Source organism: Streptomyces sp. NPDC104106 (genome assembly GCF_055584345.1).
This window is the reverse complement of record NZ_JBVJMF010000020.1, coordinates 115,052-158,085: the sequence shown is the minus strand read 5'-3', so window position 1 is coordinate 158,085 and position 43,034 is coordinate 115,052. Positions and strand designations below refer to the sequence as shown.

Here is a 43,034-nt window from a genome sequence, read left to right as displayed (position 1 = left end):
TTCGGTGAACACCGGTGAGGTCCGCATGAGGTCCAGGCCCATACCGGTCCACTGGGTACCGTGCCCGGGGAACACGAACACCGTCCTGCCGGGGGTCTCACCGACCCGGCCGGTCACCGTCTGCGCCGCGGCCTCGTCCGCGGCCACCGCCGCAAGCCCGGCCAGCAGTTCCTCGCGGTCGGAGCCGAGCACGACCGCGCGCTGCTCGAAGGCCGACCGCGTGGTCAGCAGCGACCAGCCGACGTCGGCGACGCCGAGCTGCGGCCGCTCCTCGACGGCGGCCCGCACCGCGGCGGCCTGCTCGCGCAGGGCGGCCCGGTCCCGCGCCGACAGCACCCACGGCACCACCTGCCCGGCGGCCCCGTCCGGCTCCGGCGGCGCGGCGGGAGCGTCGGCCCGCGGGGCCTCGCCCACCACCACATGGCAGTTGGTGCCGCCCATGCCGAACGAGTTGACGCCGGCGAGCAGCGGTGCGTCGGGCCGGGGCCACGGCCCCGCCTCGGTGCGCACCTCGATGTTGAGTGCCTGCGGGTCGATGGCCGGGTTCGGCGTCCGGTAGTTCAGGCTCGCCGGGATCCGGCGGTGCCACACGCTCAGCGCGGTCTTGATGAGGCCGACGATCCCTGCCGCGCCCTCCAGATGACCTACGTTGGTCTTGGCGGAACCGACGTGCAGCGGCCCGTCCGTGCGGGCCGCCCCGAGCGCCGCACCGACCGAGGCGGCCTCGATCGGGTCGCCCACCTTGGTGCCGGTGCCGTGCAGTTCCACGTACTGCACCGTGCCGGGCACGAGCCCCGCGCGGTCGTGCGCCAGCCGGATCACGTCCCGCTGCGCGTCGGCGCTGGGCACGGTCAGTGCGTCGGTGGCCCCGTCGTTGTTCACCGCCGAGCCGTGGATCACGCCGTAGACCCGGTCGCCGTCGGCCAGCGCCCGGGCCAGCGGCTTGAGCGCGACGAAGCCGCCGCCCTCGCCCCGGACATAGCCGTTCGCACGCGCGTCGAAGGTGTAGCAGCGGCCGTCCGGCGACAGCCCGCCGAACCGCTCGGTCTCCACCGCCGATGCCGTCGCCAGGTTCAGGTTGACGCCGCCGGCCAGCGCCATGGCCGACTCGCCCGACAACAGGCTCTCGCAGGCCAGGTGCACGGCCACCAACGCCGACGCCTGGGCGGCGTCCACGGTCAGACTCGGCCCACGCAACCCGAGCGTGTAGGAGATCCGGTTGGCGATGATGCCGCGGCGGGTCCCGGTCAGCGAGTGCGGGCCGACGGCATCGGGGCCGTGCTGGTGCAGCAGGGCGGTGTAGTCGTCGCCGATGGCGCCCACGAAGACACCGACCGGGGCACCGGCCAGGTCGGCGGGGACGATCATCGCGTCCTCCAGCGACTCCCAGGCGAGTTCCAGCATGAGCCGCTGCTGCGGGTCCATGCTCGCGGCCTCGCGGGGTGAGATCCCGAAGAAGGCCGCGTCGAACCGGTCCACGTCGTCGAGGAACGCGCCGTGGCGGAGCCCGGCACCGAGCCCGGCCGCGCCGGGCCAGCGGTCGGGCGGGGTCTCCGCGACGGCGCTGCGCCCCTGCGTCAGCAGCCGCCAGAACGCCGACGGGTTCGGCGCCTGGGGCAGGCGGCAGGACAGTCCGACGATGGCTATCGCGGCGCCCGGTTCGGGGAGCGGTCCGCCGGAGAGGGTGACGTCATCGGTCATGGGTCCTGGCCGCCTTCCTCGCACAGCTGGTAGATCTCAGGTGACATGGGGAACAGAGCGGCCAGGCGGATTCCGGGCCGCTCCGCACATTGCCGGAACCGGCGACTCAGTCCTCCATGAAAAGAGTCGCCACGCAGATCGTGGTGTGTTCGTCGGGCCGTTCGACGAACTTGAACGTTCGCGTCCCCGTCTTTCCGGCATAGCGTCCGCTGACGCCGATCGCGGGGAAACTGTTGACGCGGAACTCGGTGCCGTTCGGGTCCTCCTGGGCCACCGTGCCGGTCCAGCTGATGACTCCGTCGGCGAGTTTCTCGGTAGCGGTCATCAGCTGCATCAGACCGCCGTCCTCGGGGTTGCCGTACACCACCGACATGCCCTCCGACGTGGACACCAGGTTGCCGTCGGCGTCGTACAGCTCCTCGGTGAAGGTCAAGTGGTGCCCGACGCCCGGGCGGGTCTCCCGGTGCACCGTGGTGTGGCAGATCTCGCGGAGATTCTCCAGATACATGGAAATCAGTTCTCCCCATCGGACGGCGGCAGTGCGTCGGTCCTGTCCGGGACCATCGAGAAATCATGGTCAACAGGCCTTAATTGGACCTAAGAAAGGCCGGGGGCACCGGCCCGAAAAAAGGCAGGCGGACACCCGGGCGCGTCACACGCGCGGATGTCCGCTGGCTGGTTCCCCGTCAGATCACGTGCACCTCGGGCACGTAGAGGATCCAGCGGCCGCCCGACTGCTGGAACTCCTGCTCCTTGGCCATGATCTCCTCGGCGTGGTTCCACGCGAACAGCAGCGCGTAGTCCGGGTAGGGCTCGCTGAACGCCGTCGGCGGCCGGACCGGGAGGTGCATGCCCGGCGTCAGACGGTTCTGCTTGTCCGGTGTCGTGTCGCAGACGAACGACACGAGGTCGGAGCCGATGCCGCAGAAGTTGGTCACCGTGGCGCTCTTCGCGGTCGCGCCGTACCCGACCACGCTGCGGCCCTCCACGCGCAGCCGGGTCAGCAGCGCCTTCAGGTCGTCCCTGATCTTCGTGACGTCCGCGGCGAACGCCCGCAGCGTGTCCAACTCGCCGAGCCGCTGCTCACTCTCCTCGGCCAGCAGCCGCGCCACGGCCTGCGACGGCGTGCGCGCGCCGCTGCGGGCGAGCCAGTAGCGCACCTCGCCGCCGTGCACGGGCAGCCGGTCCACGTGTACCAGCTCGAAACCGAACCGCGCGGCCGCGGCCTGCACGGAGTGGGCGGAGAAGACGAAGAAGTGCTCGTCGTAGATCTGGTCGAAGGACGTCTTGGCGACGACGTCACCGAGGTAGGGATCCTCGAACACGAACACGCCGTCCGGGGCGAGCATCGCGTCCACCCCGCGGAACACCGAGTCCAGGTACGGGATGTGGCACATGGTGTTCGCCGCGTAGATGACGTTCGCCGGTCCCTCCGCGGCGCGTACCTGCTGCGCGGTCGACTCCTCGAAGAAGTCGGTGCGGACCCGCACTCCCTTGGCCCGGGCCACCTCGGCCACCCCGCTGGAGGGCTCGAAGCCCAGGTGCCGTACGCCGGCGTCCTGGACGGCCCCCAGCATGATGCCGTCGTTGCAGCCGATCTCGACCACGAACGGGTCGGCCCCGGTCAGCTCGGTGTCGAGGAAGTGCTGGGCGAGCTTGGCGAAGTGCTCGCGCATCACGGAGGAACCCGAGGAGTGGTACGGGTACTCCTCGTGGAACATCAGGTCCCGCGGGACCTCCTCGGTCAGCTGCACCATGCGGCAGGCACCGCACTGGCCGACGGCGAGCCGGTAGAAGAACTCGCCGTCGAGGGCGTCCGGCAGCAGGAAGCGGTCGGACAGCGGCTGGCGGCCCAGGTCGAGGAACTCCACCACCTCGCCACCGCAGACACGGCAGGCGACCGGTGCGGTCACATCGGCTGGATCGGTCATGATCGAACTCCTATGCGGTGAGTCAGAGCTCCGCCAGTACCTCGCGCAGCGCGCTGATGACCTTGTCCTGGAGATCCAGGGGCAACGACGGGTACATGGGCAGGGAGAAAACCTCGGTGGCGAGCCGCTCGGTGACCGGCAGCGAGCCCTTGGCATAGCCGAGACGGGCGAAGCCGCTCATGGTGTGCACCGGCCACGGATAGCTGATGTTCAGCTCGATGTCGTACCGCTTGAGCCGCTCGATGATCTCGTCGCGGCGGGGATGGCGGGCGACATAGACGTAGTACACGTGCTCGTTGCCCGGCGCCACGGACGGCAGCAGCAGCCCGCCGGGGCCGGTCAGGTCGCCCAGGCCCTCCTCGTACCGCCTGGCGATCTCCCGGCGGCACGCGATGTAGCCGTCGAGCCGGCGCAGTTTGGTGCGCAGGATCTCGGCCTGGATCTCGTCGAGCCGGCAGTTGTGCCCCGGCGTCCGCACGACGTAGTAGACCTTGTCCATGCCGTAGTAGCGCAGCTGCCGCAGGGTCTTGTCGATGTCCGGGTCATCGGTGAGGACGCCTCCGCCGTCGCCGTAGGCGCCGAGCACCTTCGTCGGGTAGAAGGAGAACGCGGCCGCGTTCCCCATCGTCCCGGCCGGCCTGCCGTGGTGACGGGCGCCGTGCGCCTGGGCGCAGTCCTCCAGGACGGACAGCCCGTGCTCGGCCGCCAGCCGCTGCAGCGGGGCCATGTCGACGCACTGGCCGTACAGGTGGACCGGCAGCAGCGCCTTGGTGCGCGGGGTGATCGCGGCGGCGACCTGCTCGGTGTCCATGAGGAAGTCCTCCTCGCGGACATCGACGAAGACCGGGGTGGCGCCGGCACCGTCGACGGCGATCACGGTGGGGGCCGCGGTGTTCGAGACGGTGATCACCTCGTCGCCGGGGCCGATGCCCAGCGCCTGGAGGCCCAGCTTGACGGCGTTGGTCCCGTTGTCGACACCTACGCAGTGTGAGACCCCGTGGTACGCCGCGAACTCGGTCTCGAAGCCGTGCACACTCCTGCCGAGAATCAGCTGCCCGGACTCGAAGACCGTCTCGACGGCTTCGAGCAGATCCGCCTTCTCCTGCCGGTACTCAGGCAGGTAATCCCATACGCGAGTCGTCATGATCCTCACCGTGAGTCGGGTCAGGATGCGGTTGCATCCGCGGAGTTTCCGGTCTGGCTGGAGCGGAGAGCCCAGGCGCTCATGTAGTTGTTGTCCCGCTCGATCCCCAGCGCCCGCGCGCTCAGGAAGTCCACGGCGTCGGCGTAGGCGTAGGGCTGCATGAAGCCGCCGGCCCGCACGTCCCGGTAGAGCCGGGACAGCGGGTGGGCCGCCGTGAACGAGGCACCGCCGACCAGGGTGAGGCAGTCGTTGACGATCGCAGGGGCCAGCTGGTTGACGGTCAGCTTGGCGCACTGGAAGGGCTGCATCATCTGCCGGCCGCGCTCGACGGGGTCCATGGACAGGTCCGCGCTCAGCGCGTCGGCGGTAGCCAGCGCCGTGGCGGCGGTGGCCCGCAGCGCGTACAGCCGGGCGCCGAGATCCGCGACGAGGGTGCGCGCGGCGGCGGCCGGCGGCTCGGAACGGCGTGTGAGCGCCCCCACCGCCAGGTCGTAGGCGCCCTGCGCGACACCGACGTAGGCGCCGAGCATGGCGATCGAGCTGACCGTCTGCCCGGCGAGCACCGCGTCGTTGCGGGCGCCGACCAGATCGCGTACGAAGACGTCCCCGGCGGGGATGGGACAGTTGTCGAAGACGATGTCCACGGTGCCGGAGGCCCGCATTCCCAGGCCGTCCCAGTTGTCCAGCACGCTGAAGCCGGGGGTGTCGCGGGTGACGACCGGTGACACCAGCCGCGGCGCCTCACCCGGCACGTCCGTCTGGGCGTTGATGACGAAGTGAGTGCCGATGGGGGCCATGCTCACCAGCGTCTTGCGGCCGGACAGCAGCCATCCGCCCGACCCGTCGGGCGACAGCCGGGTCACCGTCGTGTGGTGGTCCTTGATGCCCGAACACACCACCGCCTCGCCCGCCACCATCATCCGCAGCAGCCGCTCGGCCAGAGCGCGCGCCCGGGGACCGCCGTGCCGCCACTCGTAGCCGAGGGTGAGGCCGCGGCTGAACTGCATGTGCAGCGCGAGTGCCGTCGAGGCGTCGGCGTGCGCGACGTGCACGAGCACGGCCGCGACGTCGTACAGCAGGTCGACCCCCAGTCCGCCCAGTTCGGCGGGGACCGTCGCGCCCATCAGACCGTCCTTGCGGAAGGCGTCGAACGTGTCGGCCGGGAAGCTGCCGCTGCGGTCGTTCTCCGCCGCGGTGGCACGTATGCGCGGCAGGTAGTCGGTGAGCCGTTCGAGCAGGGTGCGGCCCGCGGGGGTGACCGGCTCCTGGAGGCCCGTCGGCGGGACCTGGTATGCCGTCAGTGTGGACATGACGCTCCGTTCGGGCGGTTATTTCTTCAGCGGTTCCCACCAGGACCGGTTCTCGCGGTACCAGCGGACCGTGTCGGGCAGCCCCGACTCCAGACCGGTGCGCGGCCGGTATCCCAGCTCGGTGCGGATCTTCGTCCAGTCGACCGAGTAGCGCTTGTCGTGCCCCGGCCGGTCGGCGACGTGCTGGACCGAGGACCAGTCCGCTCCCAGCTCCTTCACCAGCCACGTGGTGAGGTCGCGGTTGGTGAGTTCGGTGCCGCCGCCGATGTTGTAGATCTCGCCGGGCCTGCCGCCCTCCACCACGAGCTGGACGGCCCGGCAGTGGTCGTCGACGTGCAGCCAGTCGCGCACGTTCCCGCCGTCGCCGTACAGCGGGACGGGGACGCCCTCCAGCAGATTGGTGATGAACAGCGGGATGATCTTCTCGGGATACTGGTAAGGGCCGTAGTTGTTCGAGCACCGGGTCACGCACACGGACAGCCCGTAGGTGCGGTGGTAGGAGCGCGCGATGAGGTCGGCGCCGGCCTTCGAGGCCGAGTACGGCGAGTTCGGCTCCAGCGGCTCGCTCTCCGTCCACGAGCCGACCGGGATCGAGCCGTACACCTCGTCCGTGGAGACCTGCACCACCCGCCCCACCCCCGCGTCCAGGCAGCCCTGCAGGAGGGTGTGGGTGCCCTGGACGTTGGTGTGCATGAAGTCGTCCGCGCCGGCGATCGAGCGGTCGACGTGGGACTCCGCCGCGAAGTGCACCACGACGTCCGCGCCCGGCAGCACCTGAGCCAGTACCTCGGCGTCGCAGATGTCCCCGACCACCAGCTCGAACCGGCGGTCGTCGCTCACCGGCGCCAGGTTCTGCGGGTTTCCGGCGTAGGTCATCTTGTCCAGGACGACGACACGGGCGTCGGCAAAGGCCGGATACGCACCCGTGATCATCTGACGCACATAGTGCGACCCGATGAATCCGGCGCCCCCGGTGACCACCACCCGTTGGTTCAACGACATGTCACCGCACTCGTCTCAGATGATTTGCCCGAAATGGCCATGACGTACCGGCCGTAGCCGGACCGGGCGTGCTTGCTGCCCAGGGCGTAGCAGGCGTCCGCGTCGATGTACCCCAGGCGGAGCGCGATCTCCTCCAGGCAGCCCAGCCGCTCGCCCCGGCGCTCCTCGGCGCGGACGAAGGCGGCGGCGTCCAGCAGCCCGTCGTAGGTGCCGGCGTCCAGCCAGGTGGCGCCGCTGCCCAGCGAGTGGATCCGCGCCCGGCCCTGTTCGAGGTAGATGCGGTTCACATCGGTGATCTCCAGCTCGCCGCGCGCCGACGGGGTGATGTCGCGGACGACGTCGACCACGTCGTTGGAGTAGACGTACAGGCCGGTGACGATCTCCGAACTGCGTGGCCGGGACGGCTTCTCCTCGAGGCCGACCAGACGCCCTTCGGAGTCCTTCTCAGCCACCCCGTAGGGCCTCGGGTCGGGCACCGTGTGGCCGAAGAGCGTACAGCCGTCGACGTCGGCCACGGCGCGGGCCAGAAGGTCCGGCAGGTCCGGGCTGGAGAAGATGTTGTCGCCCAGGATGAGGGACACCGGATCGGCGCCGATGAAGCCGGCCCCGATCCGGAACGCGTCGGCGATCCCGGCGGCCTGCACCTGTTCCGCGTAGGTGATGTCCAGACCGAGTTCCGCACCGTCACCGAGCACCTTCCGGAACATCGGAAGGTCCGTGGGCGTCGAAATGATGAGGAACTCTCGTATCCCGCCCAGCATCAGCGTGGACAGCGGATAGTAAATCATGGGCTTGTCGTAAACCGGGAGCAATTGCTTGGAGAAGGCAACGGTCAGCGGGTGAAGCCGCGTTCCTGTCCCCCCGGCCAGAATTATTCCCTTCACTGGCTGCACCTCTGCTACCTGAGCTCGGGCATCGGAATGCTGAAACGGACCGGTTTGTCGTCGTTCACAGGACGCTCACCGGGCTGGGCTGTGGGCAGTGGCGCCGGGCGGTGCCCCAGCGCCGTGACACCGGCCGCTCCACGAGCACGAACAGCAGCCGTGACGCCACCAGCGAGATGAGGAACATCAAGGCGATCCAGCCGATGCCGGCGACCGGGGACAGGAAGTTCCGCATTCCCATCTCGTGGCGGGCGCGGATGAGCACCAGCAGGTGCACCAGGTACAGAGCGAAGGAGGTCTCACCGAGCCAGATCATGAAGCGGCCGGTGAGCCACGAGCGGCCCTTGTCCACTTCCCTGCTCGCCACCGCGGGGACGAGTAGCGCCACGGGTACGAGCGTCACCGCGTCCAGCGAGTAGTTGTAGGGCACGTAGGACGCGGCCGCGTACCCGACGGCGAGCAGCACCGCGGCGGTCGGCTGCCCGATGCCGATCCAGCGTCCGGCCAGCACGATCCGCGCCATCAGGATGCCGAGCACGAAGTCGAGCAGCCGCATCGGTGGGAAGACGTAGACGAACCAGTACTGGTAGATCGGCTCGTGGAAGCCCTCGCCGCCGAACCACAGCTGGAACCTCGGCTGCGTGGGCAGCAGTTGCGACGCCAGCGGCACGCACAGCACGAGGACCACCACACCGCCGGCCCACCACCACAACCGGTCGGCCGGGATGCGCCTAAGCGGCCTCAGCAGGAACGGGAAGAGAGCGTAGAACAACACCTCGCAGGAGAGCGACCAGGTGGCGTAGTTGAAGCTGAGGAAGACGTCCATCCTCGGCACCCACGCGTGCAGCAGCGTCACGTTGAGCACCGCCGGGACCGCCGCCGCCGTGAGGGAGGCGTAGAGCAGCACCGACGCCACGAACGTCACGACGTGGTTGGGAAAGATCTTGAAGAACCGCCGCCGCCAGAACTGCCGCACGCCGTCGTCCTCACGCGCCGACCAGGTGAGGATGAAACCGCTCAGCACGAAGAAGAAGGTGACGGCCACCGAACCGATGTGCGTCGTGATCCGGTAGAACGGATCGGGTTCCAGGCCCTTCGTACGGAAGACCCGCATGCTCCCCGCATGGAAGAGGAACACCGCGAAAGCCGCGAAGAACCGTAACCCGGTCAGCGAGTCAAGCCTTCTCGCTCTGTGCTCGTCCACGTCGGCCATGTGCGCGCTCCTGTTCAGGGCTGGTCGCCGTTCACACAGCCGACCGAGGCCGGTCGGCTCGGGGGTCGTCCGTTCATGGTCACCGGGACCGCTAAAACCGGTCTTGCTCCCGCCTAACCCCCATTCGTTCGGCAGGCGGGAGACCCCCGGTCAGACGCGGGCCGCGGCACGTGCCTGCACCGACCGGATCACTTCCCGCGCGATCAGGTCGACTTCGTCGTCGGTGAGGGACTGGTGCGCCGGCAGCAGCAGGGCCGTGTCCGACACCTTGTCCGTCACCGGCAGTACGGCCTCCGTGGCGCCGTAGCGCTTGACCCTGTGCAGCGGGTAGTAGCGCCAGGAGGTGTAGATGCCCCGGGCCAGCAGATCCTCGCTCACGCCGTCGCGGACGGCGGCGGTGTCGAACCGCACCCAGTAGAAGTAGTGCGTCGACAGATGCCCCTCCGGAAGCGGCGGGGGGACGCGGACGCCCCGCACACCCGACAGCGCCCGGTCGTACCGTCGGCCTATCTCCCGGCGCCGGTCCACGAACCCGGCGAGCCTGCCCAACTGCACCTTGCCCATCGCGGCGGTCATGTCGTTGCCGACCAGGCGCCGCCCGATGTCCTCGATCTCGAAGCTCCACCACACGTGCGGCGACCTGGCGGCGGTGGTGAACGAACTGCGGTCCTCCAGACCGTGGTACGCCAGCCGCCGCGCCCTGCGGGCCACCTCGGGATCCCGCACGTACACCATGCCGCCGTCACCGGTGGTGATGACCTTGCGGGAGTCGAAGCTCCAGATGCCGAAGTCGCCGAAGGTGCCGCACATCCGGCCGTGCGCACTGGAGGCGACCGAGACGGCCGCGTCCTCGATGAGCGCGATGTCTCGTTCCGCGCACAGCTGGGCGATCTTCTCGACCTCGCCGGGATAACCGCCGTAGTGCAGGACGATCACCGCCTTGGTGCGCTCGGTGAGCACCGCGAGAACGTCCTCCACCCGCGGATTGAGGACCTCCTCGTCGATGTCGCAGAACACCGGCCGGGCCCCCGCGTCCACCACGCAGTTGGCGTTGGCGACGAACCCGTTCGACGGCAGCACGACCTCGTCACCGGGCCCCACGCCCACCAGTTCCATGGTGAGGAAGAGGCCCGAGGTCGCCGAGTTGAGGAACATCACGTTCTCGGCCGGCACCCCGAGGTGCCGGGCGAACATCTCCTCGAACTCCTCCGTCTGCGGCCCCGACCCCAGCCACTTGCTGTCGAACACGGAACTGATCGCCGCGAGTTCCTCTGCCCCGACACACGGCTGGGTCACATTAATCATCAAACGTCTCCAGATCGAGCAGGACGGTGGTGGCGACAGACCGGACCATGCACGCTGTCAACCGGGACGCCGTGCACAGGAATATGCCGAGTTTTCTGCGCCCTGCTAAAAATCCCCTAAACCTTGTCAGGGGCTCCTGTTTTAGCGCCATTTCAGGCACTGCGGATATTCATCGGAGATCACGATGGCCCGACCGGGGGCATCCGGTGACCAGTGAACCCGGAGGCAGCATGACCGACAGCGGCAGTGCAATCGACACCGCGGTTTTCGACGACCGCCTCGCCAATTTCCAGACATGGCAGGAAACACCGTGGGGGCAACTGCGCTACTCGGTGGTGGCGGCCAATCTGGCCCGCCACATCGGGAACGCCCCCCTGCGGGTGCTGGACGTGGCCGGCGGCAACGGCAAGGAAGCCGTCCGGCTCGCCCTGCTCGGCCACCACGTCACCGTCTTCGATGTGGCACCGGTGTCCCTCGCCGACGCGCAGAAACTCGCCGCCCAGCACGGGGTGTCGGACCTCATCGAGATCCGCGAGGGAGACGCGCACGATGTGCCCGAGGTCTTCGCGGGCCAGGAGTTCGACCTGCTGCTCTGCCACAACCTCCTGCAGTACGTTCCCGACCGTGCCGAGGTGTTCCGGGGGATCACGACCCGGCTGAAGCCGGGCGGCCTGCTCTCCGTCGTCTGTCCCAACGCCTACGCCGTCCCCCTGGAGGCCGCCGTACGCGAACTCGACCTCGACGCGGCCCGGCGTGCGGTGGACGCCAGGACAAAGCCCAACGTCGTGTACGGCAAGGACATCCCGGTTCTGACCGCCGACGAGATCGCTGACCTGTACCGGGCCGCCGGCCTCGACGTCGTCGGCACCCACGGCGTGATGAACGTCTGCAACCTCATCGCCGACAACGAGATCAAGTACGACCCGGAGTTCTTCAGCCGGCTGGAGGAACTGGAGATCGCCCTGGCCGGCCGCACGCCCTATCCGTCCACCGCGCGTATGTTCCACCTGATCGGGCGACGTCCCAGCTGATCGCATTCGGCAACTGCGAAGGGTTCCAGTCATGCGGGTTCTGATCACCTCGGCCACGTTCCGCTCGCACCTGTATCCGCTGATTCCGCTGGCGTGGGCCTTGCGCGCCGCGGGACACGACGTGCGGATCGCCGTCCAGCCGTCCCTCCTCGGCGACGTGACCGCCGCCGGCCTGGCCGCCGTCGAGGCGGGCCGCGGCCCGGACTTCATGAGCGAGCTGAAGAAGTCCATCGACTCGGGCGGCGGCACACCGCCCGGCACCGCACCGAGCATCGACAAGATCGTCGTTCCGCACATCCGCATCGCCGAGGCCGTCCTGGACGACCTCGTCCCGTTCGTTCGGCACTGGCAGCCGGACCTGGTGGTGGCGGACCCCGCAGCGTTCGCCGCGCCCGCCGTCGCCAAGGCCGCCGGCGTGCCGCTGGTCCTGCACACCTGGGGGCCGATGCCCGACCAGCTGTGGGCCGACCTCACCTCCGAGCGCGCGGTGCGCGACAACTGGCCCAAGGACCTGGTGGCATACCTCGACAACTGGGACGTCGAACTCGGCCCCGAGTACGCGGACCTGGTGGTGGACCCCTGCCCGGACGAACTGCTCGCCGTCCGGATGGCGAAGCGGCAGACGGTGCGCTATGTCCCGTACAACGGCGGGGTCGTGGCACCGCCCTGGCTGGACGAGCCCAAGCGACGGCCGCGGGTGTGCATCACCTGGGGGACCACCAGCGAGTTCATGGGGCCTGAGGTGCTCAAGCCGCCGCTGCTGGCCATCGAGGCGCTGGCCGGCCTCGACGTCGAGATCGTGGCGGCCCTGGGCAAGGCCGGCCGGGAGCTGCTCGGCGATGCCGGTGAGCAGGTCCGCGTGGTCGACTGGATGCCGCTGTCGATGCTGATGCCGGCCTGCGACGCCCTCATCAGCCAGGGCGGCCCCGGCACGGTCCTGGCCGCCGTCGCGCACGGCGTACCCCAGATCGTCGTCCCGCAGATCAGCGCACAGCCGCTCGGCGCGGAACTGCTCACGGCCAGCGGGGCCGGGCTGACGCTCAGGCCCGACACCCTCACCGCCGACGCCGTCGTGGAAGCCGTCACCGAACTGCTCGACGGCGACTGCGTCCGGCCCGCCGCGCAGACGCTGGCCGAGCGCAACGCCGCCCGGCCCAGCCCGACCCAGATCCTGCCCGCGCTGGAGGCGCTCGCGGACGCCGCGCGGTAGCGCGGAACACCGGCCGCGGCGCCGTACGCCGAAAGGGCCTGCCCCCGAAGATCCTCGGGGCAGGCCCTTTCACCTCGGTGGCGTCAGCCGTCGTGGGAGAAGGAGAACTCCCGCGCGTTCTCCCGGACGGCGTCGACGACAGACGCCTGGCGCAGCGAGTTCTCGGTCCACTCCTGCGGGCGGTCACCCCGCAGAACCGCCTGGGCGAAGGTACGGACGATGTTGGCGAACTGGTCGTCCGCGGGCAGGACGATCTGCTCGTGATGGTCCTGCCGCTCGATGTTGACCACGGGCTGATGTGTCGCCGGCGGCGTGAACACGCGGTTCAGGTAGAGCCGTCCGGTGCTGCCGCGGAACTCGTAGCTGTTGGTGTACGAGTGCTCCATGCCGAAGGAGAGCTGGGCGGTCACCCCCTGCCCACCGGTCAGCAGCGCGCTGCCCCCGACGACCACGTCCCGGAGCCGCTCGTGCCGGAGCACGGCTCCCGCGACCTCCAGACCCGGGCCGAGGAACAGACCGGCCGCGCGGATCGGGTAGACACCGATGTCCAGCAGCGCCCCGCCGCCCACCGACGCCTGGTAACGGATGTCTCCCTGGGGCTTGGGAGGGATCGTGAAGCTCGCGGCGAACGACCGGACCTCTCCGATGACGCCGTCGGCGAGCATGTCCGCGACCCGCCGGTGCTGGTGGTGGTAGAGGAACATGAAGTTCTCCATCAGCAGGAGCCCTTGTTCCTCGGCGACGGTGAAGAGGTGCTCGGCCTGTTTGCGGTCGGTGGTGAGCGGCTTCTCGGCGAGCACGTGCTTGCCGGCCCGCAGGGCCCGTTCGATCCACTCGGCGTGGAGTACGGCGGGCAGCGGGACGTACACGGCTTCGACGTCGTCGCGCTGCAGCAGCGTGTCGTAGCCCTGCACGGGGGTGCCCCCGAACCGCCGGGTGAACTGCTCGGCCTTGTCCGCCTGCCGGCTGGCTATGGCCGTGACCTCTGTGAGGGGTTCGGCCACCAGCGCCGGCAGGGTGCGCCGCCAGGCGATGTCGGCGCACCCGATCACCCCGACTCTGACCGGCTTGGCATTCCCCGCATGTGCCATCGGGACTCCTTGTACGAGGTTTCGGTCGGCGAAGTGCCGCTGGGCGGGCGCCACTTCAGCGGGCCAGCGAAGAACGGAACGCCAGGGCCTGCTCATAGGTGGGGAGCAACCCTTGCTCGGCCGCCTCGGAGAGGGTCGGCGCCGCGGCGTCCTTGTCGGACATGATCGGCGGGCCGTCCAGCTTCCAGGGGATACCGATGGCCGGATCGAACGCCTGGACGTCGATCATGGTGCCCGGTACGTACTCGGCGCCGCACAGGTAGTTCATGCACGTGTCGTCGGTCAGCGCGTGGAAGGCGTGCCCGATCCCGTCCGAGAGGAAGACCCCGACCCCGGACTCCGCCTCCTGGAGCGTCATGTCGAACGTGCCGAAGGTCGGAGACCCGACGCGGAGGTCGACCGCGACGTCCAGGGCGGCACCCCGCACGCAGGTGACCAGTTTTGTCTGGCCGGGCGGTATCGCGGTGCCGTGAATTCCCCGCACCGTGTTCTTCTTCGACACCGAGTAGTTGACCTGCCGGATCTCGAAATGGTGACCCGTCTGCTGGAGCAGTTCGCTCACCCGCCATGCCTCGTAGAACTTTCCCCGGCGGTCTGCGAGGTGCTTCGTGCTGATCCGGTACGCACCGGGAATCGACATCTCGGTGATGTCCATGCTGTCCACAGCGGTCTCCTCCGGCTGAGCGGCTGGGCCCCCACCGCGGCCGGCAGGGTCAGACAGTGTGCGCATGCGCCATCCCGTCGCTGCGGGAGCGTATGACGCTGAGGGCGTCGAGCCTGTCGTTCAGGATGTACTCGTGCGTCTTCTGGAGGAAGCCGCACGGCTCCAGCCCGAGTTCCGCGCGGATCTGGCTCCGGGCGGTCTGGTAGACCTCCAGGGCGTCCGCCCTGCGGCCGGACAGGCTCAGGGACTCCATGAGCAGCGCGTGGAACTTCTCCCGCAGCGGGTATTCGGAGGTCAGCGCGTACAGGATGCGGACCGCTTCGCTCGTCTCATCCGACGCGAGCAGGGAACGGGCCCGCATCTCAAGGCACTCGACGCGCAGTTCCTCCGCCCAGTTGGCGAACTCCCTGATGATCGGGCCTTCGAAGGCAGATGACTGGATCGGCTCCCGCCACAGTCCCAGTGCGTCGGTCAGCGCCTGGGTGGCGGCGGTGTACTGGTGCATGCTCATCTGCATGCGCGCCTTGTCCGACAGGGCGAGGAAGAGCTCCAGGTCGAGTTCGTCGCGCCCCAGGTTCAGGATGTAGCCGGGAGCGCGCGTGATGATGACTTCGTCGTTCTGCGAGAACCGGTTGAGAACCTTCCGCAGTTGCGACACATAGACATGGATGGATGCTCTTGCCCGGATGGGCGGCTTCTCGCCCCACAACTCTCTGGTCAACTGGTCCAGCGACAGAATCTGGCCGTTGCGGATCAGCAGAGCCCGCAGCAGCACTTCCATCTTGTGCGTCCCGACCGGCGGCGAATCGTTGCCGGTCACGATGTGTACCGGTCCCAGTATTTTGTATCGCAAGCCAAACCTCCCCCAGTATCCCCCAACGGGAATGGTGCTGACGATCAGAGAATTCGCTTCAGGGAATATTCACTCCTGAACACTGTCGGTAATGTGGCCACTTCTTGCTGGGCGCTAAACGTGATGGAAGAGAACTGTGCGTGATTAAGCGTCAGCATACATTGACCCTTGAGGAGCGCATATTGGTCAGTATGTGATATCCGTCACACCCCTTGACGAGGCGCCTCGGGCATGGTTTTTAGCCTTATTTTAGCGGGGTATTGAGAATTAACCTCGGTGCACCTTCTTTAGATCGGACATCGGTGACCGATGAGGACTTCCTGGAACGGTATCCGTGTCTGCCGCACACCGGGGAAGAGTGATTCCGTCGCCTTGGAGTGTCCTCGCCCCCGCTCTGAGCCCCTGGCCGGCCGGATGCCCCGCGGGCCGCGAGGTGGCGCCTTTGGCCGGGACTGTGCAGCTCATAGGGGATGGTGATCCCATCCGAAAGTTTCCGGCCATGGTGTCGGGCGGGGCCGGCCCTGTGAGAACCCGGCCCCGGACCGGCCGACCTGCAGGCACACCTGGGCCGTCCGTGCCCAGAGGGCGAACCTCAAACGGTAAAGAATAGGCAGATCCACCGAGCGAATTCGGCCGACCGTGCGAACGGAAGCTGTGGAATTCCAGGCTTCCTCCCGTCTCGGGGCAGGGTGATCGAGAATGGGTTATTTCCCGAAATGGTCCGGCTCCGCGTATGACCGTATCTCAGCCGCCGGAAGAACCGTTCACGCCACACGTTCGCCGAGCGGGCCGACGGGTCGGGCGAGCGGCTGTGCCGTCTGCCGCGTCTCCTTCCGCAAAGGCCGCGCCCGGGGCGCCGTGCCGGCCGACGCGTTTCCCGGCCGGGCCGTGCCGGTGACGCCGCATGGGCCGGCCCGTGGCGTCACCGCGAGGGCAAAGCCGCGTCAGCGGCCCCGCACCGACGTAATCGTGCACGGCAGCGCGGAGCGCCGCCCTCCGCGCACGACGGCTCAGACGGGGTCCAGCGCAGTGGTGCCGGTGCCGCGTACCGGCCGGACTCCAGAAGCAGGACCACGACCGGACCTCCGGCCCCCCATCGCGTGCGCCGTCGGGAACGGAGTGCCCCACGAAGCGCGCAGGGGCGCCGCGTACCCGCCCGCCGGGGGACCGGCGCTCGGTGGCCAGGACGTACAGGGACGCGACGATGACGCGGCCGGTGCGACGTGAGCCTCGATGCTCAGGCCGGTGAAGCAGGGCCCGCCCGGCCCGGGGCCGCGGGTGCGGTGTGGTCCAAGACCGCTGCCGGTTCCAAAACAGCTCCACCGGCGCATACACCCTCCTGCTCTTCGACGGGCAGCTCGCCCCCCGCCCAGCCACGGCAGGTCGACCGCCGAAGCCGTCGAGGGACAGGCAACCGCCCCGCGGCCGAAACCCAGCGGCGTCCGGCCGGCCGGGCCGCGCCGTGCGCGCGAATCCAGGGGAGGCCGATATCGGCGACAGGGGTGTGTGTCAGGATGTTGTCGAACGCCTCGACGGCGACGGTCGTCGCCGACGGCGGAGGCCGGCCGAGCGGGGCGGCCGCCCACTGCTGGTGCAGGTCCGGTGCGAACTTTCGCGGGACGGCCTCGTCGATGCGGTCGTCCGCCGCCCGGCCGGCGCACCCCCCGATCGCCGTCGGCCGATATGTCCAGGTGCGGGCGTGGGCGGGGGAGCGCAGCCACTCGGCGCCGTCACCGCTGTCGCCGGCACCGACGCGGGTGGCCACCGGGGACTCGTGGGACGGGGCCCACGATGGTGGACTCCCGAGCCTCGCGCCGGGACCGCACCAGCGCGTCGAGGGCCACCTCGGTGTCGGCCGGACCCGAGACCACCACGAGGTCCTCGACCGATCCGCCCGGCCGGGCTCGGGGCCCCTCGGACGGGGCGGACTTCCCCGATCTCCGGCGGTTCCGAGTCGAGACGACGAAGACGACACGGCGCTGCTTCACGCCTCCAGCCGACGTCCCGGCAGGCCCGCGGAGGCATCCCGCCCTTACCCGGCCGCGAACACCCGTCGCCCGCCCACGTAGGTGAGCGCCACGGTCGTCTCCGCGATCGCCTCCGGCGGCCCGGCGAACGGGTCCCGGTCGAGCACCACCAGGTCCGCGAGGGCCCCGACGGCCACCCGGCCGGTGTCGTCCAGATGGTTCACGTACGCCGACCCGGCCGTGTACGCCGCGAGCGCCTCGGCGAGGCCCAGCCGCTCCCCGGGCAGGAACACCGGTCCGTCGCCGCCCGGCTCGACCCGGTTGACCGCGACGTGGACGCCCTGGAGCGGATCGGGGCTGCTCACCGGCCAGTCGCTGCCCGCCGCGAGCCGCGCCCCCGACCGCAGCAGCGCCCCGAACGGGTACTGCCGGGCGGCCCGTTCGGGCCCGAGGAAGGGAATCGTCAGCTCGTCCATCTGCGGCTCGTGCGCCGCCCACAGCGGCTGGATGTTCGCGGTGGCCCCGAGCCGCGCGAACCGGGGTACGTCGTCCGGGTGCACCACCTGGAGGTGCGCGAGATGCGGTCGGGTGTCGCGCGGCCCGTTCGCGGTACGTGCCGCCTCGACGGCGTCCAGCGCGTCCCGTACGGCCCGGTCGCCGAGCGCATGGAAGTGACACTGGAAACCGAGCGCGTCCAACGCGCTCACCCACCGGGGCAGTTGGTCCGGATCGATGAAACTCGTGCCGCGGTTGGCGGTGGCGCACCCGCACGGGCGGAGATAGGGGTCGAGCAGCGCGGCCGTGCCGTTCTCGGCGACCCCGTCCAGCATCAGCTTCACCGCGCCCGCCCGAAACCTCCCGCAGCTGAACTCCCGGCGCCTTTCCACCAGTTCGGGGATCTGTTCGGCGCCTCGCTCCCGGTCCCACCACAGCGCGCCCACCACCCGCGCGGTCAGCGATCCGTCGCGCGCCGCGGTGCGGTACGCCTCGGCCGGGTCGGCCATGCCGAGGAAGTCGCCGACCAGCGCGTCCTGCCAGGCGGTGACGCCGAGCGCGTGCAGATGCCGTTGGGCGTGCAGCAGCGCGGCCAGCCGGTCGGCGGCGGTCGCGGGCGGGGCCAGCCGGCCGACCAGCCGCATCGCGCCCTCCTGGAGGGTGCCGCTCGGCTCACCGGAGGGGTCCCGCTCGATCCGCCCGTCCGCCGGGTCGGGCGTGTCCCGGTCCACCCCGGCAAGCTCCAGCGCCCGGCTGTTGACCCAGGCGCCGTGATGGTCCCGGTTGGGGAGGTACACCGGCCGGTCCGGTACGACCGCGTCCAGCAGTTCCTTCGTCGGCGTGCCGCCCGCGAACGCCTCCATCGACCAGCCGCCGCCGAGGATCCACGTCCGCTCGGGATGGTCCCGCGCATAGGCGTGTACGGCGGTCACGGACTCCTCGGCGGTCTTCGCCGCCGTCAGATCGCACTGGGTCAACTCCAGCCCGGCGGGCACCGGATGGACGTGCGCGTCCTGGAAGCCGGGCAGCAGCAGCCGGCCGGCGAGGTCCACCACCTCGGTGCGCGGCCCGGCGAGTTCGCGTACCTCCTCGTGTCCGACGGCGGTGATCCGGTCGGCGGTGACGGCCACGGCGGTCGCCGTACGGCCCTCGGGAGTGAGGACGGGACCACCGGTGAAGAGAAGATCAGCGTGCATGATGCCTTTCCCTGGGACGACGTTCCGAACAGGTCAGTTGGAGGAGGGGATCAACGCGGCCGAGTCCGCGTCGGTGCCCGCGCCGGTACGGAAGTACGGCGACCTGCGCACCCATTTGGCCCACGCGGCCACCACGAACCCGGAGACGATCATCACCACGGGCATGAGCAGCAGGAACCAGCCGTTGTCCGCGCGGAGTTCCAGATGGCCGGCCGAGCGGTAGAGGGACCAGCAGAGATATCCGCCGAGCCCCAGCAGCGCGAGCGCGCTCAGCGCGGGCAGCACCACCGCTCGCAGCCCCAGCCGCCAGCCGCCACGCAGCGCGGCACGGAAGCGCACGGCTGCGGCGAGCGCGGTCAGCGCGTACGACAGCGCGACGACGATCCCGACCGCGTTCACCGTCGCGTCGATCATGTCGGCGAGCCGCGGGATCACCAGGGCGAGCAGCGCCAGCGCCACGGACAGCGCCCCGATGAGCAGCGTCCCGGCCACCGGAGTGCCGTACCGGCGGCTGACCCTGGACCACACCGGTCCGAGGGTACGGTCACGGCTCATGGCGAACATCCCACGGGCCGTCGGGATGACCCCTGCCTGGAGCGAGGCCACGGCCGAGAACATCAGCGCCACCAACGGCAGCGCGGCCAGGGGCTGCTGGGCGAGCCGGTCCCCGAAGTACGCCAGTCCCTCGGCGCCGTGTCCGGCCAACTCCCGCTCGGACAGGACACGTTGGAAGGCGATTGAACCGAGCAGGAACAGCCCCAGCATGGTCACGAGGGTGATCGTCCCGGCCCGTGAGGCGTCACGCGGGTCCCGCACCTCCTCGTTGACGGTGAACGCGGCCTCGAATCCCCAGTAGCAGAACACCGACAGCAGCAGGCCCTGCGCCAGGGCCGACGCCGAGGGAATCGCGAAGGGATCGAACCAGGAGAGCCGGAACGGATGCGGCCCGGTGACGATGCCGTAGCCGCAGAACCCGAGCAGCACCGCGTACTCGAAGACCAGCAGTCCCGTCTGGAGCCGCGCCGCCGTACGCACACCGGTCACGGCGGTGAGCGTGACCGCGACCAGCACCACGATGCCGACCGCCGTCGTCTGCGCCGTCGAGCCGGCGTCGAGCGCGAGCGGGCCGACCCGGTGCAGGCCCGTCTCCCCGGCGAGCTGGAGCAGCGCCGAGCCGGTGACCGCAGTGGTGTAGGAGAGGAAGGCGACGCTCGCCACGCAGTTCACCCAGCCGACCATGAAGCCGAGCCAGGGGCTGAGCGAACGGCCCACCCATACATAGCCGTTGCCCGCGTTCGGCTCCACCCGGTTGAGCCGGGAGTAGGCCCCCGCGATCCCCAGGACCGGCAGGAACGCCAGCAGCATGATCGCGGGAAGATGAAGGCCGACGACCCCGGCCGTCACCCCGAGACCGATGCCGATGCTCGTGGTCGCGGCCGTACTGGAGGCGGCGACGGCGATGCCGTCCAGCACGCCCAGGGACTTGCGCAACTGGGGCTGCGCGGGGGGATCCACGCCGAAGGGTGTCTCGCTCATCGCGGCTCTCCGCTCGCACGGGGGCCCGCTCGGGCCCGGTGACCGGAGATGAAACCGCCCGTGTACTTCACAGGTCAACGGTGTTGTCATAAGGTGCCCGGCACGTCCCAGGGAGGCCCAGCATGAGCGAACGCGTCGTTCCGCCCGCCGCACGGCAGCGCAGGCGCCCCACCAAGCAGGGCGTCGTCCTCTCCGCGGAACTGATCGTCGCCACCGCGCTCCGGCTGATCGAGGAGCACGGCTCCGACGCCCTGTCCGTGCGCCGCCTCGGCCGGTCCCTCGGCGCCGATCCCAGTGCCCTGTACCGGTACTTCCGGCACACCGACGAGCTGATGCTGGCCGTCGCCGACGAGCTGATCGGCCGTTCCATGCGCTCCTGGCGGCCGACCGGCGACTGGTCGGCCGACCTGCGCGACCTGGGCCTGCGCATGCACGTCGGCGCCCTCGCACACCCCCGGGCGGCGATGCTCAGCGCCCACCGGGTCACCGGCCGGGCGCATGAGATCCAGGCCGTGGAGACCATCCTCGGGGTGCTGCGGCGGGCCGGGTTCCCGGACCCTGAGGCGGTGCGGATCTACCACGCCTTCGTCGACCAGGCCCTCGCCTTCGGAGCCCTGGACTCCGCGGGCGCCGCCCTGCCCCGGTCCGCTCGTGAGGCCGAGACGGAGGTGTGGCGCGGCACCTACGGCCGGCTGCCCGCCGCCACCCACCCGCACATCGCGGCCACGTCGCTTCATCTCGTGGCCACCATGCGTACCAGTTCCTACCCGGCCGCCCTGGACCTCTTCCTGACGGCCGCACGGACCCGTCTCGATCGCATCCGTGCGGACACCGAAGCCTGAGGACCACCACTGAGCACGACCGGGTGGCACGTGTGCGGGACAAGGTCCTCGCCCTTCTTCCACCAGGTCCACCGACTGCCGGTGGGGGACGAGGCCCGGTCGGTGTCGCCGCTCGGTCACCCGTCGACGCGGGACCCGCGCATCTCTTTCCCTCTCCGCCGGAATGACGGAAGAGGGCTGGGGCATGCGGTGCGTTGTACCGACGTTGATGGTGACGGCTTGGGAGGTTTTTCGATGCTGATGGCGCATCCCGCGGTGCTGAGGAAGCTGGTCGAGCAGCACGACACGCTGCGCGTTCTGTGTGCCGAGGACGGGTCTGCGGCGGCCCGCCAACGCATGGAGGACGTCGCCTACGCGCTGTGCGTGTCCACGGGCACCCGTGATATCGATGCGGCGCTCATCGCCGCACGTCACCAACTGCCCGGAGCACGTCCCGAGGACGACTCGCTCGTCAGCGCCTGACGGGGGGCAGACTTGCCCGGTTGCGTCGGCGGGTTCGTCCGGCTCACCGGTACGGACGACGTGAAGTCGGGGTCGGCAAGCACGAGCCGGCCACCGGGGCGCCCCACGCGGGTCGGTTCATCGACGACCCGTAGTTCGGTCGGCTGTGCCAGATGGACCTCGACATCGCCTTCGGCGGCCGACTGTCCGTCGGCCGCCGCTCACTCACACCGCCCGAGTCGCGCCGTCGGCTGGACCGCCCCGAGCTGGGGGCCGAGGCCGCGGTGAAGCGCCCGGTCGGACGTGATCAGGACTGGCGTGATGGTACGACGGGCTCAGCACCAGCTTCCGTCCGTGCTGGAGCCGAGGTAGGAGAACGCCTTCCAGGCCGCCTTGGTCTTGACCCCTGCGATGCCGTCGATACGCCGGTGTCGTACGCGCCTGGCGTGGCGCCGGTCGACGCGCCCAGGCACCTGAACCCCTGGCGCGGTGTCTCGGGGCGATCTGACGAGTCCGGACCGAGTGACCAATTGTCGCCGCAATGTCACGCTTCGCCCGCGCAAGAGTGACGAGTTCCGCAACGCTGCGGGAACCGGTCGGAGCGCATCCTGCGGCAACCGCGACGCACCGGACCCGGCAGGGGCCTTGGGTCACCGGATGCGCTCGGCGGGGCACGCGGTCTCAGCGATGACGTGCGGCAGGGCGTCACGCGGGGTGTGCAGGTGCGGCGGTTCACCGAAACCGTCGCGGATCCTTGGCGTCACTCACCCAGTGCGCCGATGGCGTCCGTCCCGTGGCCGGCGGCGAGCAAGGGCGCGCGGATGTCCGTGTCGAGGTCGGGGAGATAGCCCAGCAGGATGTCCGCGGGGCCCTCGATGCGCATGCGGCCCAGCGCGGCGGGCAGCAGCAGGCTTTCCGCGCGGGCAAGTCGTTCGCGTCCTCCGGGGGTGTCCACGGTGGCGGGCAGCCCCACGTTGGTGAGCACGAGGGCGGTGGCGAACCGGTGTACCAGGGGCGCGGCCGTGCCGGCCCGCCACCGTTCCAGCGCGAAGTGGCGACCGGCGCACAGCACGGTGCGCTCGACGCCGTCGTCCACCGGCACATCAAGCCCGGAGCGGAAGTCGGGACGCGGCTCCGGGCGCCACTCCTGCAGCAGGCGTTCGATGTTCGTCCGCCACTCCCCGTCCGCGATCGGGGACCCGTCCTCCATCCGATGACGCATGGCGTGCTGCTGGATGTCGGACATCTGCTCGATCTCGTAGACGAGCGTGCCGGGACCGAAGCTGTGCAGGGTGCCGCCGGGGACATAGAGGGTCTGCCCGGCGCGTACGGGCAGACGGCGCAGGACGGCGTCGAAGTCCTGCGCCACCAGCGCCCGCCTGAGCTGGTCGCGGTCGACGCCCGGCTTCGTACCGGCCAGGGCGGTGGCGCCGGGGCTCGCTTCGAGGATGTGCCACGCCTCGGTCTTGCCGTGAGGCTCGCCTTCGAGGCGCCGGGCGGTTTCGTCGTCGGCGTGCAGGTGGACCGGAAGCATCCCCGTGGCGTCGATGAACTTCGTCAGTACGGGGAAGCGCTCACCGCGCCAGCCGCGTCCGACCAGCTCCTGCGGGCACTCCTGGACCAGTCGGCGCAGGGTGCGCCCGGCCAGCGGCCCCGCGGTCACCGCCGCCACCTCGCCGTTTAGGTCGCTGACCTCCCAGGTCTCGGCGACCGGGCCGTCCGGCAACCCCCCGCGGTCCCAACGGTCGGCCAGGACGCGGCCGCCGAAGACGTGCTGTTTGACGGGCGTGGTCAGGCGCAGCGGATACCAGTCCACGGTTCCGCTCTCCTCAGAGGATCGGCTGGCCGCCGGTGACCGCGATGCGGGCCCCGGAGACATACGATCCCTGGTCGGAGGCGAGCAGCACATAGACCGGGGCGACCTCGGCCGGCTGGCCGGGGCGGCTGAGCGGCACCTGGGAGCCGAAGTTCTCCACCTGTTCCGGCGGCATCGTCGCGGGGATCAGAGGTGTCCAGATGGGCCCGGGAGCCACACTGTTGACGCGGATCCCCCGTTCACCCAGCAGCTGCGCCATGGCGCCGACCATGTTGGCGATGCCCGCCTTCGTGACGTCGTAGGGCAAGAGCGTGGGCGGCGGCATGTCGGAGTTGACCGACGTGGTGGCGATGATGGACGCCCCCGGTCGCATGCGGGGCACGGCCGCCTTGCACAGGTGGAACATGGCGCTGAGATTGATCGCCAGCGTGCGATCCCACTCCTCGTCGGGGATCTCCTCCAGCGACGTGCGGGTCATCTGAAACGCCGCGTTGCTCACCAGGACGTCGATGCGGCCGAACGCCTCCTCCGCCCGGTCGATCACCTCGACGCACTGCGCCGGTTCGGCCAGGTCGCCCGGTACCAGGACGATCTTGCGCCCGGCCTGTTCCACCCAGCGCGCGGTGTCGAGGGCGTCCTCTTCCTCTTCGGGCAGATAGGAGATGAGCACGTCCGCGCCCTCCCGGGCGAAGGCGATGGCCACCGCCTTGCCGATGCCGCTGTCGCCGCCCGTGATCACCGCGGCCTTCCCGGCCAGTCGGCCCGACCCCTGGTAACTGTGCTCCCCGTGATCAGGCCTGGGCCGCATCTCCCCTTCCGTACCCGGGGGGTGCTGCTGCTGCGCGGGCTGCGACATGACACCTCACATCCTTTGTCCGGTGCGGCAGACATGGCACGGGGCGGAGGGCGGCGCTGCCCTGCTCCGCCCGGGACGCCTGGTGCACGGGTTACCTGGAACGTTGTGGGGAAACCGCTTGAATCACCCGGTATCTCGAATCACCCGGTATTCGGCACCTCGGTCAGTCACAGGGCCCCTCTCCCTGGCCCGTCCCAGCACCTCGGCGAGCCGCCACCGATGTGCCGCCACCGCGGCTGTCCCGCGGCTCAGCACTTCCTCCTCCCACCGGTACGGGCGGCTGCCGCGTGCTGGTATGTCGCGACGCCGGCCGGGGGTCAGGCCGCCCGTCGGCCGGCTGCTCCGTCCCGGTCCTGGGGGGGGAGGGCGGGAAAGCCGTCGGCGTCCCCGAGCGCGCGGCCGCGGAGGAGGGACAGGTGCCCCGGCTGCGTCATGCGTACTCCGGCTGCCACATGGCGTCCTGCACCTGCTGGATGACGTCGTCCAGCGCGGTGCGCGCCACCCCCTCCGCCGCGGCACGGCGGGCGACCGACACCGCCACCGTCGCCGACGCGGCGCGCAGATTCTCCACCTGCGGCAACAGCGCGGCACCCGGAGCCGACAGGTCGGCCAGGCTCGCCACCGCCTCGGCCGCCGCCTGGAGCATGCCGTCCGTGACCCGGGAAGCGCGCGCCACGACGGCTCCCAGGCCGAGACCCGGGTAGACCAGGGCGTTGTTGGCTTGGCCGATGACGTACGAGGTGCCGTCCAGTTCCACCGGGGCGAACGGGACGCCGGCCGCGACGAGTGCCTTGCCGTCCGTCCACCGCAGGATGTCCCTCGGCGACGCCTCGATCCTGTCGGTGGGGTTGGACAGCGGCAACACCACCGGTCGCTCCACGTGCGCGGCCATGGACCGCACGATGTCCTCGCTGAACGCGCCGTGCACGGTCGAGGTGCCGACCAGTACGGTCGGGTGGACGCGGTCCACGACCTCCTTCAGCCCGATCGGCTGCTCGCTGCCGCCGGACCACTCCTCGTCGGGGCGGGCGTAGAGCCGCTGGTAGTCGCGCAGCCCGTCGGTGGACCGCAGCAGCAGCCCCTGCCGGTCCACACACCAGATGCGTGCCACCGCCTCCTCGCCGTCCAGGCCGCCGCGGACCATGGCGTCGCGCAGCTGGTCGGCGATGCCCACGCCGGCGGTGCCCGCGCCGAAGACGACCATCCGCTGCTCGCGCATCGGCGTGCCGGACACTCGTGCCGCGTTCAGTACGCAGGCCAGAGTGACGGCGCCGGTGCCCTGCATGTCGTCGTTGAACGTGCAGACCTTCTCGCCGTACGTCTTCAGCAGCCTGCGGCCGTTGCCGGGGCCGAAGTCCTCCCAGTGCAGCAGTGCGTGCGGGAACAGGTCCCGCACGGTGTCCACGTACGCGGCGACGAACGCGTCGTAGTCCTCTCCGCGCCTCCGGCTGTGCCGGTTGCCCACGTACAGCGGGTCGTTGAGCAGCACCTGGTTGTCGGTGCCCACGTCGAGCACCACGGGGACCGCCCGTCCCGGATGGATGCCGGCGGCGGCCGTGTAGACGGCCAGTTTGCCGACCGAGATCTGCATACCGCCCACGCCCCAGTCACCGATGCCGAGGATCTGCTCGCCATCGGTGGCCACCACCAGGTCGACATCGTCCGGGCCGAGTCCGAGCGCCTCGAACGCGGGCCGTACGTCCTGCGGGTGGTCGATGGACAGATACACGCCGCGCGGCCGCCGGTACTCGTGGCTGTACCGCTTGATCGCCTGCCCCACCGTGGGGTCGTAGACGATGGGCAGCAGATCCGTCAGGTGATCGGTGAGCAGGCGGTGGTACAGGACCTCGTTCCGGTCGTGCAGCTGTTCCAGACAGACGTTCCTCGCCAGGTCATCCGGCTGCCCCTGCACCTGCTCCCAGGCCCGTCGGGCCTGCTGGTCAAGCGAGAGCACACCAGGTGGGAGCGCTCCTACCAGGCCGTACCGCTCACGTTCCTGCCGGGTGAAGGCGACCCCCTTGTTCCGCAGCGCATCCGTCAGCGGAACCCGGCCGTCGGGGCTGTCGCGGCGCGAGGACATGGACACTCCTCCGTCGACTGCGTCTTCCGCTGCGGAGTTCCCCTCCATCCCGCCGGCAAACGGCACACACCATCCGGGGGGCCGTACTGAAACGCCGGGGCTCCAGCCGTCCGGTAAGCCGCGTACCGGCCCCGAAGGGCGCCCGCGACGCGGATGCCGTGACCTGTGGGGTCTCGCCGTCGCGGCGGTACCGCCGTGCCGGGCACCGTCGTACAGCCGGCGACTTCGCTCTCCTGGTCACGACGGTCTGCACGTCCCTGGGAAAGCCCGGACACAGCCCCGGTGCCGAGTACCGGGCTCGGCGCCGGTGCGGACGCGGGCGAGCGCACCGCCGCCTGGCAGGGTCGGCGGGCCTGGGCGTGCGGGTCCTGCCGTCTGGGCACGGCCCACCCGATCCGGGCCGGCTCCGACACCTGGGGCCGGCAGCGGCCCGATCGGCGCGGGCGCTCCGGGAACGGCAGGTGGCACCGTGCGGTGTCCGGCCTGCGGGACACCCGGAACCGGCCGGCGCACTCGCTTCGTCCGGCGTGGGGGCCCTTCGTGGAGGGCAGAGCCAATACCATGCTGTGGTGGCCGGCGGGGGATGCCCTAGGGAGGTACAGCAGTGATCGAACTGTCCGAGGTGATCGGCCAGTTGCGCGCCGAGTTGACCAGGGCGATGGCGGCGGGCGAAGGTGAGGACCTCCGGTTCGCCCTGGGGCCGGTGCAGTTGGAGCTGTCCGTCAGCGTGCAGCGGGAGGCCGGGGCCAACGGCAAGGTGAAGTTCTGGGTGGTCGAGCTGGGTGCGGACGCGAAGGCCGGCAAGCAGGACACGCAGACGGTGCGGCTGAACCTGGAGCCGCGGCGGGCCACCGTGAGCGGCGCCGCGCAGTCGGAGGTGTGGATCTCCGGCGTCAGCGACGTCGAGGAACGCTGACGCGACCGATGGCGGGGCTGCGTGCCGACCGTGCCGCGGAAGTCGTCGTCACTCACCGGGACGGCACTCGGCTGCGCGGATCCGGATACTTCGTGGCGACCGGAGTGGTGCTCACGGCCGCGCACGTGGTGAGGGGCGCCGAGACCGTCACCGTACGCTTCTGGGGTCCGGCACCCTCACCGTCAGCCGCGCCGACAGCTGGGCGGCAGACGCCGACGGGCCGGGTGGCGCGCTGCTGAGGCGAGCCGGTCTCGGCACCCCTCCACAGCCGATCGGGCCGGTCGCCGGAGACATCCGCGTGGCCGAGGGCTATCGCGCGCACGCACGCTCCATCGCGCCGCTCGAACTGCTGGGCCGCGACCGGGAGATGGCGGCGCTGCTGCGGTTCTGCGCCGGACCGGGCGGCTACCAGTGGTGGCAGGCACCGCCCCGGCACGGCAAGACGGCGTTCACCGCGTGGCTTGCCGCCCATCCGCCCGCCGGAGTGATCGTGGCCGCCTTCTTCGTCACGCGACGTGACACCGGTCAGTGCGACAGCGATGCCTTCGTCCAGGCCATGACCGCTCAACTGGCAGCCGTCGCGGGCGAGTCGCCGGCGCAGGGCAGCGCCCCCGGGACGCACGCACGGGAGTGGCACCGGCTGCTGGAGGCCGCCGCCCGCGGACAGCGGCGGCACCGAAGGCTGCCGGTGATCGTGGACGGCCTGGACGAGGACCTGGGACAGACCGCGTCCCCGCGCCGCCCGAGTATCGCCTCGCTGTTACCGCGCCACCTCCCGGAGGGCGTGTCCGTCCTCGTCACCAGCCGCCCGCGGCCGGGACTGCCCGCGGACCTGCCCGGTGACCACCCCCTGCGGCGCTGCGCGCCGCGCCCGCTGTCCGCTTCGCCGCATGCGACCCGGCTGCGGTACGAGGCGGAGTTCGAACTCGGGGAACTGCTCGCCGGGGACTTGGCCGAGAGGCGGATCGCCGGACTGCTCGCCGCGGCCGGCGCGGGCCTGAGCCGTGCCGAACTGTCCGCGCTGACCGGGATGCCGGCCCACCTGCTCGACCGGTCGACGAGCGGCCCGCTCGGCCGCAGTCTGGCCGAGCGCACGCACCCTGTCTTCCACGGCGAAACCTCGCGCCTCCGGACCGCGTTCGTCTTCGCCCACACCACCCCCCACGAGGCCGCCGCGCTGGCGGAGGAACTGCTGGCCGCACCACCGCAACCGCTGAGCACGGAGGAACGGGCACGGCTGCACGCGGTGGCACTCGACGTGCTCGCCCGGGCCGGCCGCTGGCGGGCACTGGCCGCCTCCTTGGACCCCCTCACGTTTCTGACTCCCGGCGGTGGCACCGCCCTCGGCGTCGCCGACGCGGCCGCCGAGCTGCTGGGCCGGAGGCCCGAGCGGAAGGCAGATCGGCCGTGGGGCCACGGCTCAGCCGGTGGGACCGTCCTCCTCGGCCTGCGGCGTGCCGCCGGGACCATAGCCGAAGACGCGCTCGCGCCAGCCGTCGTATCAGGCCTTGGGCACGGCGCGTACACCCAGTACGACCTCGAGCCGTACGGCAGCAGGGCGGCCGCATACTGCCCGGTGTGCCCGGTGTCCGCCTCCGTTGCCCGACGTCACCGGCTGAGGCTCGGCGAAGGCGCGCACCGGGCCGGGATGGTCCGCGTGGGCCCTACCCGGACATGAGCCAACGCGGTCCGCGGTCTGCTCGCCCGGCGGCCGGTCGGCGACGACGTCTGGACCACCCTCGCGTGGTGCGCCCGCATCCTCGTCGGGGCGTACGTCAGTGGGGCGGAAGCCGGATGACCTGGCACGGACTGTCGCTCGGGTCGGGTTCGGGTGCGAACAGCGGAGAGGTGTCCGTGAGGGAGAGCAGTCTGTCGACGGCGTAACTGCTGGTCTGGATGACGAGGGTCTTGCCCTGTCGGAGGGCGTGGAGTCGGAGGTCCAGCAGGACGTTCAGCCCGGCGCAGTCGCAGAAGTCGAGGCCGCTCAGATCCAGGTCGACACCGGTGACCGACCCGTCGAGTGCCGCCTGCACGTCCATGGACAGGCGGTCCCCTGTGTCGAGGTCGAGTTCTCCCGCGACCGTGACCTGGATCCGCCCCCCGGATGACGCGTAGGTGAGGGTGATCAGGCCGGTCGGCAACGGCCACCCGCCGCCGTTCGCGGGCCCGGGGCCACAGCCTGGCGAAGCAGGTGACTGGGCGCGGCGGGCGGGGACGCGCATGGCTCACTCCCTGGGTGCGCGCGGACGATCGACCGCTTCCACCTTCCCGTGAACTCCTGAACACGTCAACCGTTACCTGAAAATGGGTACGTGTTTTTGGGTGCATGAACTTTGGATCGTAGTCTGGAGGCATGGACAGAGCCCCAGAGCCGCACAGCGGATGGACGTTTCTCACGAACCACGCTCGTGTACTCGCGGCGGTCGCGGACGACCACACCGTGCGCATCCGTGACATCGCCGCCCACTGCCGGCTGACCGAGCGGGCCGTGCAAAAGATCATCGCCGACCTCGAGCAGGACGGTTACCTCTCCCGCACCCGGGAGGGGCGCGGCACCACCTACCGGATCGACCCGGGCAAGGTCCTGCGGCATCCCGCCGAAGCGGACCTGGGTCTCACGGTGGCCGCGCTGCTGTCGCTGCTCGTCCAGGACGAGGCCCACCGAGCCGGCACGCCGACCCCGCCCGCACCGCGGCGCGCGTCCGTCTGACACCCGGCGGGCTCCACCTGACGGACCGGACAACTCGACATGCCTGAGGGAATGTTGATCCTGGACACCACCGGCTTCATGAAGCGGGGCGGCACCTCCGCCGAAGTGCGGCGCCGGTCCTTCGGTACGGCCGACCGGGCAGAGGACTGCCCGGTCGGGATGGGCGTTCGCCGCCCGCTTCACCACCCGCGGTGGAGCCCGGCGGGCACGAGGCGATCCGGCAGCGGTGAACGGCGGTTCCTCCCCGTCTTCCTCGCCGTGATGGCCGCGTGGAAGGGCGAAAAGGGGGGTGCCGGCAGGCCCGACCTCGTGGCCAGGCGGCAACCGCATCAGGGCCGCGCCTCCGGCACCGTGCACGCGATCGACCACCAGTGTGCTCTGAGCGGTGAGCGCGTGGCGATGCCGGGGCCGGGCTCAGCGTGCCAGCGCGAGCACCGCCTCGACCGTCTTGCCGGACCCGTGCGTACTGACTCGTACCTCTTCCGCCAACTCCAGGACCAGCGGCCAGCCGAAGCCGCCGGGCTCCCACAGCGGAGTGTCGCGCTGGTGAGGCGGTGTGCGGCTGGCGTCCGACACGCGGACGGTCACGGTCTTCTCGCCTGCCCGCAGCCCGAAGCCGGTGACTCCGCCTGCGTGCCGGATGGCGTTCGTGACGAGTTCCGACACCGTGAGCAGTACCGCCTCTGCCTGACCGGAGTCGTCGGGCTTCAGCATGGACAGGAAGATCCGCGTGATTCCTCGTGCGTCCTCGGCGGTTCGCGGACTCCTGGCGGACGGTTGCGCATCCTCCATGAAGGAGGGCACGATCGCTCACCTCCGTTCTCAATGGGTGCTTTTGTCCGACTACCCGGCAGGGGTGTGATCAGACCCATTCCATTCTGAGGTGAGTCCCAAGGTCGTCCGAGGGCGGTCCGGGGGTATCCGAAGCCGTGAACGCCGCCAAGACGTTCATGGCCATGTGACAACGCCGACCGAAGGTGACCAAGGCAGCCGTGCCGTGCCGCACGGGAAAGGATGTGCAATGTCCCGGTGGGCAGAGACCCCTCCGCGCGCCGGCCACCGACGCCCAGGTGGGCCGGGAAGCCCGGTGACATCCGCTGGTGTTCAGGCCATGCGGTCGCCTGACTGCGCCCCTTTGTCGTGTATCTGCAGGGTCGCCGCGTCGCAGAACGCCTCCAGCCCCTCCAGCAGGGCCGCTCGTTTGCTGCCGGGCATCAGCCTCAGCACCGCCTGCAGTTCCTGCTCCCTGCGTGTGCGCAGTTCATCGAGGAAGGCGCGGCCCCGGGTGCTGAGGTGCAGTTGGACCTCGCGCCGGTCGGCCTTGCCGATCACACGCTCGACGAAGCCGGCGGCGACCAGCCGGTCGCACAGCCGGCTGGTCGCCGGGGGTGCCGAGGAGAGCGCGTCACACAGCGTGCGCAGGTTGATACCGTCCTGGTGCTCCAGGGCCAACAGCACCCGCATCTGCGACGGCGACGCCGGCGCTGTGGAGGCCCGGCCCCACAGGACTTCCAGCAACTCCCCGGCCGTCGCGGTCACTCGGGCGACCTCGACGGGTTCCGGGCGGGGGCGGAAGACGGCCACTGTCACACTCTCGCAGGCACTGGGACGGTCGCCAGCGTACTAGGTGCCCGCAGTGGCGACTGATGGTTTGGACGGCTTGGCGCGGCTACCGAGGGGCCTCGTCACGAGCGAGGCCGGCAAGTGTCCGCCGAAAGATTGGTGTGTGTACCACCGTGAACAGATATGTGACCGCTGAGCGGGCTCTGCGCGCAGCGGCACCCCACGAGTTGCTCGATGTCGTCCGGCGTGTGCTGGTCGAGCAGTACGGGGCGGAGTCCGTCGACCTGCTGATGGCCGACTACGGGCTGACGGTGCTTCAGCCCGTGTCGGTCCTGCCGTACACCGCGGAGCCGGTGTCCGTGCACGACAGTGTGGCGGGCCGCGCCTTCGGTGCCCAGGAACCGGTCGTCGAGTCCTCCCCCGACGGCCGCGCGCGGGTGCACCTCCCGGTCAGCGTGCGCGGGGACCGGCTGGGTGTGCTGTCCGTGACCCTGTCGCACAGGAGCGGGGCCCGGGAACTGCTCGTTGAACTGTCCGACATCGCTGAGGTCCTCGGCCACGAGCTGCTCGTCGCCGAGCGGGACACCGACATCTACCTGCAGGCACGGCGCAAGGACCGGCTCACCCTGGCCGCCGAGATGCAATGGCAGCTGCTGCCCGGACGCTCCTGCTCCCGCCCCGAGTTCGAACTGGCCGGGCAGCTGGAACCCGCGTACGCGATCTTCGGTGACAACTTCGACTGGTCCGCCACGGCCGACCACCTCATGCTGTACGTCACCAACGGCATGGGGGAGGGGATAGAGGCCTCCCTGCTGACGAACCTGGCCATCAACGCCCTGCGCAACGCCCGGCGCGCCGGGCTCTCCATCGACGACCAGGCCGCCCTGGCGGACCAGGCGGTGTACGCCCACTACCGGGGCCGCTGCTACCTGTCGGTGCTGATGTTCGACTTCGACCTCGCGACGGGCCGCGCCAAGGTGGTGGACGCCGGCTCGCCACAGCTGCTGCGGCTGCGCGGCGGCACGGTGGAACAGGTCACCTTCGAGGCGCAGCTCCCGTTGGGCATGTTCGAGGAGACCGACTATGTCGCTCAGGAGTTCCAAGTCGAGCCCGGTGACCGGCTCGTGTTCGTCAGCGACGGGGTGTACGCCGTGGCCGATCCCAAGGGGGAGGCGTACGGCGATGTCGCTCTCGTCCGGGCGATCCGGGCCACCCGGCTGCTGCCGGCCGCCGAGGTCCCGCGCGCCATTCTGCGGGAGTTGACCGGCCACCGCGGTCGCGCCGCCCCCGCCGCCGACGACGCGCTCGTCGTGTGCCTCGACTGGCACGGCATGTGACCGCAGGACGGATCGCCGTCCGGCCCGCCTGATGTGTGGCGATCCCGTGTTGTTTGCATCAGACCGTCGACGCTAACGTTTGCCATGAGGCAATAATCGCGTCTCAGGCGTGGTCGATCGACGGCTGTACAGAGGAGGCGATGAAGGTGTCGGAGCAAGAGGCTGTCGAGTCGACGGCGCGCCGGCTGGGAACTTTCCTGGAGAACCGCCGGGAGCAGATCGCTCAGCGCTGGGCGGATGCGCCGCTCTTCCGGACGGTGTTCACCGTGTCGCGCGAAGAAGCTGTCGAGGCGTGCAAGGCCGTCGTGGACGCGCTGTCGCACGTCGCCTTGTCCGGACGCCTGGAGGACATCACCTCTTCCGGCTTCGACGGCGTGCGCGACCAGTTGGGACGCATGTCCGGTACCCAGACCCGGGCGGGATGGAGCCCGGCCCGGATCGCGGACGAGGTGGCCGCCCTGCGGGAACCGGTCGCCGAGTTGCTGCGGGCCGAGTACTCCGATCCCTCGACGCCTGAGGCGGCCGAGGGCCTGCTGGCCTGGACGGCCCTGATGGGCACCCTGCGGCTGGTGGTGATGCAGACGGCGCTGAGTTCGGGCGAGGAACTGATCGCACGGCAGCGACAGCAACTGCTCGAAGTGGCCACGCCGGTCATCAGCCTGTGGGAGGGCGTCGTCGCCGTGCCGCTGATCGGCACGCTGGACAGCGCGCGCAGCCAGGTCGTCATGGAGTGCCTGCTGGAGGGCATCGTGGACCAGCGGGCCCGGTACGCCATCCTGGACATCACCGGCGTCCCCACGGTCGACTCGCTCGTCGCGCAGCACCTGATGAAGACGGTGGCTGCGGCGCGGCTGATGGGCGCCGAGTGCATCGTCTCCGGTATCCGCCCGGCCATCGCGCAGACCATCGTGCAACTCGGCATCGATCTCAGTTCCGTTCTCACCCGCGCCTCACTCGCCGACGCCCTGGCCTACGCCCTCAGCCGGCTGGGCATCGAGGTGTCTCCCCGTGCGAGCATGCGGTGACGGCTCCGTTCCCGGGCCGCGCGACCGTGGTGCCGGTCCTGGCGCTGGGGGACACCCTGCTGGTCAGCCTGCAGGGAGAGCTGCAGGACGGCATGGCCGAGCAACTCCAGCAGGACATCAGCCACCGCATCGCCGACAGCGGGGCGACCGGTGTGATCATCGACATCTCCGGTGTGGAGGTCGTCGACTCCTTCCTGGGACGGATCGTTGCCGAGATCGCGGCGAGCGCCAGTCTGCTGGCGGCCCGCACGGTCGTCGCCGGCATGCGGCCGGCCGTGGCGATCACGCTGGTCGAGTTGGGCCTCACCCTGCCCGGACTCACCACCGCGCTCGACGTCGACCGCGCACTGGAAATCCTCGTGGGGACGTCCGCGCCGGGCGCCTCGGACGGACGCGAGAGGGCGACGTGATGCCGGCCTCCGACCCCGCCGTCGAAACAAGCCTGCCGATCCGCTCGGACGCGGACCTCGCGTGGGTGCGCCAGCACGTACGCCAGAGCGCGGCCGACCTCGGCTTCGGGCTGGTGCAGCAGACGAAGGTGGTCACCGCCGCCAGCGAACTGGCCCGCAACACCCTGGTCCACGGCGGCGGCGGGCACGTCGAGATCACGCCGCTGAACCGGGGCGTGACCCGAGGGCTGCGGCTGTCCTTCGCCGACAGCGGTCCGGGAATCCGCGACGTGGAGCTTGCGATGACCGACGGGTACACCAGCGGCGGCGGCCTCGGACTTGGTCTCAGCGGTGCCAAACGCCTTGTCGACGAGTTCGAGATCGACACCGAACCCGGCAGGGGCACGACCGTCACCGTCATCGCCTGGACCACAGGCGTGCCCTCGGCGCGGCCGGGGGTGTGATGGCGCGCGTCTGGGACATCCCGGTGCACGACTCCACCCGCGTACGGGACGTCCGGGTGGCGGTCGAGGCAGCCAGCACCCATGTCGGTCTCGGCCCGCACCGCACCGCGGTCGCCGCCCTGGTCGCCACCGAGCTGGCCACCAACCTGGTCAAGCACGCCAGCGGCGGTCGGATCCTGATCGACCTCGTCGACCGGCCCGGGGCCACACGCGCCCCCGGGGTGCAGGTGGCAGCCGTCGACTACGGTCCAGGTATCCACGACGTCACTGCGGCCGTCCGCGACGGGTACACCACCAGCGAGGCGTCACTCGGCGCCGGTCTGGGCACCTGTCTGCGGATAGCCAGCGATTTCGATCTGTACAGCACCTTCCGGGGCACCGTCGCGGTCGCCCGCTTCGACCAGGATCCGCCAACGCGTCGGGAACAGAGCCGGCAGGGTCCGAGGGCGGGAGGGATCAACGTCCCCCTCGGCCGCGCCGAGCACTCGGGAGACGCCTGGAGCTGCGCCCGGTCGGGCAGCCGCCTGACCCTGATGCTCGCCGACGGCCTCGGCCACGGCGCGCAGGCGGCGCACGCGTCCAGCGCCGCCGTCGATGAGCTGCACCGCTCGGCCCACCTGCCACCGGAGGAGATCCTGCGCCGCATGCACCATGCCCTTCGGCCCACCCGAGGCGCGGCAGTCGCCGTGGCACAAGTCGACACCGACACCCGGGAACTGGCGTTCGCCGGCGTCGGCAACATCGGAGCCCGCCTGCGTGCCGGCGGCTCATGGGACCACCTGATCTCCCACCCGGGCATCGTCGGCGCCCAGTTCCCGGCCACCGTGCCCGTACGCCGTCGGCCCTGGCGGCCCGACAACCTGCTCGTCCTGCACAGCGACGGTCTGCCCAGCCGATGGATACCGCCCCACGATCCGGACCTCCTCGCCCATGACCCGGCGGTGGTCGCGGCGACCATCCTGCGTGATGCCAGCAGCGCCGCCAGCCCGGTGCGTGACGACAGCAGCGTGGCCGTCCTGGCCTCCGACCCCGTGGACCGACGCCATGATCCCGCCTGACCTCCGGAAGATCACCACGACCACCGAGGCCGCCCGAGCCCGGACCTTCGCGGCACACCTCGCTGCCTGTCTGGGCGCGCCCGAGATGGAACGGGCCCGCTTCCTCACCACCCTCACCGCGCAGTTGCGGAAGGCCCTCGGCCAAGGCGGCGCCGAACTCACCCTCACCGTCCAGCAACCAGGCCCGGACGAGCCCGTACGCGTACAGGCTGTCGTACACCCGGCCACGCCGTCCCCGGAACGGGCCTCGCCGTGGCGCCTCGACCTCTCCTGCCCCGGCCCCATGGCACAGGAACCGCCTCGCCCGGCGCTCCCCGACGACACCGCGTCCGCCGAAGCCCTCCTGGCAGCGGACGAGGAGACCGCGGCGGTTCTGCGGAGCCTGGACGAGTCGGAGAAGCTGCTGCAACTCCACCGTGAGGAACTGCACCAGACCAACCAGGGCGTGCTGGCCCTGCACGCCGAACTGGACGCCGCCGCGCTGACCCAACAGGAACTGCTCGACGCGGAACGTGCCGCGCGGGGCGAGGCGGAGAAGGCCCGACGCCTGCTGACCTTTCTCGCCAACGCCAGCGCCGTCGTCACCGCTTCGCTCGATCACGAGGACATCGTGCGCCGCCTGCCCGACCTGCTCGTTCCGCAGTACGCGAGCCAGGTCGACGTCTGGCTCTTCGACGAGGACGAGCAGGCAGCCGGAAACGGCCTCCACTCCGCCGCCGCGGTGGCCGCCGCCCGCACCGACCGCCCGCAGCACGCCGGACCGCACCCCGGCGGCCTGCCCGGTACCGACGACCGCCCGCCCTCCGCCCTGTCGCCGGATCGGCCTCTGCTGTGCATCCCCCTCACCGTCCGGCGATCGCTGGGCGTCCTGACGCTCACGGCACCCGGGGACCGCTTCGACGCCGACACCAGCGTCATGCTGCTCGAACTGGCCCGCCGTATCGCCATCGCCCTGGACAACGCCCTGCGCTACGAACAGCACCGGGACACCGCCGAGGAACTGCAGCGCGCCCAGCTCACCGAACTGCCCGCCGCCGACGGCCTGCGCCTGGCCGCCCGGTACCTGCCCGCCACCCGCGGCCTCAACATCGGCGGCGACTGGTACGACGCCTTCTTCCAGCCCGACGGCAGCCTGCTGACCGTCATAGGAGACGTCACCGGACACGGACTGCGCGCCGCCGTCATCATGGGGCAACTGCGCACGGCACTGCGCGCGTACGCGATCGAGGAGACCAGCCCCGCCCAGATCCTCACACGGCTGCACCGCATGCTCCGCCACCAGCAGCCCAACCTCTACGCCACCGCCACGATCGCGCGTTTCAGGCCCGAGGACCCCCAGGTGACGTGGGCTGCCGCCGGCCACCCGCCGGCCGTGGTCCGCGCGCCCGGCGGCGCCGTGCGTGTCCTGGACGACAAGCCCGGGGTCATGCTGGGAGTGCCGATTCCCTTCGAGTACGAGGACCACACGACCGAGATCGAACCCGGCTCCACCCTGGTGCTCTACACCGACGGCCTGGTCGAGCGGCGTGCCCAAGGGATCGACGCCGGGATCGAGTTGCTCGCCCAGACCCTGGCGGCACTGCACGAACCCGACCTCGACGACCTGGACGCGAGCGCCGAGTCCCTCCTCAAACCCCTTGTCCACGACTCCGAACGCGACGACGACGTCTGCGTCCTGCTGTGCCGCACCGTTCCGCTCCCGAAGCCATGACGGGACGCACGGACAGGCAAGCAGTCCATACCGTCTCCCGGCCGCGGCGGCCTTCGTCCCGCCGCGTTCGGCGGCCGTCGGGTGGACGCCGAGCAGGTCTCTGCGCTGTTCCGGTCCGTGGCGCCGGCTCCGGCCCGTCCCGCCCCGCGCTGGTCGGCACGGCCGGGGCGCCGGCGGCCTGGTCTCCCGCCCACCGCGGACCTGCGGGCGCCGCTTTCGCGGGACCCGGCCGTCTACACCCAGCACGGGTTTCCGAGGAGCCCGTGGTGGAGGCGAGGCCCCCGCCACGTGGAGCCCGACGACCGGAGAACCCGTCCGGGGAGCGCGCGCTGCACCACATCCTGAGCGCGACCCGGCAGAGCCCGCCGCACGAGACCACGCTTGCTGCGGTCGCCGGAGTGATCGAGCACCGAACAGTCCCCTCACCGGTCGCCGGGCGGCCCGCCCTGAGCGGGCGGCACCCCGCCGCGAGCGACGAGAAAGGCGTTCATACCGCGGCGCAGCGCCGAGCGTTCCGCCGGTTCCAGGGCCGTCAACGCGGCCGTCAGCGCCTGGGCCCGGCGTGACGCCACATCGGCCAGTACCCGGCGCCCCTGTGCGGTGAGGCTCAACCGGACCTCGCGGCGATTCTGCGGGTGCAGCGCGCGTTCCAGCATTCCCGCCGCCTCCAGCCGGTCACACAGCCGGCTGGCCGTGGGCAGCCCTATGTCCAGCCGCTCGGCCAGAGCGGTGAGGTTCAGCCCAGGTGCCGCCTCCAGTGTCCGCAACGCCCGCAACTGGTGCAGGGACAGGCGCAAGGGCGCCTCCTGAGCGGCCAGCGACCACAGGTTCGTCAGACTGTCCACAGCGTCGGCGATCTCCAGCGCGACGGCGTCCGGGCCATCGCCCGGCCTCTCCACACGGTCGTCGCCTGAGCCGTCGGGACGGGTCACGAACACATCGCTTTCACTGGGTTCCGGACGCGGCAGAGATAATCCTCATCCAATCGCTGTACCCGACGGCAGGGGCAGCAAGCCGTTCCTGGGTCCGCCGGGCGTCGCCCGGACAGCGCCCGCGCCGCGTCGGAAAACGGGGCCCGACCGAGGGGAGCCGCCTGAGCGTCGCTCCATGGTAGAGCCCGTGGTCTCACGGGTGAGTGCGCGAATCCGAGGGCAGACCGGGGGCCACGCACGGGCTGGTGCCGCTGGTCACGGCTGTTTTCCGCTGTCGTGCGCGGTCGGCGCGGGCATGCGCCCGCCGTGGTTAGGGAGGGATTGTGAGGGTATTCGCAAAATACGGTAATTGCCCTGAATCAAGTTTCGGGAGCCAGGCAGCCCGGAGGCGTCAGCCCTATGTCCACAGGCACACTTCTGGCGATCATTGTTCCGGCCGTGGTCGTCGTGGCCCTGATCGCGTCGGCACTGACCCTGCTGATGCGGCGTCGGTCCCTGCGCCGGCGATTCGGCCCGGAGTACGAGCGAACGGTCGAAGGAGCGGAGAACAGATTCGCCGCCGAGCGTGAACTCAGCGAGCGGGCCAAGCGCCATGACCAGCTCGACATCAAGCCGCTGCCTGCCGGTGCCCGGGACCGCTTCACCCGGGACTGGGACAGCGTGCAGCAGGAGTTCGTGGACCGGCCGGAAGACGCGGTGCACGACGCGGACCGGCTGGTGACCTCGTTGATGCAGGCACGCGGCTACCCCACCGAAGGCTTCGACCAGCAGCTCAAGGATCTTTCCGTCGAGCACGGCCGCACCCTTGAGCACTATCGGGCGGCGCATGAGATCGACACACTCAGCGTCGGGCACAAGGCCACCACCGAGCAACTGCGCGGCGCCATGGTGCACTACCGCGCCCTGTTCGACGAGCTGCTCTCCGACGGCGGCCAGACCGGCCATGCCCGGGCCTGACATCCCCACGGCCCGCACCGGCAGAGATGGAGACGACATGCAGCGCGACAACACACCGGAAACCCCCGACAGGGGCCTGACCACCGAGGATTTCGCCCAGCGTCGCGAGACAGCGGATGAAGTGGCCGGCACCGAGTCCTCACCGCCGGTCTTCCCCGGAGAGAGTGACGAGCCGGCCACCAGCGGTGACGAAGGGGAATCCCCGCCCGCGGACACCTCCGCCACGCAGGAGAAGACGACAGGGCGGGCCGCGGAAGCGGACGAGACGCCACAACTGCTGAATTCGCAGGACGAGGAAGACTTCCGCAAACGCTGGGAGAAGATCCAGAACACGTTCGTCGACGACCCCCGCGAGGCCGTGCAGGCAGCCGACAGCCTGGTCGCCAACCTCATGCAGACACTCGCCACCACGTTCGACGAGCACAAGAGAGAACTGGAAGAACAGTGGAGCCGCGGCGGCGAGGCGGACACCGAAGCCCTGCGCACAGCCTTGCGCCGGTACCGGTCGTTCTTCAACCGGCTGCTCACCACCTGACGGCTCCACCGGCACAGGGGGAACCAAGTGGCACGACGCGGCACCGTGAGTGACGTCCTGCCAGGTATCACCACCAGCGGTCGGCGCACCGACCGGAGAGGGAGGAGATCGCCGTGATCGCCCTCGGTATCATCCTGCTCATCGTCGGATTCCTGCTGCACATCGGAATCCTGTGGACGATCGGCATCATCCTGCTCGTCATCGGGCTCATCCTGTTCCTCCTCGGCTCCGTCGGCCACGCCGTCGGCGGCCGACGCCACTACTGGTAGGCCGCACCGCCGGTCGGCGCCCGTCGTCCGGACGCCGACCGAAGGTCCGAGGGCTTCGCCGTGGGGCGGAGGGGCGAACGGCCGTTCAGCTCAGCTCGGCTCCCTTGGCCGCGGCTTCCTCCTCGGTCCGCGAGCCTCCGGTGGCGAGTGTGCCGCCCGCGCTCTCCAGGTGCGCCCGCACGAACCACTGGAACTGTTCCAGGTCGCGCAGCTGCCCGATGAGCAGATCCTCCGTAGCGGTGTCGATGTCGCCCGCCTCCTTGATCGCCGCGCGGACGCCCTCGATCACTCCTGTGTAAACGACGTCGAGAGCCCCGAGATGGGCGATCGCGTCGGCCCTGCCGAGGGAGTAGTCGTCCCAGGTGCGCTCGGCCACGAGCGCTCCGGGTGTTCCCTGCGCGACCCCGCCGAGCGCGGCGATGCGCTCCGCCACGTCGTCGGCCATGTCCCGGACGCGGCCCACCTGCGGGTCGATCATTTCGTGGACGGCGATGAAGTGCGGCCCCACCACGTTCCAGTGAACGTGCTTGAGGGTCAGGTGCAGATCGTTGAGGGCGTGCAACCGCAGCCGGAGCAGACCGATCAGCCGGCCGGCGGCCGCGCGCTCGACGCCGGGGACCGTGTACTTCGGGGTCAGATCCTCGTTCATGGCTCACCTCGGTTTTCTACGAAGGGTGCATGGCTGCACCCACACGGCTGCCCAGGTTCACCCAGCTCAGACCTGTCAGGTGAGTCGCAGGCGGTGGGCGTTCGGGGCCTGGCGCGGCGTCGGCACTCGGTGCTGCGCGACTCTCCCGGCCTCGGCCGACCCCGCTTCCCGCGGAGCGCGAACCACAACGGGTGCCCCTTCGACAGGGACGTGCGCGGAGGGCACAGCGCCTGACTTCATCGGGGTCGACGGCGCCGCACCGCTGGAGTTCGCCTTCCAGGTCGGCGCTGTACAACCGGGCCCACGGCGACCACCCGGAGGCACTGGCGGCCGCCGTCGACCGGATCTGGTCGTCTCGGCGATCGCCGGCCGACCGGTCCTGCAGAGCCCGGCACTGTGCTGGGCGATCCCCACTTCGCCCCGGTGGCCGAGGGGGAACTGGCGGACCTCGGAGGAATGCTGGACGGCGGCCGGGGTAGACGGGTGCTGCCGGACGATGGGCCGGCGAGGACGATACCGATCGACCGGGAGGGGCGCATGATGCCGACGACGACCACACGGACTGCCGAGCGGACGGTGGGCGTTCCGGAGATCGCGGACCCTTCCAAGGTCGCGCCGAAGAACGCGCGGGAGTTGTCCAAGCTGTTCTTCGGCCGGCTGGCCGTGCTGGAGGAGGGCACGCCCGAGTACAGCTACGCGCGCAACACGCTGATCGAGATGAACATGTCCCTCGTCCGCTACGCGGCCGGCCGGTTCCGCAGCCGGGGGCCGGAGGAGATGGAGGACATCGTCCAGGTCGGCATGATCGGGCTGATCAAGGCGATCGACCGGTTCGAGCTGTCGCGTGAGGTGGAGTTCACCTCCTTCGCCGTCCCGTACATCGTGGGGGAGATCAAGCGGTTCTTCCGTGACACCTCCTGGGCCGTGCACGTGCCGCGACGGCTTCAGGAAGCCCGCTCCCAACTCGCGCGAGCCAACGAGGAACTGCGCACCCGACTGGGGCGGACGCCGACGAACAAAGAGCTCTCCGAGCTGATGTGCCTCCCGGAGGACGAGGTCGTCGAGGCCCAACTGGCCGCCAACGGCTACAAGTCCGCCTCCCTGGACGCGGCGATCAACAGCAGCGAGGACGGCGAGGCCGTGCTGGCGAACTTCATCGGTGACGAGGACGAGGCCCTGGAGCTGGTCGAGGACTTCCACGCCCTCGCACCGCTGATCGCGGAACTCGACGAACGCGACCGCAGGATCATCCACTGGCGCTTCGTCGAGGAATACACCCAGGCCCAGATCGGCGAACGCCTCGGCATCTCCCAGATGCACGTATCCCGCCTGATCAAGCGCCTCCTGGCACGCCTGCGTGAAGGCATGCTCAGCACGGAATGAGGGCGGGACCCGGCGGCGCGGGTGGCTCGCGCCGACACGTCGTCCTCACGGGGCCAAGGCGTGCGGTACGCGGCGTTCGTGGGGAACGTCGAGGGCCCGGCCCGCGGCGCGAGCCACGGCGAGAGCTGCTGCCGCGCCCAGCAGCGCCAGTCGAACGCGGTAACGTGCCGCGAGTTCGGATCGCCTGACGTCAGAGGGCGGCGGAGGTCTCCTGGAGGACGTTCGACGTCCGGTAGACGGAGGCGCCTGTGCTGTTGCCGGCCACGTCGTCCGCCTTCAGGGCGAAGAGACCCGAAGCACCGGGCTCGGCGGTGGTCGCCCAGGAGGTCACCGCCGGACTCGCGGACGTGGGCGGCGCGGACCTGGACGGTGTGGCGGCCGCTGCGGGCGATGGAGGCCGGCATCGCCTGGCTCGGCGCCTTGGAGCGACCGCCCGGGGCGGGCAAGTGCCGTACGAGCGAGCGTGGCGAGGCGCGCAAAGGCTCGGTGATCGCGTCGAGCACGGTCAGGCTCCTGTGCGTGTCACGCCGCCGTCGACGTGCAGGATCTGGCCGGTGATGAAGTCGGC

General features: G+C 70.5%; 42 protein-coding genes (1 of these 42 cut by a window edge). 17 read left to right on the top strand and 25 right to left on the bottom strand.

Annotation, left to right across the window (positions count from 1 at the left end):
• The 9 genes from ACZ60X_RS35290 to ACZ60X_RS35250 form a co-directional block, all read right to left on the bottom strand.
• Nucleotides 1-1,701, bottom strand: a 1,701-nt coding sequence (locus ACZ60X_RS35290; protein ID WP_469607471.1) for a type I polyketide synthase, incomplete at its 3' end; no start/stop codon positions are given.
• Between the two features lie 106 nt (nt 1,702-1,807).
• Nucleotides 1,808-2,209 carry an allene oxide cyclase barrel-like domain-containing protein gene (locus ACZ60X_RS35285; RefSeq protein WP_469607468.1) on the bottom strand — a complete coding sequence of 134 codons (402 nt, stop codon included), beginning with the start codon at nt 2,207-2,209 and terminating at the stop codon, nt 1,808-1,810.
• 178 nt (nt 2,210-2,387) lie between these two features.
• Nucleotides 2,388-3,632, bottom strand: a complete 1,245-nt coding sequence (locus ACZ60X_RS35280; RefSeq protein WP_469607465.1) for a methyltransferase domain-containing protein — start codon at nt 3,630-3,632, stop codon at nt 2,388-2,390.
• 22 nt (nt 3,633-3,654) lie between these two features.
• A complete protein-coding gene (locus tag ACZ60X_RS35275) occupies nt 3,655-4,776 on the bottom strand; it encodes a DegT/DnrJ/EryC1/StrS family aminotransferase (RefSeq protein ID WP_469607463.1) in 1,122 nt (373 codons plus the stop codon).
• A 20-nt stretch (nt 4,777-4,796) separates the two neighbouring features.
• A complete protein-coding gene (locus ACZ60X_RS35270; RefSeq protein ID WP_469607459.1) occupies nt 4,797-6,086 on the bottom strand; it encodes an acyl-CoA dehydrogenase family protein in 1,290 nt (429 codons plus the stop codon).
• Between the two features lie 18 nt (nt 6,087-6,104).
• Nucleotides 6,105-7,088: a dTDP-glucose 4,6-dehydratase gene (gene rfbB, locus ACZ60X_RS35265; RefSeq protein ID WP_469607457.1), complete on the bottom strand. Its 984-nt coding sequence runs from the start codon at nt 7,086-7,088 to the stop codon at nt 6,105-6,107.
• A complete protein-coding gene (gene rfbA / locus ACZ60X_RS35260) occupies nt 7,079-7,972 on the bottom strand; it encodes a glucose-1-phosphate thymidylyltransferase RfbA (RefSeq protein WP_469607501.1) in 894 nt (297 codons plus the stop codon). The genes rfbB and rfbA overlap by 10 nt, the downstream gene beginning before the upstream one ends.
• 64 nt (nt 7,973-8,036) lie before the next feature.
• Complete coding sequence (locus tag ACZ60X_RS35255) at nt 8,037-9,185, bottom strand: acyltransferase family protein (RefSeq protein ID WP_469607454.1); 1,149 nt, start codon at nt 9,183-9,185, stop codon at nt 8,037-8,039.
• A gap of 150 nt (nt 9,186-9,335) precedes the next feature.
• On the bottom strand, nt 9,336-10,490 hold the full coding sequence (locus ACZ60X_RS35250) for a DegT/DnrJ/EryC1/StrS family aminotransferase (RefSeq protein ID WP_469607451.1): 1,155 nt from the start codon (nt 10,488-10,490) through the stop codon (nt 9,336-9,338).
• A 230-nt stretch (nt 10,491-10,720) separates the two neighbouring features.
• On the opposite strand from ACZ60X_RS35250, the gene ACZ60X_RS35245 reads away from it, so the two are divergent.
• Nucleotides 10,721-11,521: a class I SAM-dependent methyltransferase gene (locus ACZ60X_RS35245; RefSeq protein WP_469607447.1), complete on the top strand. Its 801-nt coding sequence runs from the start codon at nt 10,721-10,723 to the stop codon at nt 11,519-11,521.
• Between the two features lie 31 nt (nt 11,522-11,552).
• Nucleotides 11,553-12,731 carry a nucleotide disphospho-sugar-binding domain-containing protein gene (locus ACZ60X_RS35240; protein WP_469607444.1) on the top strand — a complete coding sequence of 393 codons (1,179 nt, stop codon included), beginning with the start codon at nt 11,553-11,555 and terminating at the stop codon, nt 12,729-12,731.
• A gap of 83 nt (nt 12,732-12,814) precedes the next feature.
• Here the strand turns inward: ACZ60X_RS35240 and ACZ60X_RS35235 are convergent, their stop codons facing one another.
• From ACZ60X_RS35235 to ACZ60X_RS35215, 5 genes are all read right to left on the bottom strand, one after another.
• Nucleotides 12,815-13,822, bottom strand: coding sequence for a Gfo/Idh/MocA family protein (locus ACZ60X_RS35235; RefSeq protein WP_469607442.1), 1,008 nt, complete (start codon nt 13,820-13,822; stop codon nt 12,815-12,817).
• Nucleotides 13,823-13,877: 55 nt separating this feature from the next.
• On the bottom strand, nt 13,878-14,477 hold the full coding sequence (locus ACZ60X_RS35230; RefSeq protein ID WP_469607498.1) for a dTDP-4-dehydrorhamnose 3,5-epimerase family protein: 600 nt from the start codon (nt 14,475-14,477) through the stop codon (nt 13,878-13,880).
• 58 nt (nt 14,478-14,535) lie between these two features.
• On the bottom strand, nt 14,536-15,306 hold the full coding sequence (locus ACZ60X_RS35225) for an AfsR/SARP family transcriptional regulator (protein WP_469607440.1): 771 nt from the start codon (nt 15,304-15,306) through the stop codon (nt 14,536-14,538).
• 2,065 nt (nt 15,307-17,371) lie between these two features.
• On the bottom strand, nt 17,372-18,997 hold the full coding sequence (locus tag ACZ60X_RS35220; protein ID WP_469607436.1) for an amidohydrolase: 1,626 nt from the start codon (nt 18,995-18,997) through the stop codon (nt 17,372-17,374).
• A 33-nt stretch (nt 18,998-19,030) separates the two neighbouring features.
• Complete coding sequence (locus ACZ60X_RS35215; protein ID WP_469607433.1) at nt 19,031-20,533, bottom strand: APC family permease; 1,503 nt, start codon at nt 20,531-20,533, stop codon at nt 19,031-19,033.
• 122 nt (nt 20,534-20,655) lie between these two features.
• On the opposite strand from ACZ60X_RS35215, the gene ACZ60X_RS35210 reads away from it, so the two are divergent.
• Both ACZ60X_RS35210 and ACZ60X_RS35205 read left to right on the top strand, forming a co-directional pair.
• Entirely contained in the window at nt 20,656-21,375 is a 720-nt protein-coding gene (locus tag ACZ60X_RS35210) for a TetR family transcriptional regulator (protein ID WP_469607431.1), read from the top strand.
• Nucleotides 21,376-21,609: 234 nt separating this feature from the next.
• On the top strand, nt 21,610-21,837 hold the full coding sequence (locus tag ACZ60X_RS35205) for a DUF5133 domain-containing protein (protein ID WP_469607428.1): 228 nt from the start codon (nt 21,610-21,612) through the stop codon (nt 21,835-21,837).
• A 314-nt stretch (nt 21,838-22,151) separates the two neighbouring features.
• On the opposite strand, the gene ACZ60X_RS35200 is transcribed toward ACZ60X_RS35205, so the two are convergent.
• The 4 genes from ACZ60X_RS35200 to ACZ60X_RS35185 all read right to left on the bottom strand — a co-directional run bounded on the left by ACZ60X_RS35200 (nt 22,152) and on the right by ACZ60X_RS35185 (nt 26,568).
• A complete protein-coding gene (locus ACZ60X_RS35200; protein WP_469607425.1) occupies nt 22,152-22,289 on the bottom strand; it encodes a hypothetical protein in 138 nt (45 codons plus the stop codon).
• A gap of 287 nt (nt 22,290-22,576) precedes the next feature.
• Nucleotides 22,577-23,632 (bottom strand): class I mannose-6-phosphate isomerase, encoded by a 1,056-nt coding sequence (locus tag ACZ60X_RS35195; RefSeq protein ID WP_469607422.1) that lies wholly within the window; start codon nt 23,630-23,632, stop codon nt 22,577-22,579.
• Nucleotides 23,633-23,645: 13 nt separating this feature from the next.
• The gene (locus ACZ60X_RS35190; RefSeq protein WP_469607420.1) at nt 23,646-24,488 is read right to left on the bottom strand and encodes an SDR family oxidoreductase; all 843 of its coding nucleotides are present in this window, start codon (nt 24,486-24,488) and stop codon (nt 23,646-23,648) included.
• A 430-nt stretch (nt 24,489-24,918) separates the two neighbouring features.
• Nucleotides 24,919-26,568: an NAD-dependent malic enzyme gene (locus ACZ60X_RS35185; RefSeq protein WP_469607417.1), complete on the bottom strand. Its 1,650-nt coding sequence runs from the start codon at nt 26,566-26,568 to the stop codon at nt 24,919-24,921.
• 604 nt (nt 26,569-27,172) lie between these two features.
• Between ACZ60X_RS35185 and ACZ60X_RS35180 the strand changes: the two genes are divergently transcribed.
• Together ACZ60X_RS35180 and ACZ60X_RS35175 are read left to right on the top strand one after the other, a co-directional pair.
• The gene (locus tag ACZ60X_RS35180; RefSeq protein WP_469607413.1) at nt 27,173-27,484 is read left to right on the top strand and encodes a trypco2 family protein; all 312 of its coding nucleotides are present in this window, start codon (nt 27,173-27,175) and stop codon (nt 27,482-27,484) included.
• A gap of 298 nt (nt 27,485-27,782) precedes the next feature.
• The gene (locus ACZ60X_RS35175) at nt 27,783-29,162 is read left to right on the top strand and encodes a P-loop domain-containing protein (protein WP_469607410.1); all 1,380 of its coding nucleotides are present in this window, start codon (nt 27,783-27,785) and stop codon (nt 29,160-29,162) included.
• Between the two features lie 97 nt (nt 29,163-29,259).
• On the opposite strand, the gene ACZ60X_RS35170 is transcribed toward ACZ60X_RS35175, so the two are convergent.
• Entirely contained in the window at nt 29,260-29,625 is a 366-nt protein-coding gene (locus tag ACZ60X_RS35170; RefSeq protein ID WP_469607407.1) for an STAS domain-containing protein, read from the bottom strand.
• A 212-nt stretch (nt 29,626-29,837) separates the two neighbouring features.
• Between ACZ60X_RS35170 and ACZ60X_RS35165 the strand changes: the two genes are divergently transcribed.
• The gene (locus ACZ60X_RS35165; protein WP_469607404.1) at nt 29,838-30,194 is read left to right on the top strand and encodes a helix-turn-helix transcriptional regulator; all 357 of its coding nucleotides are present in this window, start codon (nt 29,838-29,840) and stop codon (nt 30,192-30,194) included.
• A gap of 414 nt (nt 30,195-30,608) precedes the next feature.
• On the opposite strand, the gene ACZ60X_RS35160 is transcribed toward ACZ60X_RS35165, so the two are convergent.
• Nucleotides 30,609-30,986 (bottom strand): ATP-binding protein, encoded by a 378-nt coding sequence (locus tag ACZ60X_RS35160; RefSeq protein WP_469607494.1) that lies wholly within the window; start codon nt 30,984-30,986, stop codon nt 30,609-30,611.
• Nucleotides 30,987-31,298: 312 nt separating this feature from the next.
• A complete protein-coding gene (locus ACZ60X_RS35155) occupies nt 31,299-31,784 on the bottom strand; it encodes a MarR family winged helix-turn-helix transcriptional regulator (protein WP_469607401.1) in 486 nt (161 codons plus the stop codon).
• Nucleotides 31,785-31,930: 146 nt separating this feature from the next.
• Between ACZ60X_RS35155 and ACZ60X_RS35150 the strand changes: the two genes are divergently transcribed.
• The 6 genes from ACZ60X_RS35150 (at nt 31,931) to ACZ60X_RS35125 (ending at nt 37,741) form a co-directional block, all read left to right on the top strand.
• Nucleotides 31,931-33,094, top strand: a complete 1,164-nt coding sequence (locus ACZ60X_RS35150; protein ID WP_469607398.1) for a PP2C family protein-serine/threonine phosphatase — start codon at nt 31,931-31,933, stop codon at nt 33,092-33,094.
• 140 nt (nt 33,095-33,234) lie between these two features.
• Nucleotides 33,235-34,119 carry an STAS domain-containing protein gene (locus ACZ60X_RS35145; protein WP_469607492.1) on the top strand — a complete coding sequence of 295 codons (885 nt, stop codon included), beginning with the start codon at nt 33,235-33,237 and terminating at the stop codon, nt 34,117-34,119.
• On the top strand, nt 34,116-34,529 hold the full coding sequence (locus ACZ60X_RS35140; protein ID WP_469607395.1) for an STAS domain-containing protein: 414 nt from the start codon (nt 34,116-34,118) through the stop codon (nt 34,527-34,529). The genes ACZ60X_RS35145 and ACZ60X_RS35140 overlap by 4 nt, the downstream gene beginning before the upstream one ends.
• Nucleotides 34,529-34,972, top strand: coding sequence for an anti-sigma regulatory factor (locus ACZ60X_RS35135; RefSeq protein WP_469607393.1), 444 nt, complete (start codon nt 34,529-34,531; stop codon nt 34,970-34,972). Before ACZ60X_RS35140 ends, ACZ60X_RS35135 begins: the two co-directional genes overlap by 1 nt.
• Nucleotides 34,972-36,030, top strand: coding sequence for a SpoIIE family protein phosphatase (locus ACZ60X_RS35130; protein WP_469607390.1), 1,059 nt, complete (start codon nt 34,972-34,974; stop codon nt 36,028-36,030). Before ACZ60X_RS35135 ends, ACZ60X_RS35130 begins: the two co-directional genes overlap by 1 nt.
• A complete protein-coding gene (locus ACZ60X_RS35125; RefSeq protein ID WP_469607388.1) occupies nt 36,017-37,741 on the top strand; it encodes a PP2C family protein-serine/threonine phosphatase in 1,725 nt (574 codons plus the stop codon). Before ACZ60X_RS35130 ends, ACZ60X_RS35125 begins: the two co-directional genes overlap by 14 nt.
• Before the next feature lie 422 nt (nt 37,742-38,163).
• On the opposite strand, the gene ACZ60X_RS35120 is transcribed toward ACZ60X_RS35125, so the two are convergent.
• Nucleotides 38,164-38,673: a MarR family winged helix-turn-helix transcriptional regulator gene (locus ACZ60X_RS35120; protein ID WP_469607386.1), complete on the bottom strand. Its 510-nt coding sequence runs from the start codon at nt 38,671-38,673 to the stop codon at nt 38,164-38,166.
• Nucleotides 38,674-39,072: 399 nt separating this feature from the next.
• Here ACZ60X_RS35120 and ACZ60X_RS35115 point away from each other — a divergent pair, with 399 nt between their 5' ends.
• The 3 genes from ACZ60X_RS35115 to ACZ60X_RS35105 all read left to right on the top strand — a co-directional run bounded on the left by ACZ60X_RS35115 (nt 39,073) and on the right by ACZ60X_RS35105 (nt 40,434).
• Nucleotides 39,073-39,630, top strand: a complete 558-nt coding sequence (locus tag ACZ60X_RS35115; protein WP_469607383.1) for a hypothetical protein — start codon at nt 39,073-39,075, stop codon at nt 39,628-39,630.
• 37 nt (nt 39,631-39,667) lie between these two features.
• Complete coding sequence (locus ACZ60X_RS35110) at nt 39,668-40,165, top strand: hypothetical protein (protein WP_469607380.1); 498 nt, start codon at nt 39,668-39,670, stop codon at nt 40,163-40,165.
• A gap of 113 nt (nt 40,166-40,278) precedes the next feature.
• Nucleotides 40,279-40,434, top strand: a complete 156-nt coding sequence (locus ACZ60X_RS35105) for a DUF6131 family protein (protein WP_167528460.1) — start codon at nt 40,279-40,281, stop codon at nt 40,432-40,434.
• A gap of 85 nt (nt 40,435-40,519) precedes the next feature.
• Here the strand turns inward: ACZ60X_RS35105 and ACZ60X_RS35100 are convergent, their stop codons facing one another.
• On the bottom strand, nt 40,520-41,083 hold the full coding sequence (locus ACZ60X_RS35100; RefSeq protein ID WP_469607378.1) for a Dps family protein: 564 nt from the start codon (nt 41,081-41,083) through the stop codon (nt 40,520-40,522).
• Between the two features lie 540 nt (nt 41,084-41,623).
• Between ACZ60X_RS35100 and ACZ60X_RS35095 the strand changes: the two genes are divergently transcribed.
• Nucleotides 41,624-42,466, top strand: a complete 843-nt coding sequence (locus ACZ60X_RS35095) for an RNA polymerase sigma factor SigF (protein ID WP_469607489.1) — start codon at nt 41,624-41,626, stop codon at nt 42,464-42,466.
• Between the two features lie 190 nt (nt 42,467-42,656).
• On the opposite strand, the gene ACZ60X_RS35090 is transcribed toward ACZ60X_RS35095, so the two are convergent.
• Both ACZ60X_RS35090 and ACZ60X_RS35085 read right to left on the bottom strand, forming a co-directional pair.
• Nucleotides 42,657-42,797, bottom strand: coding sequence for a hypothetical protein (locus ACZ60X_RS35090; RefSeq protein WP_469607375.1), 141 nt, complete (start codon nt 42,795-42,797; stop codon nt 42,657-42,659).
• Between the two features lie 174 nt (nt 42,798-42,971).
• Nucleotides 42,972-43,034 carry the end of an SDR family NAD(P)-dependent oxidoreductase gene (locus ACZ60X_RS35085; RefSeq protein ID WP_469607373.1) on the bottom strand. Its footprint extends 696 nt past the window's final position, so the window shows 63 of its 759 coding nt (coding positions 697-759); its start codon lies off the right edge, out of view; its stop codon occupies nt 42,972-42,974.

Bases quoted from the DNA above. Each gene is read 5' to 3' on its own strand.
- ACZ60X_RS35285 (WP_469607468.1), bottom strand. From the start codon at position 2,209: ATGTATCTGGAGAATCTCCGCGAGATCTGCCACACCACGGTGCACCGG.
- ACZ60X_RS35280 (WP_469607465.1), bottom strand. From the start codon at position 3,632: ATGACCGATCCAGCCGATGTGACCGCACCGGTCGCCTGCCGTGTCTGC.
- ACZ60X_RS35275 (WP_469607463.1), bottom strand. From the start codon at position 4,776: ATGACGACTCGCGTATGGGATTACCTGCCTGAGTACCGGCAGGAGAAG.
- ACZ60X_RS35270 (WP_469607459.1), bottom strand. From the start codon at position 6,086: ATGTCCACACTGACGGCATACCAGGTCCCGCCGACGGGCCTCCAGGAG.
- rfbB (WP_469607457.1), bottom strand. From the start codon at position 7,088: ATGTCGTTGAACCAACGGGTGGTGGTCACCGGGGGCGCCGGATTCATC.
- ACZ60X_RS35255 (WP_469607454.1), bottom strand. From the start codon at position 9,185: ATGGCCGACGTGGACGAGCACAGAGCGAGAAGGCTTGACTCGCTGACC.
- ACZ60X_RS35250 (WP_469607451.1), bottom strand. From the start codon at position 10,490: ATGATTAATGTGACCCAGCCGTGTGTCGGGGCAGAGGAACTCGCGGCG.
- ACZ60X_RS35245 (WP_469607447.1), top strand. From the start codon at position 10,721: ATGACCGACAGCGGCAGTGCAATCGACACCGCGGTTTTCGACGACCGC.
- ACZ60X_RS35240 (WP_469607444.1), top strand. From the start codon at position 11,553: ATGCGGGTTCTGATCACCTCGGCCACGTTCCGCTCGCACCTGTATCCG.
- ACZ60X_RS35235 (WP_469607442.1), bottom strand. From the start codon at position 13,822: ATGGCACATGCGGGGAATGCCAAGCCGGTCAGAGTCGGGGTGATCGGG.
- ACZ60X_RS35230 (WP_469607498.1), bottom strand. From the start codon at position 14,477: ATGGACATCACCGAGATGTCGATTCCCGGTGCGTACCGGATCAGCACG.
- ACZ60X_RS35220 (WP_469607436.1), bottom strand. From the start codon at position 18,997: ATGCACGCTGATCTTCTCTTCACCGGTGGTCCCGTCCTCACTCCCGAG.
- ACZ60X_RS35215 (WP_469607433.1), bottom strand. From the start codon at position 20,533: ATGAGCGAGACACCCTTCGGCGTGGATCCCCCCGCGCAGCCCCAGTTG.
- ACZ60X_RS35210 (WP_469607431.1), top strand. From the start codon at position 20,656: ATGAGCGAACGCGTCGTTCCGCCCGCCGCACGGCAGCGCAGGCGCCCC.
- ACZ60X_RS35205 (WP_469607428.1), top strand. From the start codon at position 21,610: ATGCTGATGGCGCATCCCGCGGTGCTGAGGAAGCTGGTCGAGCAGCAC.
- ACZ60X_RS35190 (WP_469607420.1), bottom strand. From the start codon at position 24,488: ATGTCGCAGCCCGCGCAGCAGCAGCACCCCCCGGGTACGGAAGGGGAG.
- ACZ60X_RS35185 (WP_469607417.1), bottom strand. From the start codon at position 26,568: ATGTCCTCGCGCCGCGACAGCCCCGACGGCCGGGTTCCGCTGACGGAT.
- ACZ60X_RS35165 (WP_469607404.1), top strand. From the start codon at position 29,838: ATGGACAGAGCCCCAGAGCCGCACAGCGGATGGACGTTTCTCACGAAC.
- ACZ60X_RS35160 (WP_469607494.1), bottom strand. From the start codon at position 30,986: ATGGAGGATGCGCAACCGTCCGCCAGGAGTCCGCGAACCGCCGAGGAC.
- ACZ60X_RS35145 (WP_469607492.1), top strand. From the start codon at position 33,235: ATGAAGGTGTCGGAGCAAGAGGCTGTCGAGTCGACGGCGCGCCGGCTG.
- ACZ60X_RS35135 (WP_469607393.1), top strand. From the start codon at position 34,529: ATGCCGGCCTCCGACCCCGCCGTCGAAACAAGCCTGCCGATCCGCTCG.
- ACZ60X_RS35130 (WP_469607390.1), top strand. From the start codon at position 34,972: ATGGCGCGCGTCTGGGACATCCCGGTGCACGACTCCACCCGCGTACGG.
- ACZ60X_RS35125 (WP_469607388.1), top strand. From the start codon at position 36,017: ATGATCCCGCCTGACCTCCGGAAGATCACCACGACCACCGAGGCCGCC.
- ACZ60X_RS35115 (WP_469607383.1), top strand. From the start codon at position 39,073: ATGTCCACAGGCACACTTCTGGCGATCATTGTTCCGGCCGTGGTCGTC.
- ACZ60X_RS35110 (WP_469607380.1), top strand. From the start codon at position 39,668: ATGCAGCGCGACAACACACCGGAAACCCCCGACAGGGGCCTGACCACC.
- ACZ60X_RS35100 (WP_469607378.1), bottom strand. From the start codon at position 41,083: ATGAACGAGGATCTGACCCCGAAGTACACGGTCCCCGGCGTCGAGCGC.
- ACZ60X_RS35095 (WP_469607489.1), top strand. From the start codon at position 41,624: ATGCCGACGACGACCACACGGACTGCCGAGCGGACGGTGGGCGTTCCG.